48 protein-coding genes, 3 tRNA genes, 1 pseudogene and 1 other annotated feature (1 of these 53 running past the window's edge) are annotated in these 57,671 nt (G+C 41.5%); of the genes and pseudogenes, 6 read left to right on the top strand and 46 right to left on the bottom strand.

The genetic code is table 11. From position 1 onward, the window contains the following. The 32 genes and pseudogenes from pcp to parE all read right to left on the bottom strand — a co-directional run. Positions 1–516, bottom strand: partial view of a pyroglutamyl-peptidase I gene (gene pcp, locus ACVPON_RS03980; protein WP_462876395.1) — the 5' portion only. The gene continues 132 nt to the left of window position 1, outside the view; only the first 516 of its 648 coding nucleotides appear in the window; its start codon is at positions 514–516; its stop codon lies off the left edge, out of view. Between the two features lie 139 nt (positions 517–655). Next, a complete protein-coding gene (locus tag ACVPON_RS03975) occupies positions 656–1,408 on the bottom strand; it encodes a class I SAM-dependent methyltransferase (protein WP_462876393.1) in 753 nt (250 codons plus the stop codon). Between the two features lie 70 nt (positions 1,409–1,478). Further along, a complete protein-coding gene (carB, locus tag ACVPON_RS03970) occupies positions 1,479–4,658 on the bottom strand; it encodes a carbamoyl-phosphate synthase large subunit (RefSeq protein ID WP_462876391.1) in 3,180 nt (1,059 codons plus the stop codon). A 350-nt stretch (positions 4,659–5,008) separates the two neighbouring features. Then, on the bottom strand, positions 5,009–6,097 hold the full coding sequence (locus ACVPON_RS03965) for a carbamoyl phosphate synthase small subunit (RefSeq protein WP_462876389.1): 1,089 nt from the start codon (positions 6,095–6,097) through the stop codon (positions 5,009–5,011). Between the two features lie 42 nt (positions 6,098–6,139). Then, a complete protein-coding gene (locus tag ACVPON_RS03960) occupies positions 6,140–7,069 on the bottom strand; it encodes an aspartate carbamoyltransferase catalytic subunit (RefSeq protein ID WP_462876387.1) in 930 nt (309 codons plus the stop codon). Between the two features lie 14 nt (positions 7,070–7,083). Further along, positions 7,084–7,614 carry a bifunctional pyr operon transcriptional regulator/uracil phosphoribosyltransferase PyrR gene (gene pyrR, locus ACVPON_RS03955; protein WP_462876385.1) on the bottom strand — a complete coding sequence of 177 codons (531 nt, stop codon included), beginning with the start codon at positions 7,612–7,614 and terminating at the stop codon, positions 7,084–7,086. Between the two features lie 495 nt (positions 7,615–8,109). Further along, positions 8,110–8,448 carry a hypothetical protein gene (locus tag ACVPON_RS03950; RefSeq protein ID WP_462876383.1) on the bottom strand — a complete coding sequence of 113 codons (339 nt, stop codon included), beginning with the start codon at positions 8,446–8,448 and terminating at the stop codon, positions 8,110–8,112. After that, on the bottom strand, positions 8,448–8,849 hold the full coding sequence (locus ACVPON_RS03945) for a hypothetical protein (RefSeq protein WP_462876382.1): 402 nt from the start codon (positions 8,847–8,849) through the stop codon (positions 8,448–8,450). The genes ACVPON_RS03950 and ACVPON_RS03945 overlap by 1 nt, the downstream gene beginning before the upstream one ends. Before the next feature lie 171 nt (positions 8,850–9,020). Then, positions 9,021–9,440 (bottom strand): hypothetical protein, encoded by a 420-nt coding sequence (locus tag ACVPON_RS03940; RefSeq protein WP_462876380.1) that lies wholly within the window; start codon positions 9,438–9,440, stop codon positions 9,021–9,023. 753 nt (positions 9,441–10,193) lie between these two features. After that, the gene (locus tag ACVPON_RS03935; protein WP_462876378.1) at positions 10,194–11,987 is read right to left on the bottom strand and encodes an oligopeptide ABC transporter substrate-binding protein; all 1,794 of its coding nucleotides are present in this window, start codon (positions 11,985–11,987) and stop codon (positions 10,194–10,196) included. Positions 11,988–12,191: 204 nt separating this feature from the next. Next, positions 12,192–12,836 carry a Pr6Pr family membrane protein gene (locus ACVPON_RS03930; protein ID WP_462876376.1) on the bottom strand — a complete coding sequence of 215 codons (645 nt, stop codon included), beginning with the start codon at positions 12,834–12,836 and terminating at the stop codon, positions 12,192–12,194. A 622-nt stretch (positions 12,837–13,458) separates the two neighbouring features. After that, positions 13,459–13,794, bottom strand: a complete 336-nt coding sequence (locus tag ACVPON_RS03925) for a zinc ribbon domain-containing protein YjdM (protein WP_462876374.1) — start codon at positions 13,792–13,794, stop codon at positions 13,459–13,461. Positions 13,795–13,851: 57 nt separating this feature from the next. Then, complete coding sequence (locus tag ACVPON_RS03920; RefSeq protein ID WP_462876372.1) at positions 13,852–14,742, bottom strand: RluA family pseudouridine synthase; 891 nt, start codon at positions 14,740–14,742, stop codon at positions 13,852–13,854. Continuing rightward, positions 14,726–15,190, bottom strand: coding sequence for a signal peptidase II (gene lspA, locus ACVPON_RS03915; protein WP_462876370.1), 465 nt, complete (start codon positions 15,188–15,190; stop codon positions 14,726–14,728). Before lspA ends, ACVPON_RS03920 begins: the two co-directional genes overlap by 17 nt. Position 15,191: 1 nt before the next feature. Beyond that, entirely contained in the window at positions 15,192–16,097 is a 906-nt protein-coding gene (locus ACVPON_RS03910) for a LysR family transcriptional regulator (protein ID WP_462876369.1), read from the bottom strand. A gap of 362 nt (positions 16,098–16,459) precedes the next feature. Further along, entirely contained in the window at positions 16,460–16,753 is a 294-nt protein-coding gene (gene rpmA / locus ACVPON_RS03905) for a 50S ribosomal protein L27 (protein WP_067089616.1), read from the bottom strand. A 51-nt stretch (positions 16,754–16,804) separates the two neighbouring features. After that, positions 16,805–17,119 (bottom strand): 50S ribosomal protein L21, encoded by a 315-nt coding sequence (gene rplU / locus ACVPON_RS03900; RefSeq protein WP_462876366.1) that lies wholly within the window; start codon positions 17,117–17,119, stop codon positions 16,805–16,807. A gap of 36 nt (positions 17,120–17,155) precedes the next feature. Then, positions 17,156–17,226, bottom strand: a sequence feature (ribosomal protein L21 leader region). Between the two features lie 112 nt (positions 17,227–17,338). Next, positions 17,339–17,767: a VOC family protein gene (locus ACVPON_RS03895; RefSeq protein WP_462876364.1), complete on the bottom strand. Its 429-nt coding sequence runs from the start codon at positions 17,765–17,767 to the stop codon at positions 17,339–17,341. A 390-nt stretch (positions 17,768–18,157) separates the two neighbouring features. After that, positions 18,158–19,372, bottom strand: coding sequence for a tRNA uracil 4-sulfurtransferase ThiI (gene thiI / locus ACVPON_RS03890; RefSeq protein WP_462876362.1), 1,215 nt, complete (start codon positions 19,370–19,372; stop codon positions 18,158–18,160). 11 nt (positions 19,373–19,383) lie between these two features. Continuing rightward, positions 19,384–20,526, bottom strand: a complete 1,143-nt coding sequence (locus ACVPON_RS03885; protein WP_462876360.1) for a cysteine desulfurase family protein — start codon at positions 20,524–20,526, stop codon at positions 19,384–19,386. A 222-nt stretch (positions 20,527–20,748) separates the two neighbouring features. Beyond that, positions 20,749–21,777: pseudogene (locus tag ACVPON_RS03880) on the bottom strand (threonine aldolase family protein). A 224-nt stretch (positions 21,778–22,001) separates the two neighbouring features. Next, positions 22,002–22,073 (bottom strand) — tRNA-Arg (locus ACVPON_RS03875). A gap of 34 nt (positions 22,074–22,107) precedes the next feature. Next, positions 22,108–23,313, bottom strand: a complete 1,206-nt coding sequence (gene rpsA / locus ACVPON_RS03870; protein WP_462876358.1) for a 30S ribosomal protein S1 — start codon at positions 23,311–23,313, stop codon at positions 22,108–22,110. A 123-nt stretch (positions 23,314–23,436) separates the two neighbouring features. Continuing rightward, positions 23,437–23,508 (bottom strand) — tRNA-Gln (locus tag ACVPON_RS03865). Between the two features lie 282 nt (positions 23,509–23,790). Further along, positions 23,791–23,871 (bottom strand) — tRNA-Tyr (locus ACVPON_RS03860). Positions 23,872–23,922: 51 nt separating this feature from the next. Next, a complete protein-coding gene (locus ACVPON_RS03855; RefSeq protein WP_462876433.1) occupies positions 23,923–24,156 on the bottom strand; it encodes a DUF2969 domain-containing protein in 234 nt (77 codons plus the stop codon). Between the two features lie 57 nt (positions 24,157–24,213). Beyond that, positions 24,214–25,242, bottom strand: coding sequence for a branched-chain amino acid aminotransferase (locus tag ACVPON_RS03850; protein ID WP_462876356.1), 1,029 nt, complete (start codon positions 25,240–25,242; stop codon positions 24,214–24,216). Positions 25,243–25,361: 119 nt separating this feature from the next. After that, a complete protein-coding gene (gene parC / locus ACVPON_RS03845; RefSeq protein ID WP_462876354.1) occupies positions 25,362–27,812 on the bottom strand; it encodes a DNA topoisomerase IV subunit A in 2,451 nt (816 codons plus the stop codon). Positions 27,813–28,179: 367 nt separating this feature from the next. Then, positions 28,180–28,686: a restriction endonuclease subunit S gene (locus ACVPON_RS03840; RefSeq protein WP_462876431.1), complete on the bottom strand. Its 507-nt coding sequence runs from the start codon at positions 28,684–28,686 to the stop codon at positions 28,180–28,182. A gap of 59 nt (positions 28,687–28,745) precedes the next feature. After that, positions 28,746–29,453, bottom strand: coding sequence for a restriction endonuclease subunit S (locus ACVPON_RS03835; protein WP_462876352.1), 708 nt, complete (start codon positions 29,451–29,453; stop codon positions 28,746–28,748). Continuing rightward, positions 29,396–31,456, bottom strand: a complete 2,061-nt coding sequence (locus tag ACVPON_RS03830) for an HsdM family class I SAM-dependent methyltransferase (RefSeq protein ID WP_462876350.1) — start codon at positions 31,454–31,456, stop codon at positions 29,396–29,398. Before ACVPON_RS03830 ends, ACVPON_RS03835 begins: the two co-directional genes overlap by 58 nt. Positions 31,457–31,477: 21 nt before the next feature. Next, positions 31,478–33,421, bottom strand: coding sequence for a DNA topoisomerase IV subunit B (gene parE / locus ACVPON_RS03825; RefSeq protein WP_462876348.1), 1,944 nt, complete (start codon positions 33,419–33,421; stop codon positions 31,478–31,480). Between the two features lie 1,079 nt (positions 33,422–34,500). On the opposite strand from parE, the gene plsY reads away from it, so the two are divergent. Continuing rightward, positions 34,501–35,145, top strand: coding sequence for a glycerol-3-phosphate 1-O-acyltransferase PlsY (plsY, locus tag ACVPON_RS03820; protein WP_462876346.1), 645 nt, complete (start codon positions 34,501–34,503; stop codon positions 35,143–35,145). 81 nt (positions 35,146–35,226) lie between these two features. Here the strand turns inward: plsY and ACVPON_RS03815 are convergent, their stop codons facing one another. The 10 genes from ACVPON_RS03815 to ACVPON_RS03770 form a co-directional block, all read right to left on the bottom strand. After that, the gene (locus tag ACVPON_RS03815; protein WP_462876344.1) at positions 35,227–36,498 is read right to left on the bottom strand and encodes a dihydroorotase; all 1,272 of its coding nucleotides are present in this window, start codon (positions 36,496–36,498) and stop codon (positions 35,227–35,229) included. 15 nt (positions 36,499–36,513) lie between these two features. After that, positions 36,514–36,978: an NUDIX hydrolase gene (locus tag ACVPON_RS03810; RefSeq protein WP_462876342.1), complete on the bottom strand. Its 465-nt coding sequence runs from the start codon at positions 36,976–36,978 to the stop codon at positions 36,514–36,516. Between the two features lie 8 nt (positions 36,979–36,986). After that, positions 36,987–37,640: a uracil-DNA glycosylase gene (locus ACVPON_RS03805; protein WP_462876340.1), complete on the bottom strand. Its 654-nt coding sequence runs from the start codon at positions 37,638–37,640 to the stop codon at positions 36,987–36,989. A gap of 14 nt (positions 37,641–37,654) precedes the next feature. Further along, entirely contained in the window at positions 37,655–38,635 is a 981-nt protein-coding gene (locus tag ACVPON_RS03800) for a Gfo/Idh/MocA family protein (protein WP_462876338.1), read from the bottom strand. Between the two features lie 12 nt (positions 38,636–38,647). After that, positions 38,648–39,589 carry a glycosyltransferase family 2 protein gene (locus tag ACVPON_RS03795; protein WP_462876429.1) on the bottom strand — a complete coding sequence of 314 codons (942 nt, stop codon included), beginning with the start codon at positions 39,587–39,589 and terminating at the stop codon, positions 38,648–38,650. After that, the gene (locus tag ACVPON_RS03790; RefSeq protein ID WP_462876336.1) at positions 39,583–41,070 is read right to left on the bottom strand and encodes a glycosyltransferase family 39 protein; all 1,488 of its coding nucleotides are present in this window, start codon (positions 41,068–41,070) and stop codon (positions 39,583–39,585) included. The genes ACVPON_RS03795 and ACVPON_RS03790 overlap by 7 nt, the downstream gene beginning before the upstream one ends. Positions 41,071–41,176: 106 nt before the next feature. Then, on the bottom strand, positions 41,177–41,806 hold the full coding sequence (gene pyrE, locus ACVPON_RS03785) for an orotate phosphoribosyltransferase (protein ID WP_462876334.1): 630 nt from the start codon (positions 41,804–41,806) through the stop codon (positions 41,177–41,179). Positions 41,807–42,453: 647 nt separating this feature from the next. Beyond that, entirely contained in the window at positions 42,454–43,173 is a 720-nt protein-coding gene (gene pyrF / locus ACVPON_RS03780; protein ID WP_462876332.1) for an orotidine-5'-phosphate decarboxylase, read from the bottom strand. 172 nt (positions 43,174–43,345) lie between these two features. Continuing rightward, complete coding sequence (locus ACVPON_RS03775) at positions 43,346–44,314, bottom strand: dihydroorotate dehydrogenase (RefSeq protein ID WP_462876330.1); 969 nt, start codon at positions 44,312–44,314, stop codon at positions 43,346–43,348. Between the two features lie 14 nt (positions 44,315–44,328). After that, on the bottom strand, positions 44,329–45,102 hold the full coding sequence (locus ACVPON_RS03770) for a dihydroorotate dehydrogenase electron transfer subunit (RefSeq protein ID WP_462876329.1): 774 nt from the start codon (positions 45,100–45,102) through the stop codon (positions 44,329–44,331). 241 nt (positions 45,103–45,343) lie between these two features. Here ACVPON_RS03770 and ACVPON_RS03765 point away from each other — a divergent pair, with 241 nt between their 5' ends. The 5 genes from ACVPON_RS03765 to glgB all read left to right on the top strand — a co-directional run bounded on the left by ACVPON_RS03765 (position 45,344) and on the right by glgB (position 52,618). Continuing rightward, complete coding sequence (locus tag ACVPON_RS03765) at positions 45,344–46,264, top strand: LysR family transcriptional regulator (RefSeq protein WP_462876327.1); 921 nt, start codon at positions 45,344–45,346, stop codon at positions 46,262–46,264. A gap of 147 nt (positions 46,265–46,411) precedes the next feature. Further along, positions 46,412–47,539: a glucose-1-phosphate adenylyltransferase gene (locus tag ACVPON_RS03760; RefSeq protein WP_462876325.1), complete on the top strand. Its 1,128-nt coding sequence runs from the start codon at positions 46,412–46,414 to the stop codon at positions 47,537–47,539. Between the two features lie 12 nt (positions 47,540–47,551). Next, positions 47,552–48,667, top strand: coding sequence for a glucose-1-phosphate adenylyltransferase subunit GlgD (glgD, locus tag ACVPON_RS03755; RefSeq protein WP_462876323.1), 1,116 nt, complete (start codon positions 47,552–47,554; stop codon positions 48,665–48,667). Between the two features lie 8 nt (positions 48,668–48,675). Continuing rightward, positions 48,676–50,121 (top strand): glycogen synthase GlgA, encoded by a 1,446-nt coding sequence (gene glgA, locus ACVPON_RS03750; RefSeq protein ID WP_462876322.1) that lies wholly within the window; start codon positions 48,676–48,678, stop codon positions 50,119–50,121. Between the two features lie 640 nt (positions 50,122–50,761). After that, entirely contained in the window at positions 50,762–52,618 is a 1,857-nt protein-coding gene (gene glgB, locus ACVPON_RS03745; protein WP_462876320.1) for a 1,4-alpha-glucan branching protein GlgB, read from the top strand. Positions 52,619–52,632: 14 nt separating this feature from the next. Here glgB and ACVPON_RS03740 read toward each other — a convergent pair whose 3' ends face one another. The 4 genes from ACVPON_RS03740 to ACVPON_RS03725 form a co-directional block, all read right to left on the bottom strand. After that, positions 52,633–53,448, bottom strand: a complete 816-nt coding sequence (locus ACVPON_RS03740) for a transporter substrate-binding domain-containing protein (protein WP_462876318.1) — start codon at positions 53,446–53,448, stop codon at positions 52,633–52,635. A gap of 168 nt (positions 53,449–53,616) precedes the next feature. Beyond that, positions 53,617–55,695: a DUF262 domain-containing protein gene (locus tag ACVPON_RS03735; RefSeq protein ID WP_462876316.1), complete on the bottom strand. Its 2,079-nt coding sequence runs from the start codon at positions 55,693–55,695 to the stop codon at positions 53,617–53,619. Positions 55,696–55,697: 2 nt separating this feature from the next. Further along, positions 55,698–57,203: a DUF262 domain-containing protein gene (locus ACVPON_RS03730; RefSeq protein ID WP_462876314.1), complete on the bottom strand. Its 1,506-nt coding sequence runs from the start codon at positions 57,201–57,203 to the stop codon at positions 55,698–55,700. 71 nt (positions 57,204–57,274) lie between these two features. After that, positions 57,275–57,671: transposase (locus tag ACVPON_RS03725; RefSeq protein WP_462876312.1), on the bottom strand; the 397-nt coding region annotated here is incomplete at its 5' end.

Here is a 57,671-nt window from a genome sequence, read left to right as displayed (position 1 = left end):
CTGCTCGGTCATAAATGGAATGTGCATAAAGCCAGCCTTCAAGCCAGGGAATTTCTTGTCTGCTAGGTACAAGGCTTGATACATCAGGTGGTTGCAGACAAAGGTTCCTGCAGTATTAGAGACAGATGCAGGCAGACCTGCCGCCTTGATGGCTTCGACCATAGCCTTAATCGGCAGGGTCGTAAAGTAGGCTGCTTCTCCATCTTCACGAATGACAGTATCAATCGGCTGGTTACCCTCATTGTCTGGAATACGGGCATCATCTTGGTTGATCGCAACCCGTTCAGGGGTTAGAGCACAGCGCCCTCCTGCTTGTCCGATACACAGCACGATATCTGGCTGGTATTCGACTAGTTTGTCTTCCAAAACCTGGGCAGATTTATAAAAGACCGTCGGGACTTCTAGCCATTTGACTTGTGCTCCAGCAATATTGGCTGGTAATTTCTTTACAGCTTCCAAGGCTGGATTGACAACCTCTCCACCAAATGGATCAAAACCTGTTACGAGAATTTTCATACGATACTCCTTTTCTCTCCTTTCTATTATACTCTTTTTGAAAAAATAAAGATAATGGCAGGTTATTCGGCAAGATGAAGTTACAGGATTTTATAGACCTTCCGTTTATAATGTGAGCTTATTTAAGATGAAAAGCTAGTTAGACCTTATGCCACACACCATAGTGAAACTTCTGATTGGGACGAACCAAGCGGGTGAACCCTAGTTCTTCAAAAATCGGATCCCTAAAATGGGCTTTTAGGATAATTTTTTCCCTTGCTACTCGCTTGGCTTCTGCAAAAACTTCTTTTGTCAAACGAGCTGGATTGGCAAGCCCTGTAAGTCCTGACAAATTCTGCGATTCACTAATCACTTCTGAAAACATGGGATCAAAATAGAGGATATCAAAGCTCTGGCTTGGTTGTTGGCGTAAAAAAGAGAGATTTTCCATTTCCACCACCTCAATGGAGTCCATGGCTATATTCACCTTCTTATTTCCTGTATCGAAGGTTTTCAAGCCTTGACTGACAATAAAGGCAATCAGACTGGAAGATTCAACTGCTGTTACTTGATGTCCTGCACTTGCCATGACAATGCTATCTGAGGCTAGCCCCATCGTACAATCACAAATCTTTTTAGGGCTTTCTCCGAGGAGTTCTAACAGAGGGTCTCGCTTTGATTTTATCCGTAAAAGTGCCGTATCTGGATGGAAAAAAAGACGCTTTCCCCCTCGCTGCTCAAAGACCATCTTATCTTGATAAAGTACCAAAAGATGACCATACTGGGTCTGTAGTTTTTGAATAGATGCTTTCCTACGCTCTACATAGACTACACCAAAAGACTGAGCAAAAGCCTTTGCACGCGCTACCAATCTTTCATCCATACCGAGACTTGTTGTAATACTCCATTTCATAGAACCAGTATAGCAAAAAAGATGACTTCTGTCGAAATCACCTCATTTTTTTATTATAAACCATTATAACCTAAATAACATTCGTTGTAAAGGTTCGACTCTCTAATACTTGTAGCATTGCTTCTGCTGTATCAAGAGCTGTAAAGAGGGGAGTCCCTGTTTCAATGGCAGAACTGCGGATAATTTGTCCGTCCCCTTCTGCAACACGCTTGGTTCCTACTGTATTGATAATAGCCTGTACCTGACCCTTGCGAACAAGAGCCGGAATATCGTTGCCTTCACCTTCCCCTAATTTATTAACAGCAATAGATTCTACTCCGTTTGCCTTGAAGAAATCACTCGTCCCTTCTGTTGCAAAAATACTGTAGCCAATTGCTTCAAATCGCTTCGCAAGTCCAAGCGCTTCTTCCTTGGTCTCATCTGCAATTGTAAAGACCACATTTCCAAATTCTTCCAAATGGAAATGGCTAGCTTCAAAAGCCTTGTAAAGGGCTTTTTCAAGAGTTCGATCTGTCCCCATCACTTCACCGGTCGATTTCATCTCAGGACCTAAGAGGCTATCAACCTTGGCTAGTTTGGTGAAAGAGAAGACCGGTGCTTTTACGTGGACATTAGCCGATTCTGGATATAAGCCATCTTGGTAGCCTAATGCTGCCAAGGTTTGACCCAAGATCAGTTTGGTCGCTACCTGCGCCATTGGGATATCTGTCACTTTCGATAAGAAAGGGACTGTACGGCTAGCCCGTGGATTGACCTCAATGACATACACGGTATCATCTTTGATGACAAACTGAATATTCATCATTCCAATACAATTAAGCCCTATTGCTAAACGCTTGGTATAATCTGCAATGGTCGCTTGTATTTCTTTTGATAGGGTCTGGGGAGGATAAACTGCCATAGAATCTCCAGAATGGACACCTGCACGTTCAATATGCTCCATAATTCCTGGAATGAGGACATCTTTCCCGTCAGAAATGGCATCAACCTCACACTCACGCCCCACAATGTAAGAATCCACCAGAACAGGATGTTCAGGGCTTGCTTTTACTGCTGTCTGCATATAGCTACGTAAGTCGGTTTCATTTTCAACGATTTCCATCGCCCGTCCACCGAGAACATAAGAAGGTCTTACAAGGACAGGAAAGCCAATCTTACGGGCTGCATCAATCGCTTCTTCCTCGTTGGTTGCCGTCTGCCCTGGAGGTTGTGGAATCCCCAAATCTTTCAAGGCTTTTTCAAACAAATCACGATCTTCTGCCCGATCCAGGTCTGCAACTTGGGTACCGATAATCCTTACTCCTGCTTTCGACAAGGGCTCTGCCAAGTTAATAGCAGTTTGTCCTCCAAATTGAACAATGACACCAATCGGCTGCTCTAGCTCAATCACATTCATCACATCTTCAAACGTCAAGGGTTCAAAATAGAGCTTGTCTGATACAGAGAAGTCGGTCGATACTGTCTCTGGGTTTGAGTTCATGATGATGGCTTCATAGCCTGCTGCCTGAATGGCTTTCACAGAGTGGACCGTCGCATAGTCAAACTCAACCCCCTGCCCAATCCGGATAGGACCCGATCCCAAGACAAGGACGGACTCTCTGTCAGATCGGATTGACTCATTTTCCCACTCATAGGTTGAATAAAAGTAGGGTGTCGCACTTTCAAACTCAGCTGCACAGGTATCAACCATTTTATAGACTGGAACAATCCCATTTTCCAAACGGAACTGGCGAACTTGGTCTGCCGTTTGTTGCCACAATTCCGCAATCTTACGATCCGCAAAACCATTTTGCTTGGCAGTCTTTAAAACAGACACATCTCCAACATTCGCTCCTAACGCTGCTTCTAATTCAATAATATGAAGCAATTTATCCAAGAAAAAGACATCAATTTTAGTCAGATTGGCAATTTCTTCTACTGTGAACCCACGGCGAAGTGCCTCTGATACGTAGAAGAGGCGGTCATCTTGAGCCTTGACAATTTTTTCAATGAGGACATCGTCTGTCGTCTTCACCAAGTCTTTCATTTCATTATGGTAGACACCGATTTCAAGCGAACGACAAGCCTTCAACAGACTTTCTTCAATGGTACGCCCAATCGCCATGACCTCTCCTGTCGCTTTCATCTGGGTCCCCAAACGACGCTCACCTTTTTCAAATTTATCAAATGGGAAGCGCGGGATTTTAGCAACTACATAGTCCAGCGCTGGCTCAAACATGGCATAGGTCGATCCTGTCACAGGGTTAATCATTTCGTCCAGTGTCAAGCCGACTGCAATCTTGGCTGCTAGTTTGGCAATCGGATAACCCGTCGCTTTTGAAGCAAGAGCTGAGGATCGAGATACCCGTGGATTGACCTCAATGACATAATATTTAAAACTGTGTGGATCAAGTGCTAACTGTACATTACAGCCTCCCTCAATCTTAAGGGCACGGATAATACTCAAGCTAGCGTCCCGCAACATTTGGTTTTCAATATCCGATAGGGTCTGCGTTGGGGCAAATACAATCGAATCTCCCGTATGAATACCCACAGGGTCAAAGTTCTCCATATTACATACAACAAGAGCGTTGTCTGCGCTATCGCGCATGACTTCGTACTCGATTTCCTTAAAGCCCGCAATGGAGCGTTCGATCAAGCACTGGGTCACAGGAGATAACTTCAGACCATTTTCTGCAATTTCCCGGAGTTCTTCCTCATTGGCACACATACCGCCCCCAGTCCCTCCAAGGGTAAAGGCAGGACGAACAATGACAGGATAACCAATTTTAGCCGCAAAGCTAATCGCTTCTTCAATGGTATTGACAATCTCAGATTCGGGAATGGGTTGCCCCAAGTCTTCCATCAACTGCTTGAACAAATCACGGTCTTCTGCCTGATCAATGGCAGATAATTTTGTCCCTAGTAATTCAACACCTAGCTCATCTAGGATACCAGCTTTAGACAATTCCATTGCCATATTCAGACCTGTCTGACCACCTAGGGTCGGTAAGAGGGCATCAGGACGCTCCTTGCGCAAGATACGAGAGACAAATTCAAAGGTAATCGGCTCAATGTAAACCTTATCAGCAATCTCCTTATCCGTCATAATGGTCGCCGGATTGGAATTGACCAAGACGACACTATAGCCTTCTTCTTTCAAAGCAAGGCAAGCCTGGGTCCCTGCATAATCAAACTCCGCTGCTTGACCAATAATAATGGGTCCAGACCCAATCACCATAATTTTCTTAATATCACTACGTTTTGGCATACTCTATGATACAAATGCTACCAAACGAGACAAGCGAAAATAGGAAAGCCATAGCAGACACATAGCGTCTAGTGGAACTTTATCTTTTTACGCACTCTCGTAGGCGTGTTCGATTCAGCACCTGCAATCCTGTCTAAGGCGACATGCTAAGTCGAACTTGTATCTTCTCCTTTCTATTTGTCAGCTCTCAGGCTGCCATTAAATACTTCTTTTCTTTGACCTATACTCTCAATTCTAGACTTCTGGTCTAGGTTTGTTTGCTACTGCTTTCGTTCATTTTTCATCTGTAACCTACATTCTTTCAAACAAACGACTTCCTTGATTCCAATCCCTGATCCTAATACAGGTTCTTAACGCTTGTAGGTCCCTGCTTGAAAGGCATCTATCAATTCCATGAAATCGTCAAATAAGTAGCTGGCATCATGTGGACCCGGTGCCGCATCGGGGTGGAATTGGACAGAAAAGGCTGGTTGGTTGCGATGGCGAACTCCTTCGACCGATTTGTCATTGATTTCTTCATGAGTAATCATCAGGCAGTCTGGTAAATTCTCACGCGATACGGCAAAACCGTGGTTTTGTGAAGTAAAATCCACACGGCCTGTTGCAATTTCCCGAACTGCATGGTTGAAACCTCGATGACCAAATTTCATCTTATAGGTGCTGGCCCCATTTGCCTTCGCCAGCAACTGATGTCCCATACAGATTCCGAAAATCGGGATTTTTCCTTGAATACTGCGAATCATCTCAAGTGCCTCTGGTACATCATCTGGATCCCCAGGACCATTCGAAAGCATGACACCATCTGGTGCCAAATCTAAAATTTCCTCGGCAGTTGTATCAAATGGTACTACTGTAATATTACAGCCCCGTTTTGAAAGTTCCCGTAAAATAGAATGTTTGAGACCGAAGTCAACTAAGACGATATTACGCCCAATCCCTGGTGCAGGATAGGCTGTCTTAGTAGAAACTTGAGAAATGTTATTGGTTGGTAGGACAGTAGCCCGCAATTGATCCAATAAATGTTCAACTGAATCCCCCTCATCTGCCAAGGTTGCTCGCATGGTCCCATGCTTGCGGATAATCTTGGTAAGGGCGCGCGTGTCAATTCCTGAAATCCCAGGGATTTTCTTAGCCTTTAAGAATTCATCTAAGGTCAACTGATTGCGCCAATTACTAGCTCGACGAGCCCATTCACGAACGACCACTCCCTTACAGGTTGGTGTAATAGACTCGTAGTCATCACGGTTAACCCCATAATTTCCTACCAAAGGATAGGTAAAGGTCAGAATTTGTCCATTGTAGGACTGGTCAGTGATGGATTCTTGGTAGCCTGTCATTCCTGTATTAAAGACAATCTCACCTGTCACTGCAATATCTGCTCCAAAGGCTTCGCCTTCGAAAATCGTTCCATCTTCTAAAATTAACAATCTTTTTGCCATTGTTTCCTTCCTCGTCTGCTCTCTCTGGAGCTTGTTAACGTCTTATTTATTGGCTCTCGCATGTAAAACAGCTTCCAAAATAGCCATGCGAACAAAAACCCCATTTTGCATCTGCTGGACTATCCGTGATTTGGGAGCCTCTACTAAATGATCTGCAATTTCCACATCACGATTGACTGGAGCTGGATGCATGATGATCGCTGTATCCTTCATTTGAGCATAGCGTTTCTGGGTCAACCCATGCAGGCAATTGTATTCCTCCTTGGAAAAACTCTTATTGCCATTATGACGCTCATGCTGAACACGCAAGAGCATCAGGACATCTACCTGGTCGATGATTTCATCTAAAGATACATGCTGACCATAGGCATCAAATTCTGCTGCATACCACTCACTAGGACCTGCAAAGAATAAACTTGCTCCCAAGCGTTTTAAGATCTGCATATTAGACTTCGCTACACGTGAATGGGTTAAATCACCCGCAATTACAATCTTCAAGCCCTCAAAACGCCCAAACTCCTCGTAAATGGTCATCAAGTCCAAGAGGGACTGGCTAGGGTGCTGACCCGACCCGTCGCCCCCATTTACAATAGAAGCTGTAATCGTCGGGCTAGCGATTAGCTCTTTATAGTAATCCACTTCTGAATGGCGAATGACACAGATATCCACTCCCAAGGCACTCATGGTCAAAATCGTATCGTATAAGGTCTCCCCTTTATTGACCGAGCTGGTCTTCGCATCAAAATCAATCATCTGGAGACCCAGACGCAACTCAGCCATTTCAAATGACTTGTGAGTCCGTGTTGAGTCCTCAAAGAAGAGATTCGACACATAGGCTCTTTGAGAAATAGCAGCTGCCTCTCCTCTTTTAAATGCCAGACCTCGCTCAATTAAGCCTAGCACTTCTTCATTGGATAAACTTTCCATGGTCACTACATGCTGAAGTGACACTTTTTCATCAATGATTGGCATCTCAAACCTACCTCTTATTTTGCCTCATTGCTATCGAATAACAAAACGGAATCCTTACCGTCTGATTCGACCATATGCACAATGATTTCCTCCGTCCGACTTGTAGGAATATTTTTACCAACATAGTCTGCTCTAATTGGCAACTCACGATGCCCCCTATCGACCAAAACTGCTAGGCTGACCCTCGCAGGACGACCGAGAGAGACGATATTATCAATCGCCGCACGAATGGTTCGACCTGTATAAAGCACATCATCAATCAAGATAACATCCCGATCATTCACATCAGCGGTCATTAAAGTTGTATCTTCTTCTACTTTTATATCGTCACGGAAAGGCTTCGTATCGAGTTCTCCGAGTGGAACTTCAATCCCCTCTAATTGCTTCAAGCGCTCTTGGATACGCTTTGCGATATAGACACCTCGGGTCTTAATTCCCGCCAAGACAATATTGTCTAAATTTTTATTGCGCTCAATAATCTCATACGTAATCCGCGTAATTGCCCGTTTCATGGTCATCTCATCAACGATTTCCTTGGTTTTCATGACTAACCCCTTTCTCGCCTAATGGCACAAAAAAATCTCCCTGACACAAGGAGATTCCAGACAATCGATTCAGAAATAGTCCCTAAGGTCTGAAATGACGAGACTTTACCTTACCAAGTGGCAAGTTAGCCTGTAATCCACAAGCCCTCTCTCCATCACTCCATTCACGAAACTATCACATCACCTGTTTTAGCTGATACTCCTTGCCTGTTTCACAGAACAGTCCTTAAAGGATTTATTTCCACCAGTATAACAGAATTTTTCTAAAAAGACAACTATTACCAATTAAGATACACGCCATACGCATGAAGAAAATGCATGTAACTGTTTTCTAGCTACATGCATTTTTTCAAAATATTTTCACGACATTTACACGCTTGCATTGATTTATCCTCGTTTTCTCCTACATTATCACAAAATTTCATGATAAAAATATAACTTTGTTATGAAAAGCCGTTATCTGAAAACTAAGTTTTCTTCGTGCGTTTGTCGTGATTAAGATACGAGGGCGTAAGAAAATTGAATATCTGTAGCTGCTGCAATGACTGCCACACTACTATAGTCAGGCTCTCCGTCCACGATTGGCGCGACTGCCATACCATCAAAACCTGTCAGGGGGTCCGAATGGGTTTTGATGACTTTGAATTGTTGATTGTCTGGGGTTGTTAAGATATTAAGCTCGTTAGGTAATAAATCTTTATCATCTTTTGCAACTACTAATTTAGGAGGCGCTATAGTATCTTGATGGCGATTAACATACTCTGCATTAACACTATAAACATTCTTCCCCCAGTTAAAATCATTCAACTGCTGATCGGTGTAATTAAATACCATTACTCAAAGATCTCCTCTCCATCTGAATACGTAACCCTAATTTTCCTTTCCGTCTTTCCTAAATATGTTCTTAATTGCTTTGATACAGCTTGAGAAGCTATCACTGAACCATTTACTTTATAACTAATATTATGACCGATACCATATTCTATATTTGTTCCATCATCAAAAATAATACGTATTTGTGCATACCAACCACCTGGTTTAGATTCTTCAAAACCTGAACGAATAATTGTGATCTCCTCTAAATCTTGATACGTATTTTTCAAAGCCTTAACCAAACTCACTTCATAGGTTCGATTTCGCTCTTCTTCCGTAGCTTTTTGTCTTTGATGATGGATGCCAAATACCATCACAATCCCTCCTAAAATCATCAGTAAAAGGACGACTTTCTTTTTCATCTTCCAACCTCCACCTATTGGACTACTCCCCATATCTGTATTTGCTTATCTATTATCATACCCTATTTTTCGAGGGATTGCTATAAAAACCTAAAAAATATGGATTGACACTATATACATATTTACCTCTATTCAAATAATTTAGTTCTCTATCGGTATAAACAAAATCATTCATTGAATTTCCTTCTCTCCATTAGAATATGAGACCCCAATCTTAGTATTTGTCACTCCCTTATGTCTATGAAGTTTTTCCCACTGTTTATTAATTTGAACATCTGTATCACCATTCATGACCCCTCCATAATTGACTGTATTTTCTAAATCATGATTTATTCCGTAAGAAACTTCTTCTTGATTAGCGAATAATATTGTAACATTGCACGACCATGTCCTTGGCTTCATAGTATAACGAGGATTACTCAATTTAATCTCTGTAATTCCTTCATATGAATTTTTTAAGGCTTTGACCAAACTCACTTCGTAGGTTCGATTCTGTTCTTCTTCCGCAGCTTTTTGTCTTTGATGATGGATGCCAAATACCATCACAAGCCCTCCTAAAATGATTAGTAAAATGGGTGCTTTCTTTTTCATCTTCCAACCTCCACCTATTGGGCTACTCCCCTTATCTGTATCTGCTTATCTATTATCATTATACCCTATTTTTCAAGGTGCTACTATAAAAACCTAAGAAAAATACTTTATTCTCTCGTAATAATTGCATTATGATACTTTCATTTTAAAAATAAGATGTGAGGACGTTAAGAAAATGGAAAGAAAAATAGGCGGCCGAACAGAAAACAGAAGTTGCTTGCAACTTCGTTGTGAGACCCCGGCGAAGATAGCTAGGCTAGTCACAAATGAAATGCAGGGAATAGTCAGCTAGCTACCGCCAATAAAACAAGTTATTGTATCTTATTCATTTTTTATCTTTTTTCTACCATTTTTAGTCCGAACTCAATTAACCAAAGATATAGTTGTTTCGTTTACTTTTAGTACTAGGCAAGGAGCTGCAGGCTGCTTCAACAGTCTAATGACTGTTGAAGGTTGGAAATCATACTGACGATAGTCAGTAACAATCGTAGAGTACGGCAAAGTGAATTCCAATCATCTGGAAGAGTGAAACAGTTCGGCGGACTGTTTCAGCCTGAGCCTAGAAATTTGAGAGCGAAGTGGGCAAGGTTGGAAATAAGGAAACGGAGTTTCCGCAATCGTTGAAGTAATAAAAGTTAAACTAAATGAGTATACCAAGCCCGTGAAAACCTCAAACTTTAGGGCATTCTCTACTCGTCCTTTCTCCCAAAAACCTAATAAAGGACTGGGACACTTGCCCAATCCTTTATTTCTCTATTGTTTGTCAGCTGCTCCTGTTTCTGCAGTCAACTCAACCTTGTTCCATCTTGCCTTAGAGGCTGAACCATATTGGGTATCAAAGTATTTGACACGGTTGTTAATGGCAATCAGCTTTTCAGATTCAAACAATGGAATAGCAAATGCCTCTTTCTCAGCATTTTCTTGCCATTTCTTATAGTTTTCAAGATTTTTCTTCTCATCAAAGGACTCTTCTGAACGAAGCGCCTTGAGTAACTTGGTATTTTCATCTGATACATAGCGTGAGTAGTTAAACTGTGCTTCTGGTCCCCATAGGCCTGTCGGATTTGGATCGTATCCAGTTGACCAACCTGCTAGATAAGCGTCAATATTAGCATCATTTGCTGCAATTGTATCATAGAAAGAGTTCAACTCCATGGTACGGCCTGTGTAGAGTTCGACATGTAAGCCGACTTCTTTCCACCATGCTTGATATTGTTGAATAAGGGCTTCATTAGCTTCTGTACGTTTACGAGCCGCAAGGGTAATCTTGAATGGTTTACCGTTTTTATCTTCACGGATACCATCTCCGTCCACATCCTTATAGCCTGCTTCATCTAGCAAGGCTTTTGACTTATCTGGATCGTAAGTGTAGCCTTTCAAGCCAGTATCATGTAAATCACCAAAGAATGAAATAATCAGAGAGTTTGCTGGGTGATACAAGCCGTTGTACAATTTGTCACCTGCAGTCTTGGTATCAAGAGCATAGCCCATCGCTTGACGCAAATTGATATCATTCATTTTGGCATCAGGATTCATGACATTCTTTCCTGCATCCTTGTCATATTTTCCTAGGTTAAAGGACAAGTATTCATAGCTAGAATCAATCGTACCAAGTATGGTAAGATTAGATGCACCTTTAAAACTATCCAACTGATCCGTTGGCATTTCAGCATAGTCATAGTGACCAGCTTTCATCTCTGAAACAATGGTATCAGGAGAGACAATGTCCATCTTTAAGCTATCCAACTTCACTTTTCCATCAAAATAGTATTCATTTGGAATAAAGGTCACAGACTCACCACTGACCGTTTCCTTCACTTTGAAAGGTCCTAGACCGACAAATTTGGAGGTCGCACGCGCATACTCACTCTTTTCCCAATCTGCTACTGGAATATCCTTAAAGATGTGCTTAGGTGTTACATAAGATGGAACATCTCCACCGGCATACATCATAGACGGGGTCATTTCTTTCACGTTTAGAACGACCGTATAATCATCTATTTTTTCAATCCCTGAAATACTATCTGCATGGCCTGCTACAAACTCCTCCATACCGATGATGTTTTTAAAGCTATTATCGAAACGCACACCTGTATAGCCCTTGTCCGCCATTTTTTCAATAGTAAAGATGTAATCATCAATGGTAAATGGCTCCCCATCTGACCACTTGTAATCCTTACCATTTAGGCTAACCGTTAACTTTTTCTCTTTCAAATCAAAGTCAACGGTAGCGAGACCCGAGTCATCCAGTTTGCGGTCACCATCATAACCAAACATTCCCACATCAACCAATACTCCGAAAGTTGAATCCACAACATTATCCGTCAACTCATCAATCAATAAGCCAGTTGATGAAGAAGCTGCGACAATCGCATACTTAAACTGACCACCCTTAATCGCAGAACCATCATTTGTCACTTCTCCTGGAAAGCTCAAATTGCTTTCTTCAGCTGATGATGAACCCTTAGAAGCTCCACATGCAGCCAACACGGATACTGACAGAAGAGTCACTGCCGCTAGTGAAAATACTTTACTTGTCTTCTTCATAAAATCCTACCTCACAATGTTTTTGGTATGTAGCAGACCAGGTTTATTTTCCATGTCTGTTCCAGTATTTTATCATAAAAAGGAAGTTTTGTCTGCATTTTTATACAAAAACATTCTATAAACCTGTATATTCTAACATAATAATGTCAGAAAAAACCACTTCTTATGTTAGAAATAGGGATTTTAAAGATGGGAGCAGAATCGTTAAACAGTCTTTCTATTTTTCAATACAGCTGGCACTGCAATTGATTTGATCAATAAAAGACCATAGCCTGCAAGTAAATAGGCCATAAAAATTGTTGTTGCATAGGTGAGGACATAGCGCCAACCATATTTTGGTACATTTAAGAAAAAATAGGCAAAGGGGCTATCTTTGGCATCAGGAATTGGCAATTTAATCAGCAAGCCATTGATTAGTGCAAAGACTAGGTAGGCAACAGGCAGAACTGTCCACCAGATTGGATCAAACCATCTGTATTGCTTCTGCCTGTCTACAAATAGGGTATCCACAAGAAAATAGAGAGGCACGATATAGTGGCAGAGAAGATTTTCCACCCGCCAAAAATCTGTCGCAAGAGGCGCTAGCATAACATGATAAATAATACAGGTAATCATAATCGACATCGTGACCCCTGCCTTCAAGCGCAGAAAATCCTGACCTTGTACGTCTTTCTTCTGGTACATGAGATAGACCATATAGGTCGAAAAGAGAGCTACTAAGAGATTAGACTGAACAGTATAGTAGAGCAACATCCCAATCCCATACTTAAAAATCTCAAGCGTCGTTCCGATAATGGCTAAAGCTGCTAGCAAACAGCGTGAATAAAAACAAGTACTTTGAAACTTCAATGTATTCCTCCTCAAATAAGAAGAGGGAGATAAGGCTCTTAAGACACTTACTCCCAATTCTTCTAGAAATAGACCTATTATAGTTGTTTATACTCAATAAAAATCAAAAGTAGACTAGTTTTCACAATTAAGAATTGTGAAAGCTTGGAAATGAGAGTCGCATCGCTCATTTCCTTATAATCGAAGCCGAAGGTAGAACGAGTCTTCACCAAGGCAAGTTGACGAAGGTCCTTTTGATTTTTAAAGAGTATTAGTTTACTTTTAGTACTAGGCAACGAACTACAGGCTGCTTCAACAGTCTAATGACTGTTGAAGGTTGGAAATCATACTGACGATAGTCAGTAACAATCGTAGAGTACGGCAAAGCGAATTCCAATCATCTAGAAGATGATTGGAAGTTGGAAATAGGGAAACGGAGTTTCCACAATCGTCGAAGTAATAAAAGGTAAACGAAATGAGTATAGAACCGATATTCACAGTTCAGCACTTCTATCTAAGACTCGTTTTTTAGCTAGTCATCGTTCATTTTTTTCAACATACAGTCCGTATTTCCTCAAAGAACAACCTCGATGAGCGAAAAACAATCTCTTCTATAAAAGCACTGGACTTGTGATACAGGTTCTTAGATTTTCTTCACAAATTCTGATTTTAACTTCATCGCACCAAAACCGTCAATCTTACAGTCAATGTTGTGATCTCCCTCCACGATCCGAATGTTTTTCACACGCGTACCTTGCTTGAGGTCTTTAGGTGCTCCCTTAACTTTCAAATCTTTGATCAGCGTTACTGTATCACCATCTGCCAAGCGATTCCCATTGGCATCAATCGCAACTACTCCATCTTCTTCAACCACTTCTGCTGGGTTCCATTCGTAGGCACATTCTGGACAGATGAGTAAGACCCCATCTTCATAGACATATTCTGATTGACATTTTGGACAATTTGGTAACGTTTCCATAATATCTCCCTTCTTTTTTACTTAGTTAGTATACCATGCTAGTGCAAATTGAGCAAGCTAGGCCTTTTGGAGTTTTTCGAGGGTTTCACGGAAAATAGCTGGTACTTCCGCCGTAAAAACCAAAACCTCACCAGTCCGTGGGTGGGTAAAACCGAGTGTCTGAGCATGTAAAAACTGCCCCTTGCCTTTTAAGGTCTTGCGTGGCCCATACACTTCATCACCAGCTATTGGGTGACCGATGTAAGCCATATGGACACGAATCTGATGTGTCCGCCCTGTTTCAAGGGTTAATTCCACCAAGGTATACTCTCCGAAGCGTTCCAAAACCTGAAAACGGGTCAGAGCTTCCTTCCCCTTGGCAGTTACCGCCTGCTTCTTGCGATCCTTTTCGGAACGCCCGATCGGTGCTTCAATCACCCCGCGGTCATTCGGCAGATTACCATGGACAATCGCAAGGTACTTCCGTAAAGATTTCTTGGCTTTTAATTCTTCTGCTAACTTCTGGTGGGCTTCATCATGTTTCGCCACCATCAATAAGCCTGAGGTATCCTTATCAATCCGATGGACAATTCCAGGTCGCATAAGACCATTGATACCAGACAAGTCTTTGATATGATACAACAGAGCATTGACCAAGGTCCCTGATGGGTGTCCCGCAGAAGGATGGACCACCATTCCCTGCGGTTTATTGACCACTGCCACATCTGCATCCTCATAGATAATGTCAAGTGGAAGCTCCTCTGCCACATAATGGACTTCTTCAATCTCTGGAATCTCATATTGGATACAATCTCCAGCCTGAACTGTATATTTGGCTTTTTTTACTTGCCCATTGACAAGGACTAATCCAGCCTTTATCTGCTCATTTGCTACCGAACGCGATAGGGAAGTTGCGTCAGCCAATGCCTTGTCTAGACGAATCCCACCTATTTCAACTCTTACTTCCATTTTTCTCTTCTTTCATACTATAGATAAATAAGACGACTACCCCAACTGTCAGGCACATGTCTGCGACATTAAAGACAGGAAAATCAATAAAATCAAGATGGAACATATCGACAACGTAACCTAGACGAATGCGATCGATGAAATTGCCCATTCCCCCAGCTATCACAAGCGATAAACTAGATAAAAGCCATAAACTGCCCCTAATATGCTTGATAAAGTACCAGATTGCAACTGTCAGCACAAGCAAGGTCACAATCGTAAAAAAAACTTGTTGATTCTGGAGAATCGAATAGGCAGCACCATAATTACGCAGGTAATACAAATTGACCAGCTTGGGAATAAAAGCCCTTTGTTCATTCAGGGCTATATTCGCCACTGTCCAAGCCTTGACCCATTGATCCAAGGCAATCAAACCAACTATTTCTAGTAAAAATCCAACTTTTCTCATACTATCCTTTCTTTTTGGCAAAATAAGCCTCCATCACCTGGATAAAATCTTGGGCACACTGGCTCAACTCCATATCCTCCCGCTTAACATAGACCATGCGGTTTCCTTTTCCTTCCTTGAAGGGAACAACCGTAATCCCATGTACACTTTCACCATCTAAGAAACCAGAGCCTGTCGCATAGGCATCTGTCCGCTCCAAAATCCCATTCAAGGTTGCCCGATCTGTGACATCAAAAGTTACTGACGAATCTGAGGTATCAAAGAAATTCTCAGAATAATAGAGATACTCGTCTTTTTCCTGCGTAAAGCGCACCGTTGGCAAGCCCGCCAAGTCTGCTAATTCAATCACAGATTTTTTTGCTAAGGGGTGACCTTTTCGGATATAAATATGAGTTTGGAAAGGAATCAGATCCACCACTTCCAAGCGTAATTTTTCCAATTTTTGCATAATTCCCTTGGTATTACGGTTGTTGAGGTAAATAATTCCCAACTCGCTATGACCTTGGGCCACTTCATCTAGAATCTGTACGGTAGTTGATTCAAACAAACGAAACTTGGGATAGTCTGGAAATTGCTGCGAAAATTCGGTGATGAGGGGGGGTAAAAAATCATAGTGCTGGCTAGAAATCGAAAATTCTACTTCTCCATCATCTGCCTGCAAATAGAGATGTTCAAAACTATCAAATCCCTTTACCAAACTTTGAGCCTTATCATAAAATTCCATCCCCCGCCTCGTCAAGAAAGTTCCTGAACTAGTACGACTAAAAATCTTAAATCCTAGCTCTTTTTCCAAATCGCGTACAGAGATGGACAAACTCGGTTGCGACACAAACATTTTCTCTGCCGCTTCTCGAAAGGTTCCACTATTTGCAATCGCCACAACATAGCGTAATTGTTGAATATTCATTCTGCCACTTCCTTTGTAAAATCTTCTTTATTATACCATAATCTACAGGAGAAACCAGCCCAAGGCCTAGCTAGTTCCCACCAAGAAAACTCATATTCTTTAAAAATCAAAAGGATCCTTCGTCAACTTGCCTTGGTGAAGGCTCGTTCTACCTTGGGCTTCGATTATAAGGAAATGAGCGGTGCTACTCTCATTTCCAACCTTTCACAATTCTTAATTGTGAAAGCTAGTCTACTTTTGATGTTTATTGAGTATAAGAGCTGGGGAAAAAGATTATAGTAGAAACACATGAATACAGTTGTATTGCGGTAGCGAAAAAGGGAACTTACCAATCGGTAAGCTCCCCCTACATTTTTAAGGTATTATTTCGCAATAGGGTAAACAGATACTTGTTTTTTATCGCGTCCTTTACGTTCGAAACGTACTACACCTTCTACTTTCGCATAAAGCGTATCATCTCCTCCACGACCTACGTTAGCTCCTGGATAGATTTTTGTACCACGTTGGCGGTAAAGAATAGAACCACCTGATACAGTTTGACCATCAGCCGCTTTTGCTCCAAGGCGTTTTGCTTGGGAATCACGACCGTTTGACGTTGAACCTCCACCTTTTTTGTGGGCGAATAGTTGCAAGTTAGCAAGATTCAAGTTTAACATAATGTTATTCCTCCAATATTCTGTGATGAGTGTTATACCGCTAAATGAGCATTAAGCGTTGATAGCATTGATAACAACTTTTGTATAAGGTTGACGATGACCTTGTTTACGGTGGCTACCTTTTTTAGGTTTGTATTTGAAAGTAACAACTTTCCTTTGTTTTCCTTGTTTTTCAACAGTTCCAACAACAGTAGCACCTGCTACAAGTGGAGTTCCGACAACAGTCTTTTCACCACCAACAAGAACAACTTCGCTAAATGTAACGTCTTGACCAGCTTCAACGTTCAATTTTTCAACGTAGATTGCTTGACCAACTTCAACTTTAACTTGTTTTCCGCCAGTTTTAATGATTGCGTATGTGCTCATTATGCACCTCCTATGATACTCTGGGACTTCTCCCGATTTTTTGTGAAGACTCGCCTAGCATCGTGGGACGAACCTCTTAAACGATGATCGAGCGGTTGCACAGGCTGTGCATAGTCAACATTCTTATTCTATCACTCTTATTCAAATTTGACAAGTATTTACCTTCAAAAGAATATGTCTAGAGTTTTGGGAAGGTTCGGATTATGCTTGGTCTGCATCCTATTCTTGACCATAGCCGTCAACTTCTGCATTGATCTGCCAAGAAATGCCAAATTTGTCTGTCATACTACCATAGGCTGGAGACCACGGTACTGCCTGAAGTTCCATGGTAATGGCTCTTGCATCAACACAAAGTTTACGGTATACATCTTGTGCTGTTTCAGCGTCATCTGTAATCAGAGCAACGGTCAAATTGTTGCCCATTGTATAAGGCATATCAGGATGATTATCTGAGAGCATAAAGCGTTGACCATTTAGGTAAAGCTGGGCATTCATCACATAGTTTTCCAATTCTACCGGGCAATCTGGTAAAAAATCTTTGAATAAGTTCACCTGCTCAACTCTTGCTCCAAGAGCCTCTTGGTAAAATTCCAGAGCTTCTAACCCATTTCCATCTGTTATTAAATATACTTCCATTGCTTTCAGCATGAAAAACCTCCAAAATAGTAATAGCTCATTATATCATGACTTGGTCGTACTGCCAAACCTTTCAAACTCTCTAGGAGACTAAGGTAAGAAAGTACTGAGGACTATTCCCCAGTCTTTGCCTGTTTTCTTGTTCTGCTACACCTTATAAGAGAAATGATCCAGACGTCTAGCATCATAAATCGTAGCTACTCATCGTTAGGGGGATTCCCTACCCCACTACAGCTTCTTATCCTCTTTAAAAATCAAAAGAATCCTTCGTCAACTTGCCTTGGTGAAGGCTCGTTCTACCTTCGGCTTCGATTATAAGGAAATGAGCGGTGCTACTCTCATTTCCAACCTTTCACAATTCTGAATTATGAAAGCTAGTCTACTTTTGATTTTTATGGAGTATTACAACAAATTGCTCACCCACTCATCTACTTCGTCTGGCTCTTCTTGAGGGGTCATTTCTGTCACTATGATGCCACTAACAGCTCGTTCTACGAGCCCATCTATGTCTAGGCGTTTTTCGTACTGCTCGACATGTTTAATCTTCGGATTGGTTTTAGGTCGGTCAGGTGCAAAAATCGTACAACAATCTTCAAAGGGTTGAATCGAAATCTCAAAGGTATCGATTTTTTCTGCAATATCAATAATCTCTAGCTTATCCATCGTTACAACAGGGCGGATAATCGGGGTATTGCTTACAGCGTTAATCGCCTGCATGCTCTCCAAGGTCTGACTGGCTACCTGCCCTAAACTTTCACCATTGATAATGACAAGACCTCCACGTTCTTCACGAATACGATCCGTAATGCGCATCATAAATCGTCGTGTCAAGGTCATGAGATAGGCTTCAGGTGCTTTTGCCTTAATCTCCTCTTGAATCTCTGTAAACGGAACCTCGATAAACTGAATATTCCCACCAAACTTGGTCAATTTCCTTGTCAAATCTTGTGCCTTTTTCAGCGCACCAGGACTGGTGTAAGGAGGGCTAGCAAAATGTACGGCTTCAATATCCACACCACGTTTAAGTGCTAAGTAGCCTGCTACTGGAGAGTCAATCCCACCAGATAGCATAAGCATCCCCTTGCCAGAGGTTCCGACAGGCAGCCCACCTGCTCCACGAATCGTTTCATAAGAAAGATAGGCGGCCTCTGAACGAATCTCCACCCGAAGCTCAATATCTGGAACCTTCATCTTGACCTGAACGGTCGGAAGAGCTTCAAAAACAGCATTGCCTAGAGTTTGATTGAGTTCACGACTATCCAATTCAAAACTGTGATCACTTCGCCTGCTGGATATCTTAAACGTCATGCCCTCTTGGTAAATGTCCGTCATGATTTCCTGCACCGCTGCAATCAAGGCTGGAACTGATTTTTCAACCTTATAAGAAGGGGAAAAATTTTGAATCCCAAAAATCTGTTGGAGGCTTTCTGCTACTGGCTTATAGTCTGTTCCATGGAGATACACATGGGCCCGATCACGATCTGCCAGTACCTTTACTGCTGGATAAATGGACAAGACATCCTTGATATTCGTTCTAAGTTTATTGATAAACCGCATCCGATTCTTGCCCTTGGTGGACAACTCACCGTAGCGGATCATAATTTCTGAATACTGCATGATTTCTCTTTCTATCTTACTTTCTTGGTTTGTTCATAAATGACCTTAAAGGTTGTTAGAACCTGCTCGATCTGGCTCATATCATTTTCCAAGTCCAAACTGATACGGACAGCTGTAGTCGCTAGCTGAGGCTGAATGCCCATCGATAAGAGCGTTCCTGCTGGTTTTCCTGCCTTGGAGGAACAGGCTGAAGTCGTTGAGACATAGATATCATACTCTTCAAAGGCATGAACCAAGACCTCACCCCGAATGCCCCTTAGCCCGAAGGTCAGAATGTGGGGAGCAAACTGATCTGCGCCTGAAAATATACTGATTTCTTTGTACCTACTAAATCCCTGAAGCAAGACTTGCTTCATCTGACCAGTCTTCACAGCAAACTCTGCTTGCTGTTCCATAGTGATGCGCAGGGCCTTAGCTGTTGCTACAATGCCTGCTAGGTTTTCAGTTGTGGAGCGTTTATCAGTCTCCTGACCACCGCCTGTCAAAAGCGGTGTAATCTTCTTACCATTTTTCATATAGACAAATCCAACACCACGCACCCCATGGAACTTATGGCTAGAAAAGGTTGCAAAATCAACACGGTCTGTCAGATAGTCGGCTGTAGGGATTTTTCCTAGAGCCTGAACCCCGTCTACATGAAAAGAGATTGTGGGTCTATCCTTTAGCAAATCAGAAATAGCCTGAATAGGCTGAATAGAGCCAATCTCATTATTGACTGCCATAATGGATACCAAGATTGTATCTGGTCGCAGTAAGTCTGCCAATGCTCCCACATCTACAAAGCCCTGTGAATCAACTGGTGCAAAATCGACATCAAATCCTTGGGTCATAAGCCAAAGTGCAGATTCCTTAACCGCAGGATGTTCAATTTCCGACACAATAATATGCTTGCCAAAGGCTAGCTTTTCAAAAGCCACTCCCTTGATCACCCAGTTGTCACCCTCAGTTCCACCAGAGGTGAAAAAAATCTCTTGGGGCATGACAGCTAGAAAATCTGCAATTTGCTTCCTTGAAGCTTGCAAGAGACGACTTGCCTGACTGCCAAGACGATGCAGACTCGACGGATTTCCCCATATTTTACTGGCAACTTCTGTATAGCTTGCCAGTACCTCAGGATAAGGACGGGTCGTTGCCGCATTATCTAAATAAATCATTTTCTACCCTCTTTTCATCTGTCTTTCCATTATACCAGATTTTAAAAGCGGAGAACATAGAAAAACTCTGTTAAGACAGAGCCTTCATTTCTCCTATAGTGCTTTCATCTACCTTTATCATTGAACACCTCGACAGTCTTCCAGCACTTCCTAGATAATAAAAGAGACGCAGATATTACAGTTTCAGTGAATGATAGCTGTGCTAGCTTTAGGTATAGTCTATTACAAGATCTGAGCCAAGGCATCGAGGTCTTCTTGGCTAGTAGACCAACTGGTCGCTAGGCGAATAATCGTGTAACGATTGTCATACTTCTCCCAAAAACCATAGCAAACTCCTGCCTTTTCTAACCTTTCTAAGTCCTCATCAGTCACCAATAAAAACTGTTGGTTAGTAGGAGACTTGAGATAAAAACGATAGTTTTTCTCTTCCAGTAATGCAATCAATTGCCCTGCCATTTCAATGGCGTGTCTCCCCAATTCCAAGTATAGGTCATCTGTAAAGAAACGATCGAATTGAATACCAAGGAGCCGTCCCTTGGCTAGGAGGGCACCATGTTGTTTCACAATAGTCGTAAAATGCTTGGGTTGATTACTCTTGGTAAAAACCACCGCTTCTCCCATAAGCGCTCCCATCTTGGTTCCACCGATATAGAAGACATCTGTCAACTCTGCAATTGTCGGTAGATCAAGATCAGTTGAAGGAGCAGCCAAGGCATAGCCCAAACGTGCCCCGTCTAAAAAGAGGGGAATCTGATAGTCCTTGCAGACCTTTGCTAGATCAGACAATTCCTGTTTGCTGTATAAAGTACCGTATTCTGTAGGGTGTGAAAGATAGACCATACCCGGAAAGACCATATGCTCATGGTTGGCATCCGCATAAAAGGTTTCTAAGAATTGACGGACGAGCTTGGCTTCTAATTTTCCATCCTTGTGGGGTAGAGTTAGAACCTTGTGCCCAACATACTCAATCGCACCCGCCTCATGTACGGCTATATGGCCTGTATCAGCAGCTATCACTCCCTCATAGGAAGCCAGCAAAGCTGCAATCACCACTTGATTGGTTTGCGTACCTCCTGTCAAAAAGGTGACCTCTGCTTGCGGACATTGGGTTGCTTGGCGAATCTTCTCAACTGCACGACGGCTATATTCATCTGTACCATAGCCGGCTAAACCCTAATTGTTGCTCTCAAAGAGGGCCTCCAGTATCGCTTTATGCGCCCCTTTATTATAGTCATTTTCAAAATGTAGCATGCTATTTCCCACCTTTCATCACTAAGAAGCTGTATTCACAAGTAAGGTACTTTTATATCAGAGATCGTTTTTCCTTATCAAGGTAGTTTTTTGCGGAAATACAGGCTATATCTAAAAAAACAAACGATGACTACTTAAAAACGCCCCTTAGATAGAAGTGCCAAACTGTGAATGCAGACTCTAAGTTAAAAAGCCTTGATTTCAAGGCTTTTTATACTAGACAATCCGTCCTGAGGGAATCGAACCCCCATCTCAAGAACCGGAATCTTACGTGATATCCATTACACTAAGGACGGCAAGAGAAAGACTTGCTCAAGGCAAGTCAATGGATTACAATTCAATGTCACCGAAAAGATCAGCCATTGAGAATCCAGTTTGGGTTTCTGGAAGTTCAAAATCACGTTTTTCTTGACGTTTTGGACGACGTGGACGTGATTCACGTTTTTCAGCTTTCTCTTCACCTTCAGCTTGAGCTGGACGCTCTTCCAAGGCTTTGATAGAAAGGGATACACGCTCGTCAGCGGCATTTACTTCAAGAACTTTAACTGTTACATCTTGACCAACTGTCAGTGCATCCTTTGGATTTTCAACACGCTTGTGTGAAATTTGTGAGATGTGTACCAGTCCATCAATTCCTGGCAATACTTCTACGAAAGCACCAAAGTCAGTCAAGCGTTTTACTTTACCTTCGATTACATCACCAGCTGCTAGCTTTTGCTCAACGCCATCCCATGGCCCAGGTGTTGTAGCTTTCAATGAAAGGGATACACGACCTTCTTCTTCGTCAAGTGCAAGAACTTTCACCTCAACTTCTTCACCTACAGTAACCACTGATTTAGGAGATACATTGCGTTCATGTGACAACTCAGTCAAGTGAACAAGCCCGTCTACGCCACCAAGATCGATAAAAGCACCAAAACTTGTGATACGTGCAACTTTACCTGTTACATTTTCACCAACAGCCAATTTGCTAAATACTTCTTGACGAGCTGCAGCTACTACTGCTTCTACTACATCACGGCGTGACAAGATGAAGCGATTTTCTGCTGGATCAACTTCTTTGATTTTCGCATCAAATTCTTGACCTACGAAACGTTCAGTATTACGAGTAAAGCGAGTATCAATCATTGAAGCTGGGATAAATCCACGCAAACCTTCAAATTCAACTGAAAGCCCACCTTTTACTGCACGAGTTGCTTTGACAGTAACAACTTCATCTTCACGTCCAACAAGTTTGTCCCATGCTTTGCGTGCTTCTAAACGTTTTTTAGATACAAGATAGGTAACAGTGTCTGTATCTTTACCAACTACTTGGCGAAGGACAAGCAATTCAAGCGTTTCACCAACTTTAACAAGTTCGTTGATGTCAGCTTCACGGTCATTTGTCAACTCACGAAGAGTCAACACACCTTCAACACCTGTTCCAGAAATAGCTACATTAGCTTGACCAGCATCTACTGTCAACACTTCTGCAGTTACCACATCACCAGGTGCAACTTCGCTCACACTGTTCAACAAATCTTCAAATTCGTTCATTATAAAAAAACCTCCGACAATCAAGTCTCTCGACTCAACATAAAAATATAGTTTATTAAGGCACACGCAAGGACTAACAAAAGAGCATCTTTGACGAATTAGGAACCATTCCTAATACCTTGACTGGGGTAGCTGGATTCGAACCAACGCATGAGGGAGTCAAAGTCCCTTGCCTTACCGCTTGGCTATACCCCAATAATAGTATACGTTTGCCATTGAACTCAAGATTCAGTTCGCTAGGCGCTATCTTATCCATTAAACTCTACCCAAACGCTGAGTAAAATAGACCGACCTCCTTAGGTCTAGTGACATTATGTCAAGCGCCTAATCTTACTAGACGTTTTTACGGCTTCGTATCTTAGAAGTTGAACACGGACTAAAATCCTAGTGAAAAAGATAAATCGCCTAGTGTCTTGAGACACTGCGTCTATTTCCTATTTTCATACGGATTTTTTTACGTCCTTTGTATCCTAGGCATGGAGAGAGAGGGATTCGAACCCCCGAACCCGAAGGAGCGGATTTACAGTCCGCCGCGTTTAGCCTCTTCGCTATCTCTCCTCAACACTAACAGTCACTATTCTAGCATAAAATAGCGACTATTACAAGAGATTAATGGTGTAAATTGTAATTTTCAATCACATTTCCGATGGCTTTTTCGAGCTTTTTATAAAAGCTCTCTGTATTTCCATTTTTTACAACAGCAAAATGATTCTCTGCTAGTTCTGCAATTTCACCAATAATCTTTTTCCCTACAGTCAGAGTATAGCCTGGAAATGCCTCTCCACTCACTTGTACACTGCTTTCCTCTAGTTGAATTTCAATTTTTTTATCCTTTTTGCTCATATCAAACCTCACTTTTTCCATTTTACACGAAAAGAATAGAGCTTGCAAGTGCAAGCCCTAGTTTTCATCTACTTTTACAATCCAGCCTTCTGGCGCAGCACTATCTCCAAATTGGATACCAGTCAATTCGTCATATAATCTGCGTGTGACCGGTCCAACTTCCGTTTCGCTATAAAATACATAGAAATCATCAGCGTGCTGGACGCCACCGATCGGTGAGATGACGGCTGCTGTACCACAAGCACCTGCTTCGATAAATTCTGGCAATTCTTCCACCAGAATCTCCCGCTCAACAGCCTTCATTCCCAAACGATGTTCCGCCAAATAGAGCAAGGAATATTTTGTAATCGAAGGCAAGATAGAAGGGCTAATAGGCGTGACAAACTCATTGTTTTTAGTAATCCCAAAGAAATTAGCCGAACCGACCTCTTCAATCTTGGTATGGGTAGCGGGATCAAGATAAATCACATCAGAAAAACCTTTGTCTTTTGCATATTGACCCGGTAAGAGTGAGGCAGCATAGTTGCCGCCAACCTTAGCTGCACCTGTCCCATGAGGAGCGGCCCGGTCATACTTGTCTTGGATAAGGAAGTTGGTCGGAGCTAGTCCGCCCTTAAAATAGTTCCCAACTGGCATGGCAAAGACTGTAAAAATATACTCTTCTGCTGGCTTGACACCGATAATATCGCCAATTCCAATCAAGAGCGGCCGAAGATAGAGAGTCCCTCCTGTCCCATAGGGAGGAATATAGTCACGATTGGCAGCTGCCACTGCCTTACAAGCCTCAACAAACATCTCAGTCGGCACCTGGGGCATCAAGAGGCGATCAGCAGTCCGTTGCAGACGCTCTGCATTTTGGTCAGGGCGAAAGAGTTGAATAGAGCCCTCCTTGGTTCGATAGGCTTTCAAGCCTTCAAAGGCTTGCTGTCCGTAGTGGAGGGCTGGGGAGGATTCTGAAAGATGGAGGGTGGCATCTACTGTTAGCGCTCCTTTAGTCCATTTTCCGTCTCTATAAGTTGCTAAGTAACGATACGGCAATTTCATATAGGAAAATCCCAGATTTTCCCAATCAAGTGATACAGTCATAGACGTCTCCTTTATAACAATCTGCTTACTATTGTACACCTTTTTTCTATATTTTCAAGCATTATTTTCAATTTTCAGATAATTCAATCGAAAGAAAAACCAGCACAAGGCTGATTTTCTTACATCATGTAAGCATCGCTGACTTCTTCATCTGAAATCCTATCGGAAATAAAGCTACCATTGCTCGTCCGTTCAGAGAAAGAAAGAGCAGAAAGGTTGATCTCATATGTCTGACCAGAGCTCGATAACACTTTTAAGAACTGGCTCTCCTTTTGATCTCCCTCCTGATGGAACAAATCAAAATCAACTGCTTCTCCCTGAACCATCCCTGCCATAAAGACGCGGTGCGGCTTAGCCTTTAATTCACGTAGAACTTGCAAGCCTCGATTGGCACGACTGGTTGCTGGAATATCCGCTACTGCTACTTTTTTCAATGCTCCTCGCTGGGTCAGGAGATAGAAAGCCTTGCTTGCAACTAGAAATGCTGCTGCTACTGTATCATCTGCTTTAAGGTTAATAGCCTTGACACCCGCAGCCTTTGCCCCAACAACTGGTACTTCCTCACTAGTAAAGCGAAGTGCATAGCCTGTCTTCGTCACAATCATGACCTCTTCAAGCTGAACAGGTGCTAGCAAAATGACCTGATCTTCATCACTTTTCAATTTAGCAAACTTAAGGGATTTGGACTTATAGGTCCGCCATGGACTAAACTCACTGCGTTCAACACGCTTAATTTGTCCCATCTTGGTAGCAGCGAGATAGACACCTGTTTCCATATTGTCTACCAATTCTGCATAGATAATTTCTTCTCTCACCTCAAAGTTTGAAATCGTCTGACTAAGGTGTTCTCCGATTTCTTTCCACTTGATGTCGGATAATTCATGGACGGGGCGATAAATAACATTTCCAAGATTCGTAAAAATCAGGAGCTGCTGGGTGGTTTTGGCTACGCTCATAAAGATCAAACGATCATCCTCACGCTTCCCAATTTCGTCCACTGTTGAAGCTGCAAAAGAACGAGGGCTGGTCCGTTTGATGTAGCCTGCCTTGGTAATGCTGACATAGGTCTCTTCCTCAACCACAAGGCTAGCTGTATCAATCTCAATCGTCTTAGCTGTATCTTGCAATTCACTGAGGCGTGGATTGCCAAATTTCTTTTTGACCTCACGGAGTTCTTTTTTCATGAGGTTATACATGGTCCGCTCGTCACCAATAATCGCTGCTAAATAAGCAATTCTCTCACGAAGTTCCGCCTCTTCCTCCTCCAGAACCACAACGTCCGTATTGGTCAGGCGATAGAGTTGGAGGGTTACAATAGCTTCTGCCTGCTCTTCGGTAAAGTCATAGCTGACCTTAAGATTTTCCTTGGCGTCTGCCTTGTTTTCGCTGGCACGAATCAGGGCGATGACCTCATCTAAAATTGAGATCACACGAATCAAGCCCTCTACAATATGGAGACGCTTTTCAGCTTTTGCCTTGTCGAAACGACTGCGGGCTAAGATAACCTCTTTACGATGCGCAATATAGCTGGTTAAAATCGGCACAATTCCAACTTGCCGTGGGGTAAAGTGGTCGATAGCCACCATGTTGAAATTATAGTTCACCTGTAAATCAGTATATTTAAATAGGTAATTCAAAATCAAATCACGATTGGCATCTTTTTTGAGTTCGATGGCAATCCGCAAGCCCGTACGATCGGACTCATCACGGACTTCTGCAATCCCTGCCACCTTATTATTGACCCGCACATCATCAATCTTTTTGACTAGGACAGATTTGTTGATTTCATAAGGGATTTCTGTAACGACAATCTGTTCCTTGCCCCCTTTTAACTGCTCAATTTCCGTCTTAGACCGTACGACCACCCTTCCTTTTCCTGTCTCATATGCCTTTTTGATTTCATCGCGCCCTTGGATAATGGCTCCTGTCGGGAAATCTGGTCCCGGTAAAAAGTCCATGAGCTTATCCACCTTAGCCGTTGGATGATCAATCATGTAGATGACCGCATCGATGACTTCTGAAAGATTGTGGGGCGGAATGTCAGTTGCATATCCTGCTGAAATCCCTGTCGCCCCATTGACCAAGAGATTCGGAAAGGCAGCAGGTAAGACCGTCGGTTCTTTTTCCGTATCATCAAAGTTCCAGGCAAAAGGAACGGTTTTCTTGTCGATGTCTTCTAGCAAGAAGCCTGCCATTTCAGACAAGCGTGCCTCGGTATACCGCATCGCCGCAGGTGGATCACCGTCCATCGAACCGTTGTTTCCGTGCATCTCCACCAAAATCTCACGATTTTTCCAGTCCTGGCTCATGCGAACCATGGCATCGTAAATAGACGAATCCCCATGGGGGTGGAAATTCCCCATGATATTTCCGACAGACTTGGCAGACTTGCGATAGCCCTTATCGTGCGTGTTGCCATCTTTATTCATCGAATAAAGAATCCGCCGTTGCACAGGCTTTAAGCCGTCCCGAATGTCCGGCAAAGCCCGCTCTTGAATGATGTATTTGGAGTAGCGCCCAAAACGCTCTCCCATGATGTCCTCTAAGGACATGTTTTGAATATTTGACATAAATTAAGATACAAAGGGACAATTCGGCTTACCGAAAAATTCTGTAGAAAAATAGAAAATCGACCGACGATGATAGACATCTAGGGAGATTTATCTTTTTCACTAGGAATTTAGTCCCGTGTTCAGTTAGAAAGACTAACAGAACATTCCTTTCTTCGTTTCTTGTCGGAAAGTTACTCTTTCTTTTTACTTTTTTGATAATCGCCTTAGGTAGTGGGGACGGAAGCAATCTCCTGCGGAGTTCCATTCCTAAGTTGGAAGCCTTCCGTCTTCCAACTTCCCTAAAGCTAATATTAGCTTCTTTCACTACGGCGGCGATTATCCATTTTAGGCTCGCTCACGTTCACCTACATACCGTAGTAGAATATTAATGCTGAACCACGACCTCTTTCGTTGCTTCAATCTTCTTGTCTGTCCACTCAACTAAATCCCTAATTACTAGTTTTTCAATGACTTTAATAAAAGCAAGCATAAAATAATAGTCTATCTTATCATTCAGTATTGGTAATACAATCTTTGTATGTTTTAATCCAATTTTGGTTGCCTTTGAATTATAATTGAAACGTTGTTCAATCACTCTTTTTATTGTTGTCATAAAGTACAACCCAGTATATCGATTAAGTTGCTTAGATTGAAGAACACTTGTTGCACCATGACCATCTTTCAAATAAAACGGTGTCTCTAAGTAGACAATATTCTGATTATTTGAATGGATTAGTAAGGTTGGCAAACCTTTCTTATTATTCAACACATCATTCTTGAGCTGACGATAAGAAATAATCCCATTGTTCATAGTAGCTTGTCCATAAAATGGATAAATAGGTTGTGAAAGATCTTCTAAACTATCTAAATGGAGAGGATTTAATTCTTTAATGCCTTGACACCAACGTAATACCTTTTCTAAGAAGAATGAAGCATAAGTTCCCCATTCCTCTACTCTACTCTACTCTTAGTATCGGAGAGTTTTGCGAACTTGTCAAGTATTTCTTCATCATTTTTCGTTAGATGATACTCATTTAATCCTGTTACTGTTAAATAAGCCTCGAGCGTCTCGATGCGTTCAGCCTCGAGCAATTTTATATAGCTTTCCATATATTGAAATGCAATTTCTTTATTTATATATGGGATTGTTATTTTTTCCGTTTTTATTCTATCCCATCCAGCTTTATTAGACCAATCAAATCGGTAACGGATTGATTTCTGTAAAGCTCCTACAAAATAGAGATAAGATAAATCCGAAATTTCATGCTCAATAAATTCGATTGCATAACTATCTTGAAGAACAGTAAACTCTTTCGATTGATAAAACATCACTCCTGTATTAGCTCCGTTAGCCGATACACTAATGCAATGTCGTAGTACCGTAGCACCTTCCTTAGGCACAAAATATGCTAATCCCTGATTTTCTACACCTGCTGTTAAAGCAGGCAAGGAATACACTTCGTCATGCTTTCCTTGCAAATCTCTAGCTTTATAAGGTAATTTTTTAGTAGGAATTTTACGAAACAACTCACATATTGCCTTTTCTCTCCACTCGCCCCCTGCCTTTACAAAATCATCTTCTAACTTTTGCAGGCGAGGGCTCAGGCTTTTTTTGAGGTATCTTCTCCTTTTTGTTTCAGAAGTTGCGTCACTTCCCAAGATAGATAATCTGCCACTGTCTTTTTGAAATCTTCTAAGGTTGGGGTAGTATCAATTTTTTGATGATGTTCAAAATTCCAGTCTAACCCAATCTTATTTTCTTCTAAAGAAATAGATTCTTCAATAAATTCATTACTAGTCATAATAGAGAGTTGACTACTACCAAATCTCACTAAATTAACAACCTCTTCATAGCGTCCCACAGCATTATCTACATCACGTAGATTATTACCTGCCTTTGTTTTTTTACGACTAGCTCGCTTATAGCCATCATTTCTTAAATCAATAAAGCGAACTGGCTGTTTTTCTTCGTGTTTCTCACCTACTTTAAAAACATAAATTGAAGTTTGCACACCTGATTTACCAATAAAGACATCACTTGGCATTTTTATTGATGCTAACAGAGTATGTTTCTCAAGAATATCTTTTCTAATTTCCTGACCATTTTTACCAATAGAATCTTGAATAATGACGGAAGCATAGCCTTTAGACATCATATTTAAAGCTGTCTTAACAAAAATCATTCCATTTCCTTCAGCAGAGTATGGTGGATTGAGAATAAAGGCGTCTGCTGGAAATTTTTTCCCTTCTTTCCCGAATCCATAATTTCCATTAAACTCAGTTAAAGAGTCTTGATTTAAAATATTAGAACTACCATCTCCCATTAGTATCATATTGAGAACTGCTAGCATATACACACCGTCAAGAATCTCTAATCCTAACAATTGTTCTGCTTTAATCTTTGCTTCTTTTAATGCTAATTCTTCTGGAGAAGTAATACTATTTTTAGCATCTTTTAACATTTCATTCATAGCAGCAACTAAAAGACCCGCAGAACCTGTTGCAAAGTCCCACACATAAGAATCTTTATTAACCCGAGCTAATTTAACCAGAAAATTTGCAACATATGAAGGGGTTAAAACAACATCATTTAACTTATCCTGAGAAAAGCCTAACCATGAATACATTTCATTAAAGAGTTTGCCAGTGAAATCTGTTGTCAACCCAATTTTATAGTAAATTCCTAAATCGTCAACAATTTTGGAAAAAACACGTTTTAATTGACTTTCACCATTACTTATTTTATTAATTTTATCCGATAGAATGGTATTAGATAAAGTACGAATAATTAACTCTTTCTTCGAATCAGGTAAATCCTTTTCATTAAAAAAATCTTCTATTTTTCGTTTTAGAATTTGACCATCACTATCATTGCCCTTTTCCTTTTTAGATTTCAGTTCAGATTTCTCTAAAGGTGCTACTTCCCCTGGTATTCCCAATGTTGCGATAATGGAAGCGGCAACTAAATAAACACGGTCATTTTCCCCTAACCCTTTTTCATTTTGATAAATATCATTGTTTAGTTTTATTAAACTTGTCTCAATTTCTTTCTCACGTTTATTTTTTAAACGCTCTAATTCTTCCTCAGACAAAGTTAAACTATTTATTGCCTCGATAAACGAATCAAAATAGTTAGGTGCTAAAAAGGAAAAATCTGTAAACTCTCCTACTTTTTGACCTATACCCAAATTTGATTTAGAAACATAATAAACACCTATAGAATAGTTTAACTGATCAGTTTTATCTTTATACCCTGTCATACCTATCGCAATAATATCCGTATAACTAGTAAAATGAAGCAAAGCATTAGCATAATGCACTGCACCATTTACAGCATACCCATTGATATTAGCATAATGTGGTGTATTATCTTTCTTTAAATTAACCACCTCATCTTGGCTATCTAATTTCACAAGTTTATCCTTATAACCTTTATACTCAATCAAGATAGGAAAATAATTTCCGAATTTATCTTGTAAAAGAAGTTTAGCATCAGGGCGATTACCTCCTGAACCACCATTTTTAGAATAATATTCCTCTAATGCTTTATCAATTTCAGTATTTAAGCTTTCCTGCTCAAGCTTATAATCTAATCCATACGTCTCCAACCATCCATTAGCTAATTGAGCAATATTTGGTTCAACACTTTGTATTTTTACCATATTTTCTATTTCCTTAAAATTCTAAAACACTCCACTTTCTTCCAAGGTAAATCTGACATTATCCTCTATCCACTTACGACGAGGCTCCACCTTGTCCCCCATAAGGACAGAGACACGACGTTCAGCCCGTGCGAGGTCCTCGATTGTCACACGAATAAGGGTGCGAGTATCTGGATTCATAGTGGTTTCCCAAAGTTGGTCAGCATTCATCTCTCCCAGTCCTTTATAACGTTGTAACATGGCTCCCTTGCCAAAGTCCCTACGGAGCTGCTCCAATTCGTTATCTGACCAAGCATAGGCAATCTTTTCCTGCTTGCCTTTTCCCTTACTCATCTTATAAAGAGGGGGAAGGGCGATATAGACCTTGCCAGCCTCCACTAGTGGGCGCATATAGCGATAAAAGAAAGTTAAAAGAAGGGTCTGAATATGGGCGCCATCTGTATCCGCATCGGTCATGATGATAATCTTATCATAGTTGACATCTTCCAGTTTAAAGTCTGCTCCGACACCTGCACCAATCGTATAAATCATGGTGTTGATTTCTTCATTTTTCAGAATATCTGCCATTTTCGCCTTAGCAGTATTGATGACCTTTCCTCGGAGGGGCAAAATCGCTTGGAATTTGCGATCCCGTCCCTGCTTTGCTGAACCACCGGCTGAATCTCCCTCGACCAGATAGAGTTCATTTTTGGCAGCATTTTTAGACTGGGCAGGGGTTAACTTCCCTGATAAAAGTCCCTTATCTTTCTTGTTTTTCTTCCCATTACGACTTTCATCACGAGCCTTGCGGGCAGCCTCTCGCGCATCTCTGGCACGAATTGCCTTACGAATGAGATTAGAAGCCAATTCGCCATTTTCCAACAGAAAGAAAGTCAATCGTTCTGAGACAATACTATCGACTGCTGGACGGGCAAGAGGACTGCCCAGTTTGTCCTTGGTCTGCCCCTCAAACTGCAAATGCTCCTCAGGCACTAAAATAGATAAGACAGCTGCTAGCCCCTCGCGGTAATCAGAACCCTCTAAGTTTTTATCTTTTTCCTTGAGTAGACCTGTCTTTCTAGCATAGTCATTCATTGCCTTGGTGATGGCTGTTTTAAGACCGGTTTCGTGAGTACCACCGTCCTTGGTACGGACATTATTGACAAAAGAAAGGATATTGTCTGAGTAGCCATCATTATACTGAAGTGCCACTTCTACTTGGAAACCACCCTCTTCGCCCTCAAAATATAAGACAGGGGTCAAGGTTTCCTTATCCTCATTCAGGTAGCTAACAAAGTCCTGAACGCCATTTTCATAGTGGAACTGGCTTTCTTCTCCTGTTCGCTCATCTAGTAATGTCAAAGTTACCTGCTTCAACAAAAAGGCTGACTCATTCAAACGTTCTGCAATAGTGTTGTATTTAAAATCAGTCGTTGAAAAAATGCTGCTGTCAGGCATAAAGCGAACCTTGGTTCCTGATTTAGACTTGGGAGCTGTCCCCACTTTTTCAAGACTGGTCACAGGCTTTCCACCATTTTCAAAACGCTGGCGGTAAACAGAGCCCTCACGAGTAATTTCTACTTCCAACCAGCTAGAGAGGGCATTCACCACAGAAGAACCTACCCCATGTAGACCTCCTGAGGTCTTATAGCCACCTTGACCGAATTTTCCTCCAGCATGAAGTACGGTAAAAATAACCTCTACCGTAGGAATCCCCATCGCATGCATACCGACTGGCATTCCTCGACCATGGTCAGCGACACTCAGACTACCGTCTTTATGAATCGTGACATCAATCTTATCACCAAAGCCGGATAGGGCTTCATCGACCGCATTGTCAACAATTTCCCAAACCAAATGGTGCAAACCAGCTCCATCGGTGGACCCAATATACATACCGGGTCGTTTCCGAACCGCATCCAGCCCTTCTAAAACCTGAATCGCATCATCATTGTAATTGTTAATATTGATTTCCTTTTTTGCCACAAGGAACCTCCTGTGTTATTCATCCTTACTATCTTACAAGTTTTTTGCTATTTTTGCAAATGGTGATGGCTCCTAGCTCCCCATCATCAGTATAAAAAAACCAAAAAACAGTAACGATTGCTTTCATGTAATCGCAAGGTCGCAGTTAAAGGTAAAAGTAACAACTCTCTACTACTCACTGTTTTATACTGAAGGGAGTAACATCGTTTGAGCATGGACTATTGGTAGAGAAATAACTTCTGCTCGGCCGCCTATTTTTTCTAGGAGTTGCTTCAACAGTCTGAGGATAGACTGTTGAAGGTTGGAAATAAAACAAGTGAAACTTGTGTCAAACGCTCTCGTATCTTATGTAACTGAGTTCAGCCTAAACTCTGTGCGAAAAACCGTAACAGAAATGGATTGAAATATAGGGTATTAGCGGTAGCTAGCTGGCTATTCCCTCATTTCATTGGTGACTAGCCTAGCTATCTTCGCAGGGGTCTCGCAACGAAGTTGCAAGCAACTTCTGCTCGGCCGCCTATTTTTTCTAGGAGTTGCTTCAACAGTCTGAGGATAGACTGTTGAAGGTTGGAAATAAAACAAGTGAAACTTGTGTCAAACGCTCTCGTATCTTGAGTTAACTGAACTCGGGCTAAAAGCTTGGAAAAAAGATAAAAAATGAATAAGATACACTAACTTGTTTTATTGGCGGTAGCTAGCTGACTATTCCCTGCATTTCATTTGTGACTAGCCTAGCTAGCTTCGCCGGGGTCTCGCAACGAAGTTGCAAGCAACTTCTGCTCGGCCGCCTATTTTTTCTAGGAGTTGCTTCAACAGTCTGAGGATAGACTGTTGAAGGTTGGAAATAAAACAAGTGAAACTTGTGTCAAACGCTCTCGTATCTTATGTAATTGAACTCGAGCTACAACTCGCTGAAAAAAAGACCAATCTCATTGGTTGCAAGACAACCTGCTTCGATTGTCTATTTTTTCTAGGAGTTGTTTTACGCTCTCGTATCTTATTTTCCGCTGTCACATGTCTTTCAAAATATTGTAGTCTATGAAATAGGAGCTTGAGCGATTTCGTGGTATAATAGGGACATGATGAAAACGATATTATTTTTATTGATTGCTTATTTACTAGGATCTATCCCATCTGGTCTGTGGATTGGTAAAATCTTTTTCCATAAAAATATCCGTGAGTATGGTTCGGGAAATATTGGGACAACCAATACCTTCCGTGTATTGGGGAAGCAAGCTGGTATTGCAGTCTTTATTCTAGACTTTTTAAAAGGTAGCTTAGCCGTTCTTCTGCCTATCTGGCTACAGGCTGATAGCCTCTCTCCTATCGTCTTTGGATTGGTTGCTGTATTGGGACATACCTTTCCTCTCTTTGCCCAATTCAAAGGAGGCAAGGCTGTAGCGACATCCGCAGGGGTATTGATGGGATTTGCCCCGCTCTTTTGTATCTATCTGATATTCGTTTTTGGGATTACCCTCTATTTAAGCTCCATGGTATCTCTATCAAGCATTATCAGCTCCCTCCTCGGTATGCTAGGTGCTCTTCTTTTTCCAAGTGTAGACTTCCTCATTCATGGCTATGACCTTGTCTTTACTCTGGTTATCCTTTTCCTAGGTGCTTTTGTCATTGTTCGACACAGGGAAAACATTGAACGAATCCTAAAAAAAGAGGAGAACTTGGTCCCTTGGGGCTTAAATCTGACCAAACAAGGCAAGAAAACCTAAGGATTTCCTTAGGTTTTTCTTTTTACGTTCAATCCTTTTGGATTTCAAAGAGTATGCCAGCTGACGAGGAGCTGTCCCTATCTAAGGCGCTTCATATACGACTTGTCCATCACAAATCGTATAGCAGATCCTCCCTTTCAATGCCTCACCGACAAAGGGTGAATTGCTCGCCTTAGATTCAAAGACAGAGCCGACTATTCGCTCCTCATCGGAAGCAAAAATAGTAATATCTGCTGGACCGTTTTCTGCCAAATACCCTGCATCAAACTGATAGAGTTGAGCTGGATTCACTGTCATTTTTTCTAGGAGTTCCATCAGGGTCAAATGCCCTGCTGCTACCAAATAGGTTAAGCCGAGTGAAAGCGATGTTTCAAGTCCTGTCATACCTGATGGTGCCTGAGTAATGTCTTCTACATTTTTCTCGTCTTGATGGTGGGGAGCATGGTCTGTCGCGATAATGGAAATCACTCCTGATTTCAGACCCTCAATAACTGCTAAGCGGTCTGATTCCAAGCGCAGAGGCGGATTCATCTTGGCATTGCTCCCTTGGGTCAGGAGCAAACTTTCCGTCTTTGAAAAATGCTGGGGTGCTACTTCTGCTGTCACCTGAGCACCTAATTGCTGGGCAAACTCGACGACTTTGACACTTTCTTCCTTAGAGAGGTGTTGGATATGGACAGGAGCCTTGGTCGCATAAGCAATCATAACATCACGCGCTACCATGCTGTATTCTGCCACACCTGTCGCCCCACAGATATGAAAATGCTTGCGTGCAATTTCTTCATTCAATCCCAAAATCCCATTCAATTCAGGATCTTCTTCATGGAGGCTAATAAAGCTACCTAATTTTTTTGCCTCTTCCAGAGCTTCTCGTACCACACGAGAGCTGGTCAGAGGAATCCCATCATCTGAAAAACCCACTGCTCCTGCAGCCAGTAAAGCCTTGAAATCCGTCAGATGTTGACCATCAAAATTCTCCGTAATAGTTGCAACAGAATGGATATGAATGGCTTCACGCTTAGCTGATGCTAGAACTTCCTCTAAGGTTTCAACCGTCGAAATTGTCGGGCTGGTATTTGCCATCATGACCACTCGTGTGAAGCCCCCAGCTGCTGCCGACAAGGCTCCTGTATGGATGTCCTCCTTGTGGGTCTGACCGGGCTCTCTAAAATGCACATGGATATCAATCAAGCCAGGTGCGACCACGAAGCCCGTCGCATCGATTACTCGATCAGCTGCTGCATCAATCCTTGCTGCAATCTGCACAATTTTTCTACCTTCCACCAAGACATCACAGACTTGGTCAAAGCCTGTCTTGGGGTCCATGACCCGTCCATTTTTGATTAGTAACATCTCTACTCCTTTATCCTATCCATAAAAATCGACCTGACTGTCCACCAGCTGATTTCCCTCATAGCTAAACTTGGCTGAAAAGAAGGGCTTATTCTCCAGTAACCAAGAGATAAAGATCCGGTCTCCCTCCCAAGTCGGCTTTAAAAGAACCTCTTCATAAGGTACCCATTCAAGCGTCCCCTCATCACACTCAACCAATTCCCCTTCAAACTCTGTCACCTTAAATACATATGTGTACCAGTCATGACCTGGAGTAAAGTCAGGAAAGGTAATCAGACCTTTTAAAATTGGCTTTGCCCGTAAGCCCGTCTCCTCAAAAATCTCCCGCACAGCACATTCCTGCGGTGTCTCACCTGCTTCTAGCTTGCCACCGACACCTATCCATTTCCCAGCATGGATATCCTTTTTCTTTTTGTTACGGTGTAAGAGAAGCAATTCCTTCCCATTATCAAGATAACAAATCGTTGCTAGTTTTACCATTTTTCCTCCTACAAAAGCCAATCAATTGGTGCCAAGCCCTTGTTTTCTAAAAATTGATTGGTCCTTGAAAAGGGCCTGCTACCGAAAAAGCCACGATAGGCGGACAAGGGACTTGGGTGAGCTGATTCAAGCACCAGATGGTGAGAATTGGTCACCAAGATTTTTTTCTTTCGGGCATAAGATCCCCAGAGGATAAAGACAACGGGACTTTCTTTATTATTTACCACCTTGATAACAGCGTCTGTAAAAGGCTCCCAGATTTGCCCGGCATGACCATTGGCTTGGCCAGCTGGAACGGTCAAACTGGCGTTCAGTAGCAAAACACCTTGTTCCGCCCAAGCTGTCAAATCATGGTGCTCTTTTTGCCCCACATCATCTGCTAATTCTTTTAGAATATTCTGCAAGGACGGAGGGGCTGGGAGCTCATCTGGAACAGAGAAGCTCAAGCCCTGTGCCTGCTGAGGTCCATGATAAGGGTCTTGGCCTAGAATCACAACCTTTACATCTTCAAGAGCAGTTGTCTGAATCGCATGAAAGACCTTCTCCCTCGGAGGATAGACGACCCCCTGTCCATACACATAGTCCAAAAATTGATTGATTTTCCCGAAATAGCCCTGCGGGAGCTGCTCTTTTATCAAATCATGCCAAGCTGAATGTTCCATCTGCTTCCTCTTTCTCACTCTTCTTCTGGGTAGATTAAGCCCCATTCCTTGCGCAACCCTGTCATCAGTTGCATGACATCATAGCTGTAGTTGAGATACATCTGGGCTTCACTGCCTGCTACTGCTGCTTCCATATCGAGTACCTCATAGGCTAAGGCTTTACTTGTATCACCAAACTCAAGCACTTCTTGATGCCCATCTTCGGTGTAAGTAATCACAGCTCGCTCTCCTCTTGGATAGTCAAGAATTTCAATATATCCCTTCTCATAAGCCAGCATGCCACGCTTGGGCTGTTTGGCATGGAGGGTAAGGCTAACGGTTGCCATCTCTCCTTCTTCATTGGTCAACAAGATACCAACCTGTTCGTCCACTCCGGTCGGTGCTAGGCGAACCTGTGAGACGACCTGATGAGGGCATGAGGACATAAACCACCTCACAAAGGACAAGGCATATACCCCGATATCTAAAAGAGCACCGCCTGCTAAGTTCCGATTAAAAAACCGATTGGTCATATCATAGTCTTTATAGCTCCCAAAATTCATCTGAATCATCTTGAGAGAACCCAGACTACCCGAAGCAAGAATCTCTTTCAACTTGCGATATAAGGGCATGTGATAGAGAGTCATGGCTTCTGCTAATACGACCCCATGCTCCTTCGCAAGCTGCATGGCTTCTGCTAACTCCTCACTATTTAGGGTAATGGACTTCTCACACAGCACGTGTTTTCCTGCTGCCAAGGCCTTACGAAGAAAGTCAATATGGGTATTATGGGGCGTTGAAATATAGATGATATCAACCTCCTCATCTTGAAAGACCTCATCGATTTCACGATAAACCTTTTCAATCCCATATTGCTCTGCAAAGGCTACTCCTTTTTCGTAAGTACGATTTGCGACCGAATAAAGATTTCCTCCCAACTCTTGCAAGGTTTGGGCGAGTTCCTGAGCAATCACTCCTGTCCCTAAGGTTGCCCACTTCCATTCTCCTTTAGGCATTCCGTCCTCCTTTTACTTGTCCAGCCTTTTCTTACTTCTTTCTTTCACTAAATAAATCGGGCGTTTCTTGGTTTCTAGAAATACTTTTGATATATATTTCCCTAAAATTCCTATGGTCATCAACTGCAAGCCACCCAGAAATAGAATGATACAAATAGTAGAGGGCCAGCCGATAGTTGGATCGCCAAATACAAGCGTCTTAAAGACGATTACCCCCATCAGCAAAAGGGAAAAGAGAAAGGTCAATAAGCCCAGATACGAGGCAATATTTAATGGAACCTCTGAAAAATTGATAATCCCCTCGATTGAATAGGAGAACAACTTCCAGAAAGACCAACTGGTCTCTCCAGCCACACGCTCAATATTTTCATAAGGAAGATACTCCGTCTCAAAGCCAACCCATGCAAAAATTCCCTTTGAAAAACGGTTGTATTCTGAGACTTCTAAGATAGCGTCTACCATATGCCGGCGCATCAAGCGAAAATCACGCGCTCCATCCACCACATCTACCTGACTGATGCTATGCATCATCTTGTAAAAGAGGGTCGCAAAGAAGCTCCGAATGGCTGGCTCACCTTCACGGCTCACACGACGAGTGCCGACACAATCCAAGTCTGGATTAACATCCAGCATAGCCTTCATCTCCATCAGCATCTCCGGCGGATCTTGCAAGTCGACATCCATTACTGTCACTAAATCACCATTTGCCTCCTTGAGACCTGCATAGAGAGCGGCTTCCTTTCCAAAATTTCTAGAAAAAGACAGATAATGAACTGCCTCATCTCGACTGCTTAACTCCCGTAAGACCTCCAAGGTTCGATCTTTTGAGCCATCATTGATAAAGAGATACTCAAAGCCTTCCCCCATCTGCGCACGGATAAGCTCCATTTTCTGATAAAAGAGGGGAATGGCCTCTTCTTCATTAAAGCAGGGAACAATAACTGAAATCATAATTTCCTTTCCTTATTCCATAGTCTGGTTAATCCAAGACTGGATAGTAGTAAAATCTGCGGGAAAAATTGTAGTAAATAGCGGGTTTTCCCACCTTCAAAAACCATCAGGAACAAAAGACCTCCAAAGATCGCTAGGCTTAAAAAATGGACTGTATCATCTGAAGGATAGCTCCACACAGCTGCCACCAAACCGACTACTGCCACCAGCCATATAAACTGTTTCATGAAGCGATAATAGTGGTAATAGTCTCCATCGTACTGAATGATTGCTTGCCGTACCACTTCCGCCAACGTATTATCTTTTGTATACTTGTATAGCGGAGATACAAGAGGCGTTTTCTCGTCCTCAGGATTCCGATAGAGCCAATTAAGTGATCCATCGTATAAGGTCATAGCGAGCTTATATTCCAAGTGTTGGGCAAATGTTACAAGCGTATACTCCCTCAGTCTGCGTTTAATCTCTTTTATCTCATTTTCTTTCGCAAACATTCCATTATTGTAATCATGACGCTTCTCAGAATCGATATAGACGAGAAGCCCTTCCTTCATATCCTCCTGATCCGTTCCTGAATAGGTTAAGCCCAGATTGATAAAGGTTGTTAAGCCCTTAGCTAGGGTTTCATCACGGACAATCTTGACTTCCTGTTGATGATGGATTCCATACATCAGACCTGCAAAGACTAAGCCAAAACTAGTCGCCAACACCAACATGTAATGAGCAAATCGTTGCCATGGTCCTTTCAAAAAGAGGAGCATCGCAAAGGCGATTACGATGATGAGCGCTGTGGGGCGCAAAACACTGGCAACAGCAGTTAGAAAACCGAGCGAACATAGGCGTTGATTGACTTTTTGCTCCTCTTTTAAGAGCGTGAGCATCAAGTATAGCTGACCTGCCAAAAAGGGAAGTGATGTAATATCAGTGTAGGTTTGAATGACATAGGGTGAAACTCCAAGTAATAGCAGATAAAGCGTAAAAAGACTGTCTGCCACCTGCTGGCTAAAAAAATCACGACCAGTCCGATACAGGATATAGGCTGTCCCATTTATGGATAGCATTCCCAAAACCTGCAAGACCCACAGGGCACTGAAACCAAAGAGATGATAGAGGGCTCTAGCATATAAAAACATGGGAAGATTATTGGGGTTTCGCGTCAGATAGTTAGAGATGGACTGTCCATCTAGCAACTCTAATGCCCCGGTAATGACAACCGCTGCGTCCCGTCTGACCAACAAATTAGCTGATAGAATGACCAATACCTGAAAGAAAATGGCAAAGCCCATCAGGACTCTCTTGTGGCCCATTGCATAACAATAGGCTTTTAGGACTGCTTCTTTTTTCCACGCTACTAAGAAAATGAAGATTGCTGCAGCATAGAGAAGCAGTCTTGGAAAATTCCATAGTTCCTGAACAACAACGACTAACCAAAAGAGGGTAATCAACCACATCAATTTCTGAAGATACTTAAAAAATAGACGGTACATGCTACCTATTATATCACTTTACACATCAGATTTCTATTCTCACAAAAAAGAGAGCAGGAATGCATGTTCATCTACTGCTCTTCTGCTCTTTACTGGCAAGGCAGGACTAGTCCTGCCAAGTTTCTTGATTTTCTTTAAATTTCTTCAATAAGGTCAAGCCGTCTGCATTGATATAGCCTTGAACCTTGGCAACCTTGATGAGTTCACTATAGTTTGATAAGGTTACCAACTTGACACCTGCTTGCTCAAAATTCGCTTCTGCCTTTGGTAATTCATAGGTAAAAATAGCGACCACACCCAGGACATCTGCTCCCTCACGCTCTGCAGCTGCTACAGCATCTAGCACGGAGCCTCCTGTCGAAATCAAGTCTTCAATCACGACCATCTTTTGCCCCTTCACAATGCGACCTTCCACCTGATTTCCTGCCCCATGATCTTTTGGTTTACTACGGATATAAGCAAAAGGCAGGTTCATACGATCAGCAATAATCGCCCCATGAGGAATGCCTGCGGTTGCAGTCCCTGCAATAACCTCTACTTCTGGGAATGCCTCTTTGATTTTCTCTACAAAGCCATCCTCAATCAAGGTTCGGGTATCTGGATAAGACAGGGTAACCCGATTGTCCGTATAAATCGGTGATTGAATTCCTGAAGCCCATGTAAATGGATCTTCCGGCTGTAAATACACAGCCTTAATATCGAGCAAGTGTGCTGCAATTTCTCTTGATAGTGTCATCTGTTACTCCTTTTTTCTGTTTTCTAGTTATTTAGCTTATACCTGGCTATCATCGGCTAAAGCCGATTACAGCTGAGAATCCTGTAAGGATAGACTTCCTCGTGTTCATCGAACACGTCGTCAGTCTTCTATTTTTGCTGTAGCTGTTACGAGCTTGCTCGTTTTACAGATACGGATGCCGTTGGGTGCGTTCGCTTTTTATACGCCCTAAACTCTGTGCGAAAAAGACCGTAACAGAAATGGATTGAAATACAGTGTATTAGCGGTAGCTAGCTGGCTATTCCCTGCATTTCATTGGTGACTAGCCTAGCTATCTTCGCTGGGGTCTCACAACGAAGTTGCTTGCAACTTCTGCTCGGCCACCTATTTTTCAGTCGGTTTTTTAACAGCTTCACATCTTAATTGAACTCGAGCTACGAGTTGTGCAAAAAAGATAGTTTTTCCTAGAACCAAGGTTCTGCGTCAAAACTCCTATTTTTGCTTTACTCGTTTCACGCTCTCATATCTTGAGTTAACTGAACTCGGGCTAAAAGCTTGGAAAAAAGATAAATCCTCCTAGCTCCAAAGGTATGGCATACCTTTGGAGGTGGGGAATAGGAATTTGCAAAGCAAATTCTTACTAAACTCTTCGTCGTATTTCCTATTTTTCATTCGCTTTTTATACGCCCTCGTATCTTATTATTCCACTCTTTATAAATAGTTCGATAGGCTTCTACTGGATTGGTTGCCTGCGTGATAGGGCGCCCTACAACGATATAATCACTCCCAATTTGATAAGCATCGGCTGGGGTGACTACCCGCTTTTGGTCGCCTACTGCTGCACCTAGTGGGCGGATACCAGGGGTCAGACAGACAAAGTCAGGGGCGGTGACTTGTTTAATTGCTGCTGCTTCTTGAGCCGAACATACCACCCCATCTAAGCCAGCCTCATAGGTTTTTTGTGCATAATGCAATACGGACTCTTTCAGACTACTTTGAATATTTTGCTCTTCTCTCATCTGCTCTTCAGAAGTCGAGGTCAGCTGGGTCACAGCAAGAAGCTTAACGCCGTCTCCCAAGCCACGCTTAGCTGCTTTCATCATCTCGACACCACCTGCAGCATGGACATTCGTCATATCTACGCCAATACCAGCTAAGACACGCATGGCCGCTTCTACTGTATTAGGAATATCATGCAGTTTCAGATCTAGGAAAATATGATGTCCTAACCCTTTGAGATAGGTCAGCATCTTAGGCCCCTCTGCATAGTACAATTCCATCCCTACCTTGACATACAAGCTTTCATCGCGTGGGAAAAGACCTAAAAAGGCTTTAACCTGCTCAAAACTCGGGAAATCAAGGGCGATAATCGGTCTTTCTTCTCTCATTTTTCTCCCTCTCTACAAAAATAACCTTGCCTAAGGAGACAAGGTTGCACGAAAAGAAGGGAGAATCCCCTCCTTTATTACGAACACCTTCCTAGCCTCTCTGGACTGAGTTAAAGGAATAATCCGTTATTCTAACTTCTATCCCCTATTCTACTCATTTATCTGACGATTGTCAAGTACTAACCTGTACAAAATTCCCTGATCCCCCTAATTCCTGTCGGATATCTCGACGCAGGGTTTCCAAACTCCCAATACCATATTTATCCATTACCCTTGGCAGGTCCTCAATAATGGTCGGGCAAGCAAAGGGATCTGTAAAATTAGCCGTCCCAACCCCGATAGCTGAGGCTCCTGCTATCATCATCTCAAGCGCTTTTTCTGCTGAATCAACTCCCCCCATTCCAATGATTGGTAGATGAGTCACCTGTGCTACCTGTCGAATCAATTTTAAAGCCACTGGAAAGACTGCAGGACCTGACATCCCACCTGTCCCATTTGCGATAATTGGTTTTCTCGTTTTTAGATTGAAGCGCATGCCCACCAAGGTATTGATCATGGTGAGACCACTTGCTCCCGCATCTGCTGCTGCCTTAGCTAACAAGGTAATATCTGCCACACTCGGTGTCAATTTGACATAGACAGGAACGCTTGAAGCACTCACTGCTGCTCGCACTGCTCCGTAAGCCAAATCCGGAACCTGACCGATGAGGAGTCCCTGATTGCCATGATCTACATTGGGACAAGAAATATTGAGTTCAATCGCCTTGACATTTTTAGCTTGGGAAATTTTTCCTGCTACATAAGCATATTCTTCGTTAGAAAAACCAGCGACATTGGCAATAATCGGAAGATGAGGGAAGTGGTCTTCTAACCAAGGCAACTTTTCAGCCAAGACTACATCTACACCTGGATTTTGCAAACCAATCGCATTTAACATTCCAGACGGTGTCTCAGCAACCCGAGGCGTTGGATTGCCAAAGCGTGGATACTGGGTCGTAGCCTTAATCATGATTGACCCCAAACGATTCAAATCAAAATAATCTGCATATTCCTGCCCAAAGCCAAAACAGCCTGAAGCTGGAATAATGGGATTTTTTAAGTCAAGCCCCGGCAGGGAGACCCGTAAGCCTTTCTCTATCATCTCATACTCCTTTCTTATAGGACAAGGCTACCTGTCGCAAAGACAGGACCTTCCTTACAGACACGCTTGCTTTCATGCTCCAGCCCTCCTTTGGGGTGAACCACACAGGCATAGCAGGCTCCCATGCCACAAGCCATACGGGCTTCAAGAGAGAGATAGGCGTGTGGATGACCTTCAAACCGCTTATTCACATAAGCCATCATAGCGGGTGCACCACAAGCATAGACTGCATCAAAGCCTTCAGATAACCGATCAACCACCGTAGAAACATAGCCCTGTTGACCATAGCTACCATTATCAGTCGTCACCAAAACTTCACCATAGCGCTTCAATTCCTCTTCTAAGATGACGCCTTGCCGATCGGCAAAACCAATTACAGAAACCACCTTGACACCTTTTTGATAGGCCTGTTTTGCTAGTTCTACCAAGGGAGGAACACCAATTCCACCACCGATGGCAAGTAGGGTCTGCCCCGCCTCTAAATGCTCCATTGGAAAACCATTTCCTAGTGGCCCCATCACATCTATTTTCTCCCCTACCTGCATCTTGGAAAAAACAGCTGTCCCCTGTCCCTCTACCCGATAAATCAAGCGTACCTCTTTCTTTTCGACATCCATTTCAGAAATGGAAATCGGTCTGCGCAAAACCATAGACTGGTCTGGTACTTTCAGATGCAGGAATTGCCCTGGCTGCATCTCAGCTACCATCTCACCTTGCAAAATCAAGGAAAAGATATTAGGTGCCAAACACTCTTGACGGACAACAGGCATTAATTCTTTTAAGATCATGTTTCCTCCTACAAAAAATAACCCTGCCCTAGGCAAGGTTACACGAAAAGAATGAGCCTTCCGCAATTCCAAGCCAGTAGCACAGTGTAGGGGTACATCACATGTACTGCACAAGTCTGGAAATGCTCGTCTCTTGTATCTGTATTCGCCTTCTTTGCCTCTCTGGACTCAATTAAAGGTTTTCTTATCCTGCATTATACATTTTCCGCCCTTTTTTGTCAAATCATGATACAATAGATATATGAGAATCCAACAATTACACTACATCATTAAAATTGCTGAAACAGGTAGTATGAACGAAGCTGCCAAACAATTATTCATCACCCAGCCTAGCCTATCAAACGCTGTCCGTGATTTGGAAAAGGAAATGGGCATCGAAATTTTCTACCGCAATCCTAAGGGGATCACCCTCACAAGAGACGGCATGGAATTTCTCTCCTATGCCCGTCAGGTGGTGGAGCAAACAGAACTCTTAGAAGAACGTTATAAAAATCCAGGCGCCAAGCGTCAGCTCTTTAGCGTATCTTCCCAACACTATGCCTTTGTGGTCAATGCCTTTGTCTCCCTCTTAAAAGAAACCGATATGGAAGACTATGAGCTCTTCTTACGGGAAACACGGACCTGGGAAATTATCGACGACGTCAAAAATTTCCGTTCGGAAATCGGGGTCCTCTTCCTCAATCGTTTTAACCGAGATGTCCTGCTGAAGATGCTAGATGACCATCGTTTGAGCCACACCCCTCTCTTTAAGGCAAGGCCTCATGTCTTTGTCAGCAAGACCAATCCCCTTGCGCAACAATCGCTCATTCGCTTAGAGGATCTGGCTGACTTCCCTTATCTGAGCTACGAGCAAGGAATCCACAACTCTTTTTACTTCTCTGAAGAAATTCTCTCGCAAGAACACCACAAAAAGTCCATTGTCGTATCCGACCGTGCGACCCTCTTCAATCTCTTAATCGGACTGGACGGCTATACCATTGCGACAGGGATTTTAAATCCTAATCTTAATGGAGACAATATCGTTTCCATTCCCCTTGATTACGACGATACTATTGACCTTGTCTATATTCAACATGAAAAAACCATTCTCTCTGAAATGGGGGAAAAATTTATCCATTACCTACTTGAGGAAGTAAATTTTGACTCTCCCCTGCCTGACTAACCCTAGCCCCATATCACTCACCAAACATGATGAAAGCGTTCCGCAAGAAAAAATGAAAATAATTCAATTATTTTTCTAGAAAACGCTTCCATTATGTTTTTATTTATGCTATAATAATTCTATCATATATATAAGGAGTGATCTATTTTGGTACAAAATAAATTATTAGCAATGATTCTTGCTGGCGGACGTGGAACACGCTTGGAAGGCTTGACCAAAAAGGTTGCAAAACCTGCGGTTGCATTCGGTGGAAAATACCGTATTATTGATTTTCCGCTTAGTAACTGTGCAAACTCAGGGATTGACATTGTTGGTGTTTTGACCCAGTACGAGCCTGTCCTCCTCAACTCATATGTTGCCCAATCACAGCGTTGGGGCTTAGATGTTCAAGGATCAGGTGTCTTTGTACTTCCTCCTAGTGAGAAAATTGAAGGATTTGGGCTCTATAAAGGAACAGCTGATGCGATTACCCAAAATATTGACTTCGTAGACCTTCATGACCCAGAGTATGTTCTTATCTTGTCTGGTGATCATATCTACAAGATGAACTATGATAAATTGCTAGACACTCATATTCAAAATGAGGCCGATGCCACCATTGCTGTCATCGAAGTTCCGATAAAGGAAGCCTCTCGCTTTGGGATCATGAATACGAACAGTGACTATCGCATTGAAGAGTTTGAGGAAAAACCAGCTAAACCAAAGAGCAATCTGGCTTCCATGGGAATCTACATCTTCACTTGGAAAACCTTGCGGAAATATCTCCTTGAAGATGATAAGAGCGATACCTCGTCTCATGACTTTGGACATGATATTATTCCAAAATACCTTGCAGACGGCAAACGCCTTTATGCACACCCATTCCGTGGCTACTGGAAGGACGTAGGAACCGTCAATAGCCTCTGGGAATCCAATATGGATTTGATTGATCACGCTGATGATTTGGACCTTTCTGATCCTTCTTGGAGGATTTATTCAGAAGACTCCGGTTCTCCAGCCCAAGTCATCGGTAGCAATGCAACCGTCCGTAGCGCTTATATTGACAAGGGCGCCATTATTGAAGGAAGGGTCGAGCACTCTGTTATCTCTACCGATGTAGTAGTCAACCAAGGGGCTTCTGTGAAAAACTCCGTCCTCCTCCCAGGAGCCATCATCGGAGAAAATGTTCAACTAGACTATGTTATCGTTGCCGAAAACGTGAAGATTACAGAAGGAACAAAGCTCTCAGGTACTGCTGACTCAATCATTTTGATCGATAAAAACATCAGCAAATAAGAAAGGACTGCCATGTTAAGAAATACATTAGGAATCGTCAACATTGAAGGAAACAATGTCCATTTTGGAGATGTCATGAATCACCGAGGGATTCAAGCATTTGGCTTTTTGGGACGCTATCGCTTGATTGATTTTGTCCTCTCCAACATGTCCAATTCTGGTATCAGTGATTTCCAAGTCTATATGCCTGCTAAGATGCGCTCAACCATCCAGCATGTCGGAACAGGTAAGCACTACAATATCAATAGCAAACGCGGTAAATTGCGCCTCTTAAACAGCGTGACAGACCCAAATTCAATCTACCAGCACGACATCAAGGCTTTCTCAGATAATATTCACTATATTGAAAATTCGCATAAGGAATACGTCCTCATTGCTCCTTCTTATTTCATCTACAGCCAAGATTTTTCAAAATTATTGGACGAACATTTAGAAACCAAAGCAGACATTACTGTCTTATACAAAAACGTCACCAATGCGAAGGAAAACTTCATCGGTTGTCAAACCCTTAAATTTGGGGAAGATAAACGAATTATCGAATTTGAGGAAAACCACGGCAAATATAAGAATCGCCCTGTCTCTCTTGAAGCCTACTTCATGAAGCGTACCCTTTTCCTTGAATTGATTAAACGTGCCAACAAGGTATCAGCCCTTTACTGGCTTAAGGATATCTTACATGATGTTGTAGATCAATACCGCATTGTCGGCTATGCCCACCGTGATTTCGTTGCCTGTATCAATACAGTTGAAGCCTATTTCCAAACTCAGCTTGACTTGATTGACCCCGATACACGTAAACTTCTCTTTAAGAATAATTGGCCCATCCATACGCAGACTAGCGACAGCTCCCCTTGCCTTTACGGCCCACTTGCTGAAGTCAAGCGCAGCCTGATTTCAAATGGTGGCACAATCAATGGGCAGGTGGAAAATTCTGTCATTGACCGGGATGTCATCATTGAAGAAGGGGTGGTCATTAAAAACTCCATCATCTTAAACGGTGTCAGCATCAAGAGTGGAGCCAATATTGAAAATGCCATTATTGATAAAGCAACTATGATTTCGCATCCAGTTGATATTAAAGGAAGTGCATCTACACCTGCCTATTTGAAAGCATATCAAGTTATTTAGGAGGAATTATGAGCAAAAAATCTGTTCTCTTTGTCGCTTCAGAAGGGCTTCCTTTTATTAAAACAGGAGGATTGGCAGATGTTATCGGCTCCCTTCCCAAGGAATTAGCCAAACAAGGAATGGACGTACGAGTAGTTTTGCCACTCTATCTAAAAATTGCTATCAATCATCATGCAGATTTTGACTATGTCTCTAGCTTTGATGTCCGAGCAGGCGATATTCAATCGATGGCAAATGTCTATCAACAAATCATAGATGGGGTTACTTTCTACTTCATCGAACATCGGGACTACTTCGAGCGCAAAGACTTGTACGGCTACGATGATGATGCCATGCGTTTTGGCTTCTTCCAGCATGCGACCTGTCGCTTGTTGGAAGCTCTCCACTACTTCCCTGACATCATTCATAGCCATGACTGGCATACAGCTGCCATTCCTTTCTTGTGTCGAACCTTTTATAGTTACCGTGAAGAATTTCGCACCATCAAACACGTCTTTACCATTCACAATCTAGCCTTCCAAGGAATTTTCAACAAGCAAGCTCTCTGGTCTGCCTTAGGAATGGATTATAGCTACTATGTTGACGGGATTGCTCGTTTCCACGATGACTGCATCAGCTTCATGAAGCTGGGGATTCTTTATGCAGACAAGGTGACTACCGTATCTGAAACCTATGCCCATGAAATTCTGACCGAAGAGTTTGGCGAACACATGGAGCATGTCCTAGAATTGCGTCGCCATGATTTGCTAGGCATTGTCAATGGAATCGACTACGACACATGGAATAGTCAGACAGATAGCTATCTCACACATAACTATTCCCTTGAAACCATCCAAGAAAAGAAAGCCAATAAATTAGCTCTCCAAGCCCAGTTTGGTCTCCCTCAAGATGAACATGTCCTCTTGATTGGAATCGTATCTCGCTTGACCTGGCAAAAAGGCTTCTATCTCTTAACGGAGGTTCTCAGCCAACTCCTACAGGCACATGTCCAATTTGTTATTCTTGGAAATGGAGAAACAGACATCGAAAACGCCTTCCACTATTTCAAGAATAGTTATCCAGATAAGTTTGCCTTCTACCAAGGATACAATGAACCTTTGGCACATCAGATCTATGCCGCTAGCGATCTCTTCCTCATGCCGTCCATGTTTGAACCATGTGGCATTAGTCAGCTGATTTCCATGCACTATGGTACCTTACCGTTAGTTCGTGAAACAGGTGGACTACAAGATACCGTGCGCCCCTATAACTGGGTCAGTAAAGAAGGAACTGGCTTTAGCTTCTGGGGCAAGCAAGCTCACAGTATGAAACAAGTCTACGATTTGGCACTTGACACCTATTATAATCGCCCAGAAGATTGGCAACAATTGATCTACCAAGCCATGACGACAGATGTCAGCTGGACAGCATCTGCTCAACGCTACATTGAACTCTACAAGGAGATTACTGATTAAGCGCTGACAGACTAAGAGCAAGCACACCAAGGCAAAAATAGTGGCGGACGTCCTCGTATCACTCCACCATCGAAAGGAATGATACTGAACCCCTATTCACAGTTCAGCACTTCCATCTAAGGCTCGTTTTTAAGCTCCCCATCATTCGTTTTTTCAACATAAAAACAGCCTTGATGAAGCGAAAAAAGATCGCTTCTATAATAGCACTTTACTTGTGAATACAGGTTCTAAGAACCAAGTATGAAAAATAAAAAGGCAGATATAGTTGTTTAATTTACTTTTAGTACTAGGCAAGGAGCTGCAGGCTGCTTCAACAGTCTAAGGACTGTTGAAGGTTGGAAATCATACTGACGATAGTCCGTAACAATCGTAGAGTACGGCAAAGCGAGTTCCAATCATCTAGAAGATGATTGGAAGTTGGAAATAAAGAAACGGAGTTTCCACTATTCATCTAGAAGATGATTGGAAGTTGGAAATAAAGAAACGGAGTTTCCACTATTCATCTAGAAGATGATTGGAAGTTCGAAATAGAGAAACGGAGTTTCCACAATCGTCGAAGTAATAAAAGTTAAACTAAATGAGTATAAACCGAGACAGTAACCGCACGATTTACCCACTCCCGCTTTAGAAAGGAGACTGCATGAGCTTCACAGATCTTGATTTATATTATCTACGTACTGGCGAACATACCAGTCTTTATGAAAAATTAGGAGCCCACATCATCAAGGAGCGCAATAAGATTATTGGTACAGAATTTCGTGTCTTTGCGCCTAATGCACAGAATGTTTTTCTTGTAGGCGACTTTAATAGCTGGCAGAAGACCCACCCTATGAAATCTGAACAAGAAGGAATCTTCCAGCTCTATGTGGACGGCTTAAAGTCACTTGAAAACTATAAATATCTCATCGTAACCCCTGATGGCAGAGAGCTCTACAAGGCAGATCCCTATGCTTTCTTTAGTCAACTTCGCCCTGATACTGCTTCAACTACCTACAATTCCCGCTACAAATTTAAGGATAAGGCTTGGATAGAGCACAGAAGCAAGTCCGACTTCAAAGAAGAACCAATTTCCGTCTATGAAGTTCACCTAGGCTCTTGGAAGCAAAAATTAGGCGGAGATAAAGACCAAGCCAATCCCTACTATTCCTATAAGGAAATTGCTCCACTCCTCATTGACTACGTCAAGGAACATCAATTTACCCATATTGAACTATTGCCACTGACAGAACACCCGCTGGACGCTTCTTGGGGCTACCAAGTAACCGGCTATTACAGTCCAACCAGCCGCTATGGTAAACCTGATGAATTAAAATATCTCATCGACCAGTGCCATCAGGCAGGAATCGGGGTTATCCTCGACTGGGTACCACTTCATTTTTGTAAAGATGCCCACGGGCTCTCCCAATTTGACGGTAGTTGGCTCTATGAATACGAGAGAGAGAGCGACCGAGAAAACCAACAATGGGGGACTGCTAATTTCGATCTTGGAAAAGGAGTCACTCGCTCCTTCCTCCTCTCCAATATCAAGTATTGGCTTCATGAATTCCATTTTGACGGAATCCGTGTCGATGCGCTCTCCTACCTCCTCTATTGGCGGGGGGAAACCGACGATGACAAGCTCAATCATAGCGCAATTGATTTTATAAAGCGGGTCAATGCCTTGGTTCATACTGAATTTAAGGGTGTGCTTATGATTGCTGAAGATTCCTCTAGCTATCCCAAAGTAACTCACCCGCTTGAAGAGGGTGGACTTGGTTTTGACCTGAAATGGGATTTGGGCTGGATGAACGATACCCTTGAGTACATGGGACGCCCCTCTATTTACCGTAAGTACCACTCCAATGAAATCACCTTTGGCATGTATTACAATCAAAGAGAACAGTTCATCTTACCGCTATCACACGATGAAGTTGTTCATGGGAAACTCTCCATTATCAATAAGATGGATGGGGATTATGAGGATAAATTCCACCTAGCGCGTGCCTACTACAGCTATTTCTTTGCCCATCCTGGTAAAAAGCTCATCTTTATGGGCAATGAATGGGGGCATATCCGTGAATGGCATGAATATACCCAAATGGACTGGAATCTCCTTGATTTCCCAATCCATCAGGCCTTTGCTCAAATGATGAAAACCCTCACCAACTTCTACCGCCACCACGATGCTTTCTGGAAATACGACCATCAAGCCCATGAAAAAGGCTTTAAATGGGTAAGCATCTTAGCAGAAGCCAACTGCTATGCCTTCTGTCGCTACAGTGACGAGGAAGAAATTCTTGTCGTCAACAATTTCAACGATCAAGAAATATACGATGTACCACTTGACTTACCTGAAGGAGCAGAGTACCAGCTTGTCTTTTCTTCAAATGCCATTCCAACAAGTCCTTTCACCTTGACTGCAGACGCAGATGGCGCTCATCTCACCATTCCACGTCTCACAACCTACTATCTCAAGCGTAGGGAGCAAAAAAGAGGAGAAAAGCCCCAATCCACTTAGATTGGGGCTTCTTCCTATTCTACAGCTGTATACTTAGCAACTTCTTTCAAGTAGTTTTCATATTCGCCTGCTTCAACTAACTCTGTCACAATTTTATCAATCTCTTCTTTTAAGCTACCGCTATCTTTAGGCATCACGATTGCTTTTGCATTAGTATCTGTTTTGGTAAGACTAATGTCTGCGATTGCAAGGTCCTTGTTTTGACTAACATAGCCTAAGGCTACTGGTGAATCCAGTAAAACAGCATCTACTTGACCAGATTTTAATTCGTTAATTGCCTCTCCCATTTGAGTAAGCGAAACAATACTCGCAATTTTTAGGTTCTCCTTCGCATAAGCTTCTTGAGTAGACCCTTTTTGCACAGCTACTTTTTTATCAGCTAGATCATCAAATGAGCTATACTTACTCGTAAGATCTTTTTTGACCAACAAAACATCTTGAACATCATAGTAGGCTTCTGAAAAGTCAAACACTTTCATCCGCTCTTCTGATACAGAAAGTCCTGCAATCGCTAGATCGGCCTTGCCGTTTTGGACACTGGTTAAAACATTATCAAAGCTCATAGAAGATACTTCTAGCTTAACACCCAATTTTTCAGCAATTTTTTCTGCCATTAAAATATCAGCACCCACAACCTTATTTTTCCCATCAACCAAAGCCTGAAATTCAAACGGTGCATAGTCTGGACTAGTCGCAACCACCAAGGTTCCTTTTTCTTTGATTTTTTCCAAAGAAGTCTTTCCCGTATCCTTGTTACTTGAGCCACATGCTGCCAGACTAAAAGCTGCTACTAGTGCTACTAGCCCTGTTATCATTTTTTTCAATTTCATCCTACTACCTCTTTTGCTATCTTTTTTATAATATTGATATTTTCTATTGTTTTATCTATTAAGAAGGCATCATCGGACTTTCCATCTCTTTTTCATATTGTCTCCTCTTTTCAAAGCTATTCTGATTATATAGCATTTTTATTCACTTGTCAATCATAAAATGTATTTTTATTCACTTTTATTAACTAAATACTTAGCTACAGTCATATAATCAGATGGACTATCTTCACCTGGATTAATCAGTCTATCCTGAACACCATCCTCAATTTGAATAAGGAAAAAATTATCTCTAAAATAGATTTGAATCCTCATTGGATAGATATCTATATAACGATTGTGTGTCCACAAACCAAGATCACTTTCGTAGGTAGAATATATTCCAAATTTTTTAAGTTCCTCCATTAAGGCTAATAAATGAACATCTGTATCTTTAGCTCTAGAGTTCATTTTAGGTATCATAATCATATCATTATCAGAGTAAGCACTTTTAAGCCTGTAATGATTTGACGACATCTGATTGAACATGACTTCATAATTACTTATAAATGCATAGCGCCAGTCATGTGTATCAATTTGGCTTAAATTCTCCACAATAATTCGATTATACTCGTCCTTTAAAGCTTTTTCAGAATCAATATCATCAAGAAGACTCCTAACAAGACTACCCCTCAACGAAAACAGTCTTTTCAAGCTCGGTGTACTGGAACTTTCATTTGGATCATCCTGACAAAGCGTCTTATAACTGCCAACATTTAGAGTATAGTCTCCAAGAGCTAATAAAGCAGTTCTCAGTAAGCGACCTTCAAAAGCTTTTGAACTATCAAACATTTTTGATAGTTTATCCCAATAGTACGACATCTTCTCACGTTTACATTCTAATGAATCATCAGATTCAAAATAAAAACAACTTCGAATTTGTCCACTAAAATAAGGATGATTTTCAGCTTGAAAAATAAGAACTTTCAAAGATTCATCAGCAATAATGAATTTAGCTTTTTCTATCTCTTCGGAAACTTGTTCATAATTAAAACCTGAAATTCTGTTATCTTCCGATAAATGACTTAGAAGATCTGACATGTGAGAAATTTGCTCATTAATGCCTTTAATAGCTCTCTCATATGGTGATGGAGAATCAATTTTAGAATTCTCTATCAGATTCCGAAAGATACGATACCAGGTTTCAAAACTATTATCTAGATTATTACCATTATGAAGTATAAACATTGAAATTACATGGAAATATACTCTTGATTTCAGTTCTTTACTCTCAATCGCTTCCACTAAAATATTAGATACATCTGGATACTTATTCTCAGAAAGAAACTCAAGGACGCCAATTATTAATTTTACATGCTCTAAATTTATACTATTTAAATTAACTTGAGAAGTCCAATTCTCTCGTTGTGAATAATCCAGAGAATCCAAATTATTAATGAGAGCAATTTCAAATAAGTTTAAAAAATGTATATCAAATCTATTTTTATCCAATTTCCAAATAACATCCGCCCATTTTGTATCTATCTTAAATGCTATATCATTTGCTAATTTAGAGTCTATCTCATTTACTCTTGAAATAAATCTTGCTTTAAAATTTTCAAAATCAGTGAGTGGCCGTCCTCTTGAGTTTAATTTAATGTATAGTTCATCTTCTGATCCTAACTCTTCAATGTCAAGGAAATTGAAAGTAACTCTATAATTCGCATTAGAGTTTAAAATCTCTGAATAGTTGTACTGAAAGTCAAAAAACTCAGTAATAGCATCTAAGGTTACTAGTACTCCTTGAATAGTAGGATCCAAATTCCATGAATCTGCAAACCAAGCAGCATCTTTTATTATTTCAGATGGTTTCTCCTCAATCTGAAAAATATCTTTTCTATGTTCAAACAAACTAATAAAAAATTGCTTGGACGAATCTCTTGTTTCATAAGAAAAGTTCCCAAGAAAATCACAATCAAGACTGTCTCTGAAAGCAAAAAGATATACTAAAAATAATGTTGTAAGTCGCTGTTGGCCATCTAATGGAATAAAATTTCCATCATTTGACTTTCCATAAATAAAATTAAGATCTAAAGTTGGTTCTTCACAGTTAACTAAAGCATAATTAATATCAATTAATAATTGTTTTCTAACCTCAGTTGTTCTTAGATCCATTCTACCTTGCGCATAATCGCGTTGAATCAGCGGGATTACAATGCGGTAACTTTCTAGAAGAGACTTTAGATCATATTTTCCATCAACCATACTCATATTTACTCCACTTCAGAGCCAAAGAATTTATTAAATTCAAACTTCATTGCTTTAATGTAGTCGTTTTTATCATCATCTGACCAAACCTCAAAATTTTCAATCTCTTCACTATACACTTTTAAAAAGACATTTCTAGTACAAACTGGAACAAATCGACCTTTAGCATCTACTTCAATAATGATTTTCCTTTTGTGTTCAAAAGGACTATCTTGATATGAACGATTTGTTTTAGCATCTAGTAAAGTGAGATTTCCTAAGCCGTCATCAGGTTCAGCCGATTCATCAGCAGTCGCATGAATATGTTCAATATCCCATTTTTGAGTTTTATAGATATCAAATGGGAAACGATACTGCTTCTCACTTTTATTTATCAGCGTTACTAAATTAAATAGTAATAAGAGATTTTTTGTTTTCTTATCTTTGTATGTTAAATTCTTTAAAGAGTCTATATCAGGAATGGTATCAAATGCTAATTTTTTCAACTCATCGAAAGCTTCTGATTTTTTCTTATCACGTGTAGCTTTAATTATTTCATCAATATTCTTACTGTCTAATGAAAGCAAGTAGCCAATTAAATGATACTTATTTAAATCCGAATACCAATTATTTAGTTCTTCAAAAAGTAATTGAACTTTTGACCAAAAATTTGATACAAACTCCGATTTATTTTCTTCATTCTTATAATCTTCATACAACGTATAAAAAGTGGAGTATTTGTCAATTTGGTATACTTCAGAATTTCCATGTATAAGTAAATTGAAGAGGAAATCTATTTTGGTATCATAAACTTCATTGTTAGTTAAAAACTGCCAAAAAGAATCCTGTTGAAGCCGATGTTCTATTTGATTCCATGCAATTGAACGATGTATTCGATCTCTCTCACCTCCAACTGGATCATTATTTTTATCGAGTATCAAAGCCTTGATAAGCTCAGCATTTGTTAATGGTATTTTCCCCATATTAACTTTAGTAAAAATCTTTATAGGGTCTTCTGATTCATCAATCTCATACCAAATAAAAAATACATTTTCAGTCAGAACCTTGTAAATACTATTCAAAGCATTATTTGGATTTACCCCTTCCAAACCAAGCCATTTATCAATTGCGGAAAATGCTTTACTGATATGACTGGCATCAATGTCAAGATTTTCTATCTGTTCATAGGTCTCAAAATTCAACTTTTTCAAGTAATCACCACTCTGTTTTCGAGTTTCATATTCTAACTCGAAAAATTCATATTGATTATTACTGAATTTTGCAGACATAAATTTGAAGAATATGTAAATAGTAGTTAATCTCTGTTGACCATCAACAACATCATAAGTGCCATCAGCAACTTTTTTAACAATTAGCGGCTGTAAGCAATATTTATACTCAGTATTATGATAATAAAAATCTTCCAATAAAGTTGTTACTTCATGCTCAGTCCAGCGATAACCTCTTTGATATGACGGAACATTAAATTTCAGACCTTTTAAATCTTCAATTTTCTTCTCATAAATTCCCATATTAAATCACCTATTTTATTTATTCTCAATGTTGATGCCACAAAATTATTTACTTCCTTATTGTATAGTGATTAAGTTTTAAAATAGTAGCAAAATGATTCATTTATAGATTTGAATCGTGGTAATAATTCTATGATTGCCTTCTTTAAGTTTGCCCATGCAGTTTCAATTGGATTTAACTCCGGTGAATAAGGTGGTAAGGGTAGAAAGAAGTGGTGATGTTCAATACAAAGCTCATCTAGTTGTTTCTTAGGGTGAAAACTAGCATTATCCATTACAATAACATGAATTTCAGATAAGGAGGGTAACACTTCCTCTGAAAACCACTTCATAAAAAAGTCACTTGTCATACTTTCTTTGTGAATCATCGGGGCTACAAATTGATTGCCAATTTGACCAGCCACAATAGAGACACGCTCAAAGCGTCTGCCACTGACCTTACCATAGACTTTCTCCCCTCGCTTGGCT

This window comes from Streptococcus sp. 1F3 (genome assembly GCF_054968985.1).
The sequence above is the reverse complement of the archived record's forward strand: the minus strand, read 5'-3'. Positions and strand labels throughout refer to the sequence as shown.

Excerpts from the sequence above, each read along its gene's own strand:
- ACVPON_RS03975 (WP_462876393.1), bottom strand. The coding sequence starts at position 1,408 with ATGAAATGGAGTATTACAACAAGTCTCGGTATGGATGAAAGATTGGTA.
- carB (WP_462876391.1), bottom strand. The coding sequence starts at position 4,658 with ATGCCAAAACGTAGTGATATTAAGAAAATTATGGTGATTGGGTCTGGA.
- ACVPON_RS03965 (WP_462876389.1), bottom strand. The coding sequence starts at position 6,097 with ATGGCAAAAAGATTGTTAATTTTAGAAGATGGAACGATTTTCGAAGGC.
- ACVPON_RS03960 (WP_462876387.1), bottom strand. The coding sequence starts at position 7,069 with ATGCCAATCATTGATGAAAAAGTGTCACTTCAGCATGTAGTGACCATG.
- pyrR (WP_462876385.1), bottom strand. The coding sequence starts at position 7,614 with ATGAAAACCAAGGAAATCGTTGATGAGATGACCATGAAACGGGCAATT.
- ACVPON_RS03950 (WP_462876383.1), bottom strand. The coding sequence starts at position 8,448 with ATGGTATTTAATTACACCGATCAGCAGTTGAATGATTTTAACTGGGGG.
- ACVPON_RS03945 (WP_462876382.1), bottom strand. The coding sequence starts at position 8,849 with ATGAAAAAGAAAGTCGTCCTTTTACTGATGATTTTAGGAGGGATTGTG.
- ACVPON_RS03940 (WP_462876380.1), bottom strand. The coding sequence starts at position 9,440 with ATGAAAAAGAAAGCACCCATTTTACTAATCATTTTAGGAGGGCTTGTG.
- ACVPON_RS03935 (WP_462876378.1), bottom strand. The coding sequence starts at position 11,987 with ATGAAGAAGACAAGTAAAGTATTTTCACTAGCGGCAGTGACTCTTCTG.
- ACVPON_RS03925 (WP_462876374.1), bottom strand. The coding sequence starts at position 13,794 with ATGGAAACGTTACCAAATTGTCCAAAATGTCAATCAGAATATGTCTAT.
- ACVPON_RS03920 (WP_462876372.1), bottom strand. The coding sequence starts at position 14,742 with ATGGAAGTAAGAGTTGAAATAGGTGGGATTCGTCTAGACAAGGCATTG.
- lspA (WP_462876370.1), bottom strand. The coding sequence starts at position 15,190 with ATGAGAAAAGTTGGATTTTTACTAGAAATAGTTGGTTTGATTGCCTTG.
- ACVPON_RS03910 (WP_462876369.1), bottom strand. The coding sequence starts at position 16,097 with ATGAATATTCAACAATTACGCTATGTTGTGGCGATTGCAAATAGTGGA.
- rpmA (WP_067089616.1), bottom strand. The coding sequence starts at position 16,753 with ATGTTAAACTTGAATCTTGCTAACTTGCAACTATTCGCCCACAAAAAA.
- rplU (WP_462876366.1), bottom strand. The coding sequence starts at position 17,119 with ATGAGCACATACGCAATCATTAAAACTGGCGGAAAACAAGTTAAAGTT.
- ACVPON_RS03895 (WP_462876364.1), bottom strand. The coding sequence starts at position 17,767 with ATGCTGAAAGCAATGGAAGTATATTTAATAACAGATGGAAATGGGTTA.
- thiI (WP_462876362.1), bottom strand. The coding sequence starts at position 19,372 with ATGCAGTATTCAGAAATTATGATCCGCTACGGTGAGTTGTCCACCAAG.
- ACVPON_RS03885 (WP_462876360.1), bottom strand. The coding sequence starts at position 20,526 with ATGATTTATTTAGATAATGCGGCAACGACCCGTCCTTATCCTGAGGTA.
- rpsA (WP_462876358.1), bottom strand. The coding sequence starts at position 23,313 with ATGAACGAATTTGAAGATTTGTTGAACAGTGTGAGCGAAGTTGCACCT.
- ACVPON_RS03855 (WP_462876433.1), bottom strand. The coding sequence starts at position 24,156 with ATGAGCAAAAAGGATAAAAAAATTGAAATTCAACTAGAGGAAAGCAGT.
- ACVPON_RS03850 (WP_462876356.1), bottom strand. The coding sequence starts at position 25,242 with ATGACTGTATCACTTGATTGGGAAAATCTGGGATTTTCCTATATGAAA.
- parC (WP_462876354.1), bottom strand. The coding sequence starts at position 27,812 with ATGTCAAATATTCAAAACATGTCCTTAGAGGACATCATGGGAGAGCGT.
- ACVPON_RS03830 (WP_462876350.1), bottom strand. The coding sequence starts at position 31,456 with ATGGTAAAAATACAAAGTGTTGAACCAAATATTGCTCAATTAGCTAAT.
- plsY (WP_462876346.1), top strand. The coding sequence starts at position 34,501 with ATGATGAAAACGATATTATTTTTATTGATTGCTTATTTACTAGGATCT.
- ACVPON_RS03815 (WP_462876344.1), bottom strand. The coding sequence starts at position 36,498 with ATGTTACTAATCAAAAATGGACGGGTCATGGACCCCAAGACAGGCTTT.
- ACVPON_RS03810 (WP_462876342.1), bottom strand. The coding sequence starts at position 36,978 with ATGGTAAAACTAGCAACGATTTGTTATCTTGATAATGGGAAGGAATTG.
- ACVPON_RS03805 (WP_462876340.1), bottom strand. The coding sequence starts at position 37,640 with ATGGAACATTCAGCTTGGCATGATTTGATAAAAGAGCAGCTCCCGCAG.
- ACVPON_RS03800 (WP_462876338.1), bottom strand. The coding sequence starts at position 38,635 with ATGCCTAAAGGAGAATGGAAGTGGGCAACCTTAGGGACAGGAGTGATT.
- ACVPON_RS03790 (WP_462876336.1), bottom strand. The coding sequence starts at position 41,070 with ATGTACCGTCTATTTTTTAAGTATCTTCAGAAATTGATGTGGTTGATT.
- pyrE (WP_462876334.1), bottom strand. The coding sequence starts at position 41,806 with ATGACACTATCAAGAGAAATTGCAGCACACTTGCTCGATATTAAGGCT.
- pyrF (WP_462876332.1), bottom strand. The coding sequence starts at position 43,173 with ATGAGAGAAGAAAGACCGATTATCGCCCTTGATTTCCCGAGTTTTGAG.
- ACVPON_RS03775 (WP_462876330.1), bottom strand. The coding sequence starts at position 44,314 with ATGATAGAGAAAGGCTTACGGGTCTCCCTGCCGGGGCTTGACTTAAAA.
- ACVPON_RS03770 (WP_462876329.1), bottom strand. The coding sequence starts at position 45,102 with ATGATCTTAAAAGAATTAATGCCTGTTGTCCGTCAAGAGTGTTTGGCA.
- ACVPON_RS03765 (WP_462876327.1), top strand. The coding sequence starts at position 45,344 with ATGAGAATCCAACAATTACACTACATCATTAAAATTGCTGAAACAGGT.
- glgD (WP_462876323.1), top strand. The coding sequence starts at position 47,552 with ATGTTAAGAAATACATTAGGAATCGTCAACATTGAAGGAAACAATGTC.
- glgA (WP_462876322.1), top strand. The coding sequence starts at position 48,676 with ATGAGCAAAAAATCTGTTCTCTTTGTCGCTTCAGAAGGGCTTCCTTTT.
- glgB (WP_462876320.1), top strand. The coding sequence starts at position 50,762 with ATGAGCTTCACAGATCTTGATTTATATTATCTACGTACTGGCGAACAT.
- ACVPON_RS03740 (WP_462876318.1), bottom strand. The coding sequence starts at position 53,448 with ATGAAATTGAAAAAAATGATAACAGGGCTAGTAGCACTAGTAGCAGCT.
- ACVPON_RS03735 (WP_462876316.1), bottom strand. The coding sequence starts at position 55,695 with ATGAGTATGGTTGATGGAAAATATGATCTAAAGTCTCTTCTAGAAAGT.
- ACVPON_RS03730 (WP_462876314.1), bottom strand. The coding sequence starts at position 57,203 with ATGGGAATTTATGAGAAGAAAATTGAAGATTTAAAAGGTCTGAAATTT.